Genomic DNA, 43151 nt, shown 5'->3' with positions numbered 1-43151 from the left:
ACAGCGGCGTCGATGCCGCGTTCGTCCCGCAGCGGGTGCGTCTACGGGTGTTCACGGCCTCCGCCACATATGTCCCGGACCCCAATATGTCCTTCGCACTACTGGAGTGCTGGGGAGGCGGAGGCGGAGGCGGGGGCGCCGCGCAAACCGCTTCCGGCACGATCAATGGCGGGGGCGGGGGCGGCTCTGGCGGAAAGTCGACAAGGGTCGCCTCACGGGCCGATATCGGCGCATCGCAACCGGTCATAATCGGCGCGGCGGGCAGTGGCGGAACGGCCGGCGCGAACCAGGGTGGTGCCGGCGGGTCTACATCGGTCGGCTCGCTGTGTGTCGCCAATGGCGGCGCTGGCGGGCTGGGTGCTGCGGCTCAAGGATCGGGAGGAGGGGGCGCCGGGGGCGCTGGTGGAACCGGGGACCTCATCGTTCCCGGCTGCGCGGGCATCATTGGCAACCGCTTTGCGGCGACAACGGCCATCACCTACGGGCGGTTTGGCGGTGATGGTATCCAGGGCGTCGGCTTCGGTGGCGCGCTGGTGGCGGGAAACGCAGGAACGGCCGGTTCCGGCTACAGTGCCGGGGGTGGGGGCGGATCGGATTACAGCGGCCTCGGAAGCAAGGCCGGCGGCAATGGCGCGCCTGGTCTCGTCATCATCACCGAATACTGCGGGGTGTCATCGTGATTTACATCAGGATTATCGACGGTGTCGTTGTCGATCGCGCCCTGTTTGAGGGCGCCATGCCGGACGACTGGCCGGACAGGGCGGCCTGGATCGAACATGAGACTGCGCAAATCGGATGGCGTCTGGAGGCAGGCACCCTTCTTCCGCCTTCGGAAGATGCCACCGCTCCAGCGCCGGCCGTGGACGACTATCGCCTCGCCATTCAGGCGGTTCTCGATCAGGCAGCACAGGCGCGCCGTTACGATAGCGGCAACAGCCTGGCTTCCTATGCCGCGTCAACCAATCCGCAATGGTCCAGTGAAGCGCAGGCCTTCATCCGCTGGCGCGACCAGGTGTGGGCCTATGCCTATGCGGAGCTGGGGAAGGTCGAGGCGGGCGAGCGAGAGCAGCCCGGCATTCTAGAGTTTCTGCAGGAGCTGCCGGCCGTCGCGTGGCCGGCCGCCTGATTTCCACCTGCGCGTTCGCGCATTTCCCATCATCGCCATAGGAGGCATTCTTGGCCGTAACCAGCATCTCCCCCGCTGGGAGGGCTTTCGTGCGCCTGCACGAAGGCAATCCCCTTACCTGCTATCTCGACGCTCGCAAGATCCCGACGATCGGGACCGGCTTCACGCTGCGCAGCGACAGCTGCCGGCGCGAACTGGCGCGGATCGGCATCACGAAGCTGGTGCCTGGAAAGACGAAGATCACGGCCGAACAGTCGGATGCCATTCTCGATAGGGTGATGGCCGCTGAATATGTGCCGGCCGTCGTGGCCGACAGCCCGGCCGACCGCAGCCAGCATCAGCTCGATGCGGCGGCAAGCGTCTGCTTCAATCTGGGGACCGGCGCCATGAAATGGGAATGGGCCAAGCTCTGGCGGGCGGGCAAGCTGAAGGCGGCCGCCGACTACCTCGCCAGCCATTACAACACGGCGGGCGGCAAGCGGCTTTCCGGCCTGGCCCGCAGGCGCCGGGAGGAGGCCTTGCTGTTCTCCACCGGCATCTACACGGGTATCGACACGGCCCCTCCGGAAGGCGCACCGCGTGCGGCGCGCGCGGCCCCCTCCCTGGCCGATCCGGTTGTTCGCGAGGCGCAGGAGCTGCTGACCTCGGCCGGCCTCAACCCCGGCGCCATTGATGGCTGGATGGGCGAGAAGACGAAGGCGGCAGTTCTGGCCTACCAGCGGGCGCACCCGCATCTTGTGGCCGATGGCATTATAGGGCCTGCCACGCTTTCGCAGCTGCGGCGCGATGCCGGCGCGGCGCGCGAGGCCGCAACCCGTGCCGCAAGCGGCGGGGCGGGATCTGCCATTGCCGCCTGGTCGGCCGGCCTACCCTGGGGCTGGATTGCGGCGGGCGCCGTGGTGATCGCCCTCGGCTATGTCGCCTATCGCAACCGTGACCTGATTGCCCGCCGCTGGAACAGCTGGCGCGGAAAAGCGGTCGAGGTGTGACATGCCGGCGACCGTCAAAATCGCGGCCGTCTTGGCGGCTCTCTCAATCCTTGGCGCCTTCGGCATCTGGTTCTGGAAACAGGCCGGCAATGACGTGCGCATCTCCATCGAAAGGCAGGACAATGCAGCAGGTGACAATGCCGATGATGCTCGCACTCGTTTCGACACTTGTGCTGACGGCCTGTGGGACTACGGCGCCGGCAAGTGTCGCAGGACTTCGCCGCGTGGTCGGGACTGATCTCATCGGCGCCCGTGGGGCAACGCCTGCCGATCAACGCAAGATCGACCGCACCGTCGTCGGCCTCTGTGCCGCTGACGTTTGGTCGAAGCCCGAATGTGCCGCACACGGGGAGGGGAAGTCATGAGCCACGGCTATCTCGGCCCCGGCATCTGGATCCGCCTCCGCCATCGCTTTGGTCCGCGCATGATGGAATGGATGATGGCCGGCCACATGATCATGTTCGGCTGGGTTCTGCTGTTGCCGGCCGAGACGTTCAATCAGCCGCAGTTCTGGTCGTTTCGGGATCTGGTCCCCTCGGAAGATTGCCTCGGCTGGTCGATGCTGCTGATCGGCTGCCTGCGCATCATTGGCCTCGTCATCAACGGTGCGCGCGAGCGGGTGACGCCGCAGATCCGCCAGCTCTCGGCCGCCATCGGCTGCGTCATCTGGTCGGGCATTTCCTATGGCTTTGCCTCCTCCGATGTCGCCAGCACCTGGCTTGCCGTCTACCCGCTGTTTGCCCTTGGCGAGCTGATCAACATTCATCGTGCGGCGCGCGATCAAGGGGAAATTCGCAATGGAACAACTGGCTAATCTGCCGCCACTTGCTCTCATGACATTCGGCGCAACGATCGCAGTCATCTTTGCCGTTCGTCACCTCGGCCTCATGCAGGGCGCGCGCACGTCGCCGGTAGCCTCCCCAGCCACTGCACAGGTGGCGGCCGTGATTGTCGACCCGACCGCACTGAACAGAGCAACTGCCGTGCTTGAGGATCACACTGCCGAAATGCACCGGATGGCTGAGATCGGCGAGCGCCTGGCGCGCGCGCATGAGATCGTCGGGATCGAGCTGGGACGGGTTCGCGAAGAGATGCGGCTGGAGCGGGAGCTTCGTCGGGCGCAACGGCGCGACGAAAGTTAGGCGGCCGAATCAGGTCTCCCAAACAACGATGTATGGCCGGAAGGGTTTTCCCTTCCGGCCGAGGTCTGCCGCCCGGGCACGGGTGGTCGCAGCCGTCATGGCTGCAACAGCGGGTTCTGATTGGCGTCGTACCCCGCCCGACAATCTCAAGCGATCATTGCCGCACCCGCTGCCTGCGCAGGCCGGGGCGGTTTGTCAGAAAATATGGTCGTACACAATGCAAGATAGCTTTCACTTTTCCGAGGTTCGCCCCGTCTCTCCTCCCGCTGCCTATCTCGGTGGCAAGAAGCAGCTCGCGGCACGCATCGCCTCAATGCTCGAACAAATCCCCCACGATCTCTATGCAGAGCCCTTCACCGGCATGGGTGGCGTGTTCTTTCGACGCCGGCTTGTGCCCCGCGCCGAAGTCATCAACGATGTCTCCGGTGACGTCACCACGCTGTTTCGGATCCTGCAGCGACACTATCCCCAGCTCATGGATGTGCTGAAATTCCAGATCACGTCCAGGCGCGAGTTCGAGCGCCTGGCGTCGCTTGATCCGAGCACGCTGACCGATCTGGAGCGGGCCTCCCGTTTTCTCTATCTCCAGAAGCTTGCCTTCGGCGGAAAGATCACCGGCCGAAACTTTGGCGTCGATACCACGGGCGGCGCACGCTTCAATCTCACCCGCCTGGCGCCGATCCTGGAGGAAGTTCACGAACGGCTTTCCGGCGTTGTCATCGAATGCCTGGACTGGCGCAAGTTCATCGACCGCTATGATCGCCCCGGCACCATGTTCTATCTCGATCCGCCCTATTACGGCTGCGAGAACGACTACGGGAAGAACGTCTTCAGCCGGGACGATTTTGCCGAGATGGCGGAACGTCTGGCCTCGATCAAGGGCCGCTTCATGATCTCGCTGAATGATACGCCGGAGGTTCGGGAGATATTCAGCCGGTATCCGATGGCGCAGGCGTCGCTCACCTACACGATCCGCGGTGGCGCCGGCAAAGAGGTGGGGGAGGTGATCATCATGGATGGCAGACACCCGTCGATCGCAAACCTGCCGCTGATTTGATGTGCGCCCATTGACTGGCTGCCAACATTAGAACAAAAGAAGAACATGAAACACCGGCGCGGGATCAATCTTCGGCCTGACGATTATAGCCGTAATGTCTTTGACAGGCCGGCGACCTTTGAGACCGTGCCGGACTGGTATGTGCTGGGCGCAGTGTGCAGCAGATGCGGCAGGAGCGGTGGTGTCGACCGCCAAGCGCTGGAGCGACGCTTCGGGTCCAGAAAGCCGCTGGAGGAGATCCGGTTGAAGCTCAGGTGTCGCAACTGCGGGAATGTCGGGACAAACGAGTGGGTGATGACCAAGGCGGCGCGTTAGCGGCTGTTTTGGGATGCGCCGCCTATAGCCGGCAACTGAATGGCGGGTTGGTTCCGTCATTTCGTACATTCAGGCTGCTGGGTCGGAGACCCGTAAGCAGCCGGTCTTCCTTTGAGACCGTATCGTGCCTCCATCACATTCATTCAATCTGTCACTGCTACGGCTGGAAACGGACGTTATGCTCACATCTCTAAACGCTCCTTTATCCGCCGAACCATACGGGGAAGCGAGATTGCAGGGACGCCACCGCGACAAAATTCCTCGACATCGCGTATAGCTTCTTCAGGCTTCAGGCGACGCACGACGAAACGGTTTTCGGGCTTCACACCAAGGTGTTCGCATTCCTCGGCGAAATACCCTGATGGGTGGGTGTTGAACTTTATGCTTGTAACCTCGATTGCCCATCGCTCTGGCGGCGCGTGATCCTTCCATTCCAGCACGAGGTCAATCTCCCTTGTTTCCTCATGGCGGTAAGCGAAGGCGTCACAACGGGAGCCGACTAGATCGACAATCGTTGTGACGACAAAAGCCTCCCATCGCTTTGGTTCATAAGTTTTTATTCGCTCAAAGCGTGTATCTTCAGGGATGTCGCTATCCAAGAGTTGATCCCTGATGCCATTGAGGGCGACAGTCCTCTCTATCAATCGCCGATGAATACCGCTGTCGCGGAAATAGAGAAGCTCATGAGTGTCATTCTGTCTCTCGCGATTTTCGAAGGGTAAAACTTTGACCAGAAAGCGCCCTGGTGCACTGTTTATGAAATTTCTGGCTTCCGTAAGTTTCAGTCCAAGAATAGGTTCGCTTGTTTTTCGCCGCAAATTAGCCTTGGTGGCGAATTTCCCCCATCTCTGTAGGTCTAACGATCTGCCTAACAATGGAAATGTCTGAAAATCATCGAAGAACGCATCTATACGCGTGTTGATTTCATTTCTCGGTCCACGAACTACGTCAGTAATTAAACCGGAGTGAAACACCTCCTCCACCGATAGCGTCAAATCTTCTTCTGACGGTATGCCTGCCATTGGCAGTAAGACAGACGTCTCGTCCCGCAGAAGGCGATGCGCCTCGAATCTAGCCGGTTCGTGCCAATCGTCTGTCATTTGGGTGGCCGGGAAACATCGAGAACCTTCACGGCGATGTCAGGCAGACCGGCTTTGCTAACTTGCTGCCGCAGGGCGTTTTCGAGTTCTTGCGCAGAGGTGGGCGCTTTGATTCCGCTCCCGCGCGGCGGGCCAGTCACGGTTTGAACATGCATTCCAAACCAGTAAACCACGTAGATACCATGGCCTTGAGCACGCCAATCGACTGCTTGTTGTTTTGCTAACTGCCAGTCAACAGCTGTCCATAGGTCCGGATGCCAATGGCGTTTGCATTCAATCGCTATAGATATACTGTTGCTTGTGCACCATATATCGCCTTCGCGATCATCCCCTAAGTGTTCCTCAAGGCCAAATTCAATATTGTGGTCTGATTTTTCGAGCAATGTAAAGAGCGCATTGCTGCACTTTTCTTCTTCATACGGTAAGAGTTCGGTGGCGTTGGCATAGAAGAATCGCCATACATCTGCAGGGCTAGACTTTATCTTTCGCTCTACATCAGCCAAATCTGCGAGAACCATGCGCTGCAGATCGGCATGATCGACAGCCGGACCTTCAGTGATAAGCTTGGCGAGCGCGTCCACCTTATATGGCTGCCATTCAGCGTCAGCACGTGCGCGTCGCTGATATGCGATAGCTCTTCCGATCTTCGAGGCGTATCCATCCCCAATGTCCGTCAAGGTCATTAGCGCCGTTGTTGCTTCTTGACTCGGGTCAGCGGCGAGAATGTTAACACAGTTTTCGAGGAAATCGGTGGCGTCCCACGAATTCCTGTCGCCGTGCGTTACTGCTCTTGGGCGTGGCGTCCAGGGCCAAAGCGGTGCGAAAGTTCTTACAATCGCTGCCAGGACCATAGCCGGGCATCGAATAGAAGAATTGCCATGGCGACCGCCCATACGGTCGCGCAAAATCCAAATGGGGTTTCGATCTTGCGCCATTGAATCCAGAAGAGCGGGCTTCGCCGTCCCCAGTATCAATTCGACTGCCTGCCAGTTTTGCTGTCTGCGTGTCTCTAAGTCTTGATCGCTTCTTTTCGCTGCAACTTCAATCAAAGCCGCACGGCTTGAAGTGCTACCATCCCTCAAAAGGTGATCAATCAGCGTTTCCTCAGGATCCGCAGCAAGATCTGGAAATTTCAACAACCATTCCGCAGCAAGCTTGGTGCCTTCAGAAGAATTCAGGACACGCCATAGCCAAAGTACATTGCCGCTTTGCTCACGTAACTGTGGCTCTATAAACAACCGAGCGGTGTCGGCCCATGCCCCTCGACATTCGATTTCGCTGACGATTGCATCGCAAAGCGCCATCCAATTGTTATCATCTAGGAAAGCTGCCCTTTCTGCAAGCAATCCTGCCTGAAGACGCTCCGTAGACAGATCTCCAAAACCGCGCCCTGTGCGCTGTCGCTCGGCGAGAGCCGCGGACCATATCAAAGCATGATGCCATATGCGGCTTTTAGCATAGCTATCCGCAATCTGTTGGGCATTGGGCGCATGTGGCGGATCTGCTGTCAGAAACGCTTCAAAGCCCTGAAGGGCGTCCGCTTGTAGGTCTTCACCAACCCACGCGGCGATCCGCTCTTCGGGTGGCAGGTCTCGATCTCCTTCATAAACGCGGCCCATGTAAACTTGTGCGGGTCCCCGAAGTGCGCCCCCATCTCCGGCAAGCATACGATCTCTGACATCCAGGTAAGACTTACGATGTTCGTCTCGGCGCTTCTTCTTCGCACTAGCCTGTTTTCGCTGCCATTTTAGATGCCCTTCATCGACCCGTGGGGGCTGCGGATTTGCATGGCTCTGTAGAAGTTTTTGATCATCCTCTGCCCGCACATGCCGTGCTGCTGCCTGCCGGACGTTCAAGCCTTCTTCTCCGGTTGGAGCCAACCAAATCAGATCAGTCCAGCGTTGATCTCCTTCGGGAAGCCAGTCCAGCAGATAAATTACCTCTTCGGTGGTGGGATGCAGGCCCAGACCTAACTTGTGAAAACGCCAGTGCATCTGCCGGGAGTCTTCCACAGACTCATCGAGCACTTCACACTGGATTGCCCTGCGGACGTCCGGGTGCTCCTTTAACCATGTTTGCAACCACACCAGACGATCGCTCCTGCCACCACTCCTCGCGCACAGCGGCTGCTTTATCCAGTTCCAAAGCTGGCTCGGATCAACATTTCCAAGAATGACACGGCGCTTGAAGAGATCGAGGAACAGATGCTCCACATCCCAGGCCTCCATATGCCACTCGTCCGTCACGTACTGGCGAGCGCATTTCGCGAGTGTATCCAACACCCCGTCAAGGCGCAGATCTGGAATCACTTGGTCACGTCGAAGGTGATAAAGACTGATCGTGCCAATATCGGTTTCGCCATCGAAACGCGGCGTGAGACCGGAATAGGCAAAGACTGTTTCCACAAATTCTGAGTCGCTGAGGATAAGGCCGATATTTGGATGAAGCATTAGATTAAGAGCAAGACGCAATGAATCTCGGTCGTCCGATCGGGAAAGCTTCTGAACAAGAGGTCGCCAGTCGTCGATGCTGCCATGACTTGCGAGCGCATCGGCAGCGGCATCACGTAAGGCGTAAGGCCGCTCCGTGTCGAACACTATTGTTTGGAGTGTCGCTTCATGCCGAGCAACAACCTCCGCATCCCGCATCTGTTGCAAGACGACAAACTGGGTTTGAAAGCGCGTTTCTTTAGGTGCGGCAAGAATACGCTCGACATCCGTGCTTAAAGCAGGAAGCAAAATCGATCTAGCGTTGTACCTACGCCATCCTATCTGGGCGTGGTCCTCCTCCGCTCTTTCGAGAGCCGCCAGCAAAGTCTTGGCGTGTTGCGCCGGTAAAGTGTCAGCATTTCCATATTCGATGACAGCGATTGGATCTGCTCGAATGACATCATCGGCAAAGGTTGGTTCATCGGCCAGCCACCCCCACAGCCCACGCAAGTTAGACGGAACCTGTTCACCGAGCTGTAAGGCACCCAGCAGACGATTCCGCAGCTTTTGGGATTTGGCTTGTCGTGCGAGCCAAGAAGCGCCCAGATACTCGCCGACTCGACGATGCTGGTAGGCGAAACGATCTTCTCCAACACCGGTAATCAGACGGCTGTCGAGGAAATCGCGCAGCTCATTAGTAGCAAGCCCGGGAAGAACTTTGCAGTCCCCAAGCCGCAAATCGGATTCACTATGCTTAGAGCCGGGAGCCAAACTTAAGGCGTCATAACCGCCGATAATCAGTGCCGCAAACAGTGCACCAAGCACATCGAGCGCATTCTCACGGCTCACATTGGCTAAGGCCGTGTTCTGCTTGCGAGGCTCACGCCAGGCTACATCAACATATTGCTCGAACAACGCCTTTACGGTATCGGGCCGTTTGCCGTTTTCCAGCAGCCTTGCGAGCATCAGAAGAGTCTGTGGATTCCCAAGCCATTCGGTTAGTCCGCGTTCCTCATAGTCTGAGATAAACTCTTCCGCTTTTTGCTGGGCAACCCCGCTATGCTGCATAAGGAAGCTGGCTACGCCTTTTCGGCTCAAGGGATCGATGGTGATTTCTATGGGATCAGAGCCGGTCCATCTTTTGATGGTACCCTTGCCGGATGCGCTACGCCAATCGGCTACCCGGCATGCAATGACAAAATTGCTGTTCCGTTCTGCTTCAAGCTTGCCAAGCAGTTGATCAAGGGCATCTCCATCGCGAAGCCCAGCCGCTTCATCCAACCCATCGATGAATACCCGACCCTTCGTCAGGCGCCTTCCATTGATAAGCTGGCGTGCTGTCGCGGCGCTGTCGTTGCTCCATAACTTCAGTAGCTCACTCTTCCCGCTTCCAGCGCCGCCGAGCACAACTAATGGGCGTTCCTGAAGCCGGGAGTCATGGATGGCGGATTCCGCGTCAAGTTGTATGGCCTGACGGTCGTATTCGAACGATAGGGTTCGTGCAACGAATTCGATCGTCACTATTCAACAACCATTATTTGTTATGCAGCATCATTGTCGCCGCGAGGGTCAGTGGTTAGACATATATCTTTTCCATGATTGGTTCGGGAAGCGGAATTTGGCTTCATCGCCCCTTTTCTCCTTCTCCAGCTCGCTTCTCGCTCCAACAGCGCTTGCATGGAAAGCGGAGTTTTTACGTAAGCGTCCGGTGAAGCCGTCTTTGAGATTTCCCGCGAACAACTGAAGTTACGTCACTAATTCCGTCATTAAAGACGTCATCAGGGATGAACTGATTGTCCCGGTAAGGATGGGTACGCCCAGGATAGCGGCCGGCTGGCATCAGTCCCTCTCATACACTAGGGATCCAGCCGCGGGTCATGCCACGGCTCATGGCGCCTTCCGTCAGGGCCAGTTGAAGCCGCAGATGGCGAAGATCGCTTAGCAAGGTCATGATCGTCGCGGCAGCATCTCCGTCTTGATAGGCGAGGGCGGCTTCCACCTCATCGACTTTTGGCGGCTCGCTGGCTTGAGCAGTGGACATGGTTTCTCCTTCGCGCTCAGAGCGTGTTGCAGCATCTTGAGTAGACAAGTGGCCCTGCAGCGACCTATTTGTTCTTATTATGTTCTCACTCGTGCAAGAGTCAACTCAGAGCCTTACTGCGCTTTCGGCTTCCACTGCCAATCAACATATTTGTCGCCCACCTGCCGAAGGTGAGTGTAGCGCTTAAGGCTAGACCAGGAGCGATGCCCAGAGACGGCGGCGACGTGCGGGATGGAAAGCCCGATCTCGAAAAGACGCGTAACACCCTCATGACGTAGATCATGGAAGCGCAGATCCTCGATGCCGAGCACTTTGCACGCCCTGGTGAAATTGGCGGTTGTCGCACTCGTGGAGTAGGGGAATATCCGCTCATCATCGCGGGGCATTCTCTCAATCACAGCCATGGCCTCTAGAGGCATATCGCACCAAACATCATTGCCTACCTTCTGTCCGGGATGCTTCATATCCCTCACAAGGATGCGAGCATTCTTGGGCTCGTAGTCCTCCCAGCGCAGGAGGGTAATTTCCTCCTGCCGACGAGTAGAAAAAAGTGCGAACAAAATGACCTGGTCCATCGGCATCGCTTGTGGTGCTCGCTTCCGGCGTTCGGTGAAGAAGGTCAGAAGCTTGTCCAACTCCTGAAGTTCCGGCCGTCTGTTGCGACTTGCGCTTTTTGAGATGATGCCCATCCGCCCCGTCACTACCTGAGCATCACGGAAAACCTGTTGCTCCAGCGGATAGCCCCACATCGGACGCGCAACTGCGAAGACGGCGCCGAGGTGAGACATATAGTTGCCAACCGTCTGCGGTTGGCGAGGCTTAATCCCTCCCTCGGGGGTCCAGCCCCCTTGAAGCTCTCGTGCGAAGGCGGACACATCGGCGCTGGTGATCGTGTCGCAGGACCTTGCCGCCAGTGGATGGCGTAAGATGGTTTCCAACACCTGCGCCTTGGTTCGGCCAATCTTGCGCATGGATGTGTCGAGGTACTTATTGATCGCATCCGCCAGCGTGACCTGCGGGGCATTGAGGGCTTCAAGCGCGCCTGGTGCTGCAAGTTGTGTCTCGCGCTTCTTGAGCCAGGCGCTGGCTGCAGGGCGCCTATCGAATGTCTGCGCCTCGGTGTGCACCTTCACGCCATCTCGCATGATCCTTATTTGTGCTGTATAAGCGCGCGAACCATCCTTGCGCCGTCGTTCGACGATAGTGCCCATGTTTTGCTACAAAGCCTTTGCCGTTTGCTACGCCGTAGCAATAGCATCAACAAAACGGGCGTCAAAGGACGCGAACGGCTGCAAACGATACAAATCTGAAAGAGCTTAAGTCCATATGGTAAAAGGAAAATCGCCGCACCCTAAGGCCCCCGTCTTCGCCGTTGCGCCGATGATCGACTGGACGGATCGGCATTGCCGGTTCTTTCACCGGCAGCTTTCGGCGCGCGCGCTGCTGTTTACCGAAATGGTGGTGGCGGATGCGATCATTCATGGGCCGCGGGAGCGGTTGCTGGGGCATCATCCGGCGGAGCATCCGGTGGTGCTGCAGCTCGGCGGTTCGGATCCGGAAAAGCTGGCCGAGGCGGTGCAGATTGCGGCGGATTTTGCCTATGACGAGATCAACCTGAATGTCGGCTGCCCCTCGGACCGGGTGCAGAGCGGCACGTTTGGCGCCTGCCTGATGAAGACGCCGGATCTGGTGGCGGCGTGCGTGGCGGCCATGAAGCGGGTCGCGACGGTGCCGGTCACGGTCAAGTGCCGCATCGGGGTGGACGATCAGGCGCCGGAAACGGTGCTGCCGGATTTCCTCGCCCGGGTGATCGCCGCCGGCGCCGATGCGGTGTGGATCCATGCGCGAAAGGCCTGGCTGCAGGGGCTGTCGCCCAAGGAAAACCGGGAAATCCCGCCGCTCGATTACAATCTCGTGCAGGCGATGAAACGGGAAAACCCGCATGTTTTCATCGGCATCAACGGCGGCATTCAGGATCTGAAGCAGGCCCTTCATCATCTGAATCATGTCGACGGCGTGATGCTGGGCCGCGCCGCCTACCAGAATGCCGGCCTGCTGACCGGGGTGGATGCGGCGCTTGCCGGGACCGCCGGACCGGAGGCGCTCGCCCGCGCCGCCGATGCTTCCGCCGCCTTCGACTGGCTGGCGCTGCGCGACACCATGATGGCCTATGCGGAGACGGTGATTGCCGGCGGCGGGCGGCTGAACCATGTCACGCGCCATATGGTCGGCCTGTTCCAGGGCTTTGCCGGCGCCCGGCGCTATCGCCAGCTGCTCTCCTCGGAGGCGACGAAGCCCGGCGTCGGGCCGGAACTGATCGCCGAGGCCTTCGCGGCGGTCGACATGGCCGGTGGCCCGCGTCTGGGATCGGGCGGCCCGGCTGCCGGCGAGGGGCAGCGCGCGGCCTCCTGACGCCGGGCCGGCAGCGCCCGCTGCCAGCGCCCATACGGTTTCCAGAGTTTTTTCGGCAGGCAGAGGCGCACCGCCTCCAGCACGGCCTCGCGCAGGTCCGGATCGGCCTGCCGCACCACCGGGCCATCGAGGACCTGCATGCGGAAATCGCCGAGAATGGCGATGCCGAGCACCAGCATCTCGGCGGTACCGTCATCGATCTCCGGGATGATGTCGCCGCGATGGCAGGGCGGCAGCTCTTCCGGCCGTGTCGCATTGCCGTTCCATCCCGGGCAGTTGCCCGCCCGGCGGCAGGCCCGCAGCGGGCAGTCGAACAGCGCCTTGCCGGCCGCCGCCATCAGGCCGCGCCGCACCCGGGCCTCATCGATCTCGATCATCGCGTCATTCGCCTGCATCTTCGCCTCCGCGCCCCTGTTGCCCGTTCCGGCCGCGCCGCGCGCAGCCGCGATCCCTCACGCGGCCGGTTTCGACCCGTGGTGTGACGCCATGTCCGGCCGGGGCGCTGAAAGCTGCCTCGTGGGGTAGTCTATAGGTAGCACCTCTCAGCGCCCCGTTCGGTTGTTTGTGCCCGCCGGTCGGTCCCTCTGTCTGAAAGGCCGGTGGTGCCGTTTGCCATCGCCGTTCCCGCATCTTCCCTTGCGGGACGGATGCGGGCGGACAACGGGCGATGCGGCCCCTGCCTGCCTTCCCCGTGTGTGCCACATAAGGCACGCCCGACGCGCAGCTGGGAGCTTTGAAGGACAGGGCGCAGACGTCCGACGCGCCTTCTCCTCCACCCGGTCGCCGGAGGGGGACCCTGTTGACGGACCCGGACCAGGCGGTTTTGCGTCTCACCCGCCTGCCCCGAACCGGCCCCGCATCGCCGGCACGCCTGCCGGTGTATCCGCTGCGGGACGAGGGGATTGTAGGCATGGATTTTGGGGGTGGGGATGAGGGGGATGAGGAAATTTTGCGGGAGGCGTGGGGCCTGGTGGGGATAAGTGTCGGAAAGCGTTGCGGATCAAAGGTTTATCGAGCTGTCGTTGGCCGTCTGCAGGCGGGTAAGTGGTACGGCAGAGCGGTTGTCGTGACGGCCCTTTCTCCCAAATGGCGAGGATTTTGGTTCGCCGACATTGGTGTTCCAGTTCATATGCGGCGACTGCGCTTGGAGTATTTGGCTGGCCGCGTAATGAGTGGGATGTTGAGCGGTGCGCCTTGCTGATCCCCTATCCATGGTGGCTAACAGTCTATTGATACCCAGTGCCCGCCCTGATATCGCGGTGAGGGTTGCAAGGCTGCCTTTATTGATGGTTTTTGTGTCAGGCTGCACGTTGGCATCGGATGGTAGGCTCCCCTAGTTTATTGCTGCTCTCAGTTGCAGAAAATTCACTTTTCCGATTTACTGGACTTGGATGAGCAGAGCGTGTTTTTCGATTATGACGCTTATCTTCGCTGAGACGCAGGGAATGAGATGCCAGCACTGATTATAAAAGATTTTTCTTGTATCAAAGAAGCTTATCTGGAGCTGGCTCCAGTAAATGTAATAATTGGCCCACAGGGCAGCGGCAAGAGTGTCACTACGAAGCTCCTTTATTTTTTTGTTGATGTACTTTCTGGTTTTGCTCAGTTCGCTGAGCGCGGCGAGAGCTTGGAGACATTTAAAAAGGCGTTGTCAAAACAGTTTTCTGTCTGGTTTCCTCCATCCGCGTGGGGGGCAGGGCGTTTCAACATCAGCTATTCTGCTGGCGCATTCGATATGAGAGTGCTCCGGCGCCGCAGCGGCGGCTCTCCATCTGATGATGTGTCGGTTAAGTTCTCAGATTGGTTTTCTGATTTCTACGAACAAACTAGTAAAAGTTTTGTCGAGCAGTTGAAAAGGCTTGACGATGAGCTAGAAGCGGAGCCTTTTGGCTCTGCTCCATTTGAGCGTTCGATGCGGGCGCGAGAGTTGGCGGTCAATAAGTTGGGAGCTGCTCTTAAGGCTGATTATGTCTCGCAGCAAACTTTCATTCCTGCTGGTCGAGCTTTTTTTACGACCATTGGGCGTCTGGTCGCTGGCTTTGAGCAGGCCGGAAGCTTGGACCCTGTTACGATTAAATTTGCAAGGTTATTCGCGAATATAAAAGACCGAAATTCGCGGATTTTAGTACATCGCAACAGTAGGCTCGGACCGGAATATCACTCTCGCCGCGAAAGCTTTATGAATCAATTGTTTGGCGGCGAACTTCGTTATGAGTCAGATTCAGAGTTTGTTCAGGCGACAGACGGAAGAAAAATACCCTTTTCATCCTTATCAAGTGGGCAGCAGGAGTTGCTGCCCATGTGGTCATTAATCGACTATTTCAGCGAGCGTGATGCTTTGAGGGCCGTTGCGAATTCCTCGCTACGTGGGTGGCGCAGAGAATTATTGTACATTGAAGAACCCGAAGCGCACTTGTTTCCCTCCGCGCAGAGTCTGCTAATGGAATTTCTGATCGGGTCCCTAACCACAGCTCGTGGAACTTCGCGTCAAAGAAGTCTTATTCTTACTACGCATAGCCCTTACATAATGGGAAAATTGAACGTGTTTTTGAAAGCTGGGCAACTTGCTCGTCGTAAAAAACGCAATCAAGACATTAATGATGTAGTTCCTAGAGAGTGCTGGCTTACCGAAAGTCAACTGGCTGCATATGCAATTCAAGATGGAGTGCTTACAAATCTTCTTAATGAAGAGGGTTTCATAGATGGTACTTACCTTGATGCTATCTCTGAAGAGATATCCCAACAATTTTCGAGCCTATTGGAAATTGAATCGGAGATATCAGGTCTATGAATGATAAATGTACGATCTCTGTTAATCATTCAAATGTGAAAGTTGAAGAGAATAAAAGAAAGGCAGTGTTCAAGAATTCTTCCTGTTCTTTATATCGGGTTTCGAAAATTGACGATTGTATAATAACCGACGGAGTTCGAGCCGATTATTTGGTTTCGAAAGACGGCGTTGCTTCTGTGGTTGTGGAACTAAAAGGAAAAAATGTCCAGCACGCCTGCGATCAAATTTTCGCCTCCGCATTGCATGAAGACGTCAAGCCTTTGCTGGAGAAAAGGCTAGGCTTTTTGATCGTGTGCTCCAAGTTTCCCCGTTTTGATACATATGTGCTTAAAGCAAAGGTTCGTGCTGCAAAAGAATTCAAGGCTGGATTTCATGTAGTGTGTGATCAGGGGGTTTTTGACATTGAAAATGTGTGTTCGATATCGGGTAAGTAAATATCTATAGAAGTCGACTATGGGCTTTTCGCGCACAAGGGAGACCGGAACGTCGTGAGGGGCGCCCCCTCATCCGCCCTTCGGGCACCTTCTCCCCGAGGGGAGAAGGGATTACGTCACCGCCCCGGCCGTCCCGTCTTGCCCTTCGTGCGGCCCTTGCGCTTGACCTCCGCCGGGTCCTCGTAGGAGCCGACGCCGACCTTGCCGCGCACGAGCGGGCGGGGATCGGCCGGGGGGGCTGCCCCCTCATCCGCCCTTCGGGCACCGTCTCCCCGTGGGGGAGAAGGGAGAACCGGTTTCTCCGACAGCTTGCCCGGCAGGGGTTTTTCGGTGCGGCCGACGGTCATTTCGTCCAGCGTGTTCTTGCGGAACAGCGGGCCCCGGGCCTGCTGTCCAGAGTTGGGAGCCAGTTCGCCCCCCTCTGGCCTGCCGGCCTGTTGGGCAGAGCCACGCGTCTCTGCCCGTCCTTCGGACCCCGCCTCAAGGGGGGAGATCGACCCGGAGCGGCGTCCTGCCCCATCGCGGCCGTTGTCGCCCTGCTTTGCCGGTGACGGCGCCAGCGACGGGGCCAGCGACTGGCGGGTGGCTTCGGCGCTGCGGCGCACGCCTTCCTGCGCCCGGGTTTCCTCGCGGGCGATCGGATCGTCCATCGACGCCAGTTCGACGGCCTTCAGGCGCTTGATCTCGTCGCGCAGGCGGGCGGCCTTTTCGAAATCGAGATCGGCGGCAGCGTCGCGCATCTGCTTTTCCAGCGCGTTGAGGTGGCTCTGCAGGTTGTTGCCCACCAGATGCCCGCCATCGGCAAAGCCCTTGGCGCCGCCCTGCACATTGGCCCCGGAAATATCGGCGCGGACATGGTCGCGTTCGTAGACGCTGTCGAGAATGTCGGAAATGCGGGCCTTGACCGATTCCGGCGTGATGCCGTGTTCGGTGTTGTAGGCCATCTGCTTTTCGCGGCGGCGCGCGGTTTCCTCCATCGCGCGCTTCATGGAGCCGGTGATGGTGTCGGCATAGAGGATGACCTTGCCATCCACGTTGCGCGCCGCGCGGCCGATGGTCTGGATAAGGGACGTCTCCGAGCGCAAAAACCCTTCCTTGTCGGCATCGAGGATGGCGACGAAACCGCATTCGGGAATGTCGAGGCCCTCGCGCAACAGGTTGATGCCGACCAGCACGTCGAAGGCACCGAGGCGAAGATCGCGGATGATCTCGATGCGCTCCAGCGTGTCGATGTCCGAATGCATGTAGCGCACGCGAACGCCCTGTTCGTGCAGGTATTCGGTCAGATCCTCCGCCATGCGCTTGGTGAGCACGGTGACCAGCGTGCGGTAACCCTTGAGCGAGGTCTCCCTGATCTCGCCCAGCACGTCGTCCACCTGGCTGCGGGCCGAGCGCACTTCCACCGGCGGATCGATGAGGCCGGTGGGGCGGATGACCTGCTCGGCAAACACGCCGCCGGACTGGTCCATCTCCCAGCCGCCGGGCGTGGCGGAGACGGCGACCGTCTGCGGCCGCATCGCATCCCATTCCTCGAAGCGCAAGGGGCGGTTGTCCATGCAGGAGGGCAGGCGGAAACCGTATTCGGCAAGTGTGGCCTTGCGGCGGAAGTCGCCGCGATACATGCCGCCGATCTGCGGAATGGTGACGTGGGATTCGTCGATGAAGATCAGCGCATTGTCCGGAATGTACTCGAACAGCGTCGGCGGCGGCTCGCCGGGGCGGCGGCCGGTGAGATAACGCGAATAGTTCTCGATGCCGTTGCAGGAGCCGGTCGCTTCCATCATCTCGATGTCGTAGCGCGTGCGCTGCTCCAGGCGCTGCGCCTCCAGGAGGCGGCCGGCCTTTTCCAGCTCGGCAAGCCGCATCTTCAGCTCGTCCTTGATCGCCTTGATCGCGCCGTTCAGCGTCGGGCGCGGCGTGACATAGTGCGAGTTGGCGTAGATCTTGACCGATTTCAGGTCGCCGGTCTTCTGGCCGGTGAGCGGATCGAATTCGGTGATCGCGTCGATCTCGTCGCCGAACAGCGAGATGCGCCAGGCGGCATCCTCCAGGTGGGCGGGGAAGAGTTCGATGGTATCGCCGCGGACCCGGAACGAGCCGCGGACGAAGTTGATGTCCTGCCGCTTGTACTGCTGGGCGACGAGATCGGCGAGCAGTTGCCGCTGGTCGATGCGGTCGCCGACCGACATCTGGAAGGTCATGGCGGTATAGGTTTCCACCGAGCCGATACCGTAGATGCAGGAGACCGAGGCGATGATGATGCAGTCGTCGCGCTCGAGGATGGCGCGCGTCGCCGCGTGGCGCATGCGGTCGATCTGCTCGTTGATCGAGCTTTCCTTCTCGATATAGGTGTCCGAGCGGGGCACATAGGCCTCCGGCTGGTAATAATCGTAGTAGGAGACGAAATATTCCACCGCATTGTCGGGGAAAAAATTCTTGAACTCCGAATAGAGCTGGGCGGCGAGAGTCTTGTTCGGCGCGAGGATGACGGCGGGGCGCTGGGTGGCCTCGATCACCTTGGCCATGGTGAAGGTCTTGCCCGAGCCGGTGACGCCGAGCAGCACCTGGGAACGTTCGCCGGAGTTCAGGCCCTCGACGAGATCGGCGATCGCGGTCGGCTGGTCGCCGGCCGGCTGGTAGTCGGAGACCATGCGGATCGGGATGCCGCCTTCCGACTTTTCCGGCCGGGCGGGGCGGTGCGGCGTCCACAGCTTGCCGTCCTTGAACAGCGGATTGCCGCTTTCGATGAGTTTCGCCAGCGCATCGACGGTGGCGGTGACGGCGCCGGGCGCGAGCGACTGCGCCTCTTCCAGCGACACATCCATGCCGGCGACCGGATTGAGGCCGGCGGCGGCGCGCGTCTTCGGATCGGAGGAGGCGCCGATCGACACGCCGCGGGAGGTTTTTTGCGAGGTGGTGTTCTTCGCGGTCTCTTTTGCGCTCACGCTGCCGTCGCTGCGCGACTTCGCTCCGCGGGGGCCTCGCAACGGCTCGGACGCCCGGTCGGGCTTGCGGCCTGCGGCCGAACCAGAGTTAGCTTCTTTCGCGCGCGCGGCTTCCTCCTCCTTCGCCTCGCGGATCGCCTGTTCGCGCGCGGCGATCTCGATCTTCTTGCGATGCTTGCCGGCCTTCGAGGCGATCTCGCGCTGGGTTTCCATCGCGCCCGCCTCGGCATCGGCTTCCAGCTGGCGCACCCAGTCGGCGACGGAGCCCTGCAGGGGGGCGCCTTCGAAGGACTCCTGCGGCGCTTCCTCGAAACCGGTGACGGAGGTCTGGGACGGGGATTTTTTCGGCGATCTGGACATGCCGCAAATATGGAGGGAGTCCGCCGGAAAGGGAAGGGTGCCAGCGAAACAAATTGAGAACGCGGCAGTGCTCCCCCGCATCGTCATCCTGGCGCAAGATGCGTGTGCGCATATCCGAATATTCGGAATCATCGGGGCGCCGCCATGCGCCGGAAAGGACATCATGCAAACGGTCGAGCAGCGCCAGCGTCTGAAGGAAAGCATGCCGCAGACCGCGCTCGGGCTGCATCATACGGAACACTGCCGGCTGCTGCCCAATCGAAGCGAGCTTCTGCTGCGGCTGCCGCGCGGCGGCGTCTGCGCCGAGATCGGCGCCGCCTATGGCGATTTCACCGCCGATATCCTGTCGCTGAACAATCCCGCCCAGCTGCACCTGATCGACGCCTGGGACACCGACCGCTACCGCATCGGCCTGGAGCAGATCCGCCAGAAATTCGCGCCGCGCATCGAGGAAGGGAGGCTGCAGATCCATCAGGGCCTCTCCACCGTGAAGCTGCAGGAGTTTCCCGACCACTTCTTCGACTGGGTCTATATCGACACCAACCACACCTTCCACACCACCTGGGAGGAACTGGTGCTGAGCCATCGCAAGGTGAAGAGGGACGGGCTGATCTGCGGCCACGACTTCTGCACCGGCAACATCATCACGCCGGTGGTCTATGGCGTCGTGGAGGCGGTCACCAAGTTCTGCCAGGATGCCGGCTGGCGGTTCGAATATCTGACCGTGGAATCGCACGGCCACTTCTCCTTCTGCCTGCGCCGCCTCTGACGGGTACGGCGCCATCGGAAGACGGGCATGGGGGCGGGGATCACTCCTTCGTGCGGCAAAGGCATTGGCCTTTCGCCACCGCTTGTTCTAGAGACGGAGATCATGGCGGTCCGCGGCACTTCTGCCGGCGGGCCCGATCGCCGGTCTGGAGGCCTGATCCGAAAATGCTGTCCCTCGAAAAGCGGCAGGCGCTGAAGAACAGCACGCCGCGCACCATGCTCTCGCTGCACCACACGGAAAACTGCCGCCTGCTGCCGAACCGCACCGAGCTTCTGCACCGCCTGCCGCATGGCGGCGTGGCGGCCGAAATCGGTGTGGCCTTCGGCGATTACACGCGCGAGATCGTGGCGCACAATCGCCCCGCCCGGCTGCATCTGATCGATGCCTGGGACCTGACCCGCTATAACGAGGGCTACGAGACCGTGCGCTCCGCCTTCGCCGGGGAGATCGAGCAGGGCAAGGTGCAGCTGCATGTGGGCGGCTCCACCGACATGCTGCCGTCCTTTGCCGATGCCACCTTCGACTGGGTCTATATCGACACCGACCATTCCTATGCCAATACCTGGAACGAACTGGTGCTGTGCGATGCCAAGGTGAAGCGCGACGGCCGCATCTGCGGCCATGATTTCTGCACCGGCAACGTCATCAAGCCGGTGGTCTATGGCGTGGTGCAGGCGGTCAACAAATTCTGCGTCGACTATGGCTGGCAGTTCGAATATCTGACGGTGGAGCCGGACGCCCACTTCTCCTACTGCCTGAAGCGGCTCTGAGTGGCTGCCTCAAACAGAGGTGGTGATTTCAAGAGGTTATGATTCCTTCGGATTTGCGAAGATCCGATGGAGTTCACGAGGGCCTGGATAGAAAACACCCGTCGGCGCCATGCCCGGCGGACGGCACGCTATGCAGGCGACATGACAGATGGAGAATGGGCACTGGTTGACCTTTTCTTCCACTACGCCGCCGCCTGGGTCGCCCTCGCACCACCGATTTGCGCAAGGTCGTCAAGGCTCTGCTTTCCATCGTCACGACCGGTTGCCAATGGTGGTTGGCGCGCTTGACCGTCTCGCTGCCACTACGACGGAAGGTTGCGGTGGAACCTCGGAGGGCAACAGGCGTTGCCGGTCCGAAAAAGGCCGCAATCTCACAGTGCTTCCGTCACAATCGCACGCCATGTTTCGGCAGGTTGCAAAGGGTGATCATATGGCTCTTCCCAGTTCGATCCTTGCCGCGCGGCGTTTCGGCTACGGGCTGAAGCCCGGCGAGACGCCGCCGGGCGACGTGGATGGACTGATGCTGCAGGTGCAGCGGGGGGCGGCGGCAAAGCCACGTTTTCCCCGCGAGGGGCTGGCCGGCCGACGCGAGACGATCGGCCGGATGCTGACGGTGCGCGCCGTGGAGGCGAAGGCCGCGGCGGAGGGGCGACCGAACCCGGCGCTGCGGCAGGACATGCAGGCGGAGGTGCGCCGAATCTTCCGTCGCGACGCGCTGGCCCGCATGGCCCAGGCGGTGTCATCCGAGAACGGTTTCTTCGAGCGGCTGGCAAGCTTCTGGCTCGACCATTTTTCCGTCAGCGCCCGCAAGGCCTACGAGATGCGCATGGTGGTGCCGCTGTTCGAGGCGGAGGCGCTGCGACCCAACCTGGCCGGCCCGTTCCGCACGCTGTTGCGCGCCGCCGTGCTGCATCCGGCCATGCTCATCTATCTGGATGCCGAGGCGCCGACCGCCGACGCCGCCGCACAGCCGGCGCAGAACACCCGCCTTGCCCGCGAACTGCTCGAACTGCACACGCTGGGGGAGGGTGCCGCCTATACGGCCGATGACCTGCAGGCGGCCGCGCATATTCTCGGCGGGCTTGCGGTGGATGCGCGCAGCCTCGAAGTGTCGTTCCGCCCGGCGGCGGCCGGCGCCACGCGCCTTGCCCTGCTGGGGCAGAGCTATGCCGATCGCGCCCAGACGGCGCATCTTGCCATGCTGGACGATCTGGCGGCCCGGCCGGACACGGTGCGTCACATCTGCGGCAAGCTTGCCGTGCATTTCATTGCCGACGCGCCGCCGGAGGATCTGGTGGCGGATATGGTGGCCGCCTGGCAGGAGACGGATGGCCGGCTGGATGCCGTCTATCGCGCCATGCTGTCGCATCCGAGTGCCTGGGACGAGACGCCGGGCAAGATCATTCCGCCCTTCGATTTCGTCATCTCCGGCTTTCGCAGCCTGGAGCGACAGGGCGGCGAGTTTTCCGCCGTGGCGCGGGCCGCCGAGGACGGCAATGCCGACTGGCGGCAGGCTGCGCCGGTGGCAAGGCGCGGCGTCGCCGTCGAGCAGCCGGACGTGGCCTATGCGCTGACGCTGGAAGCGCTCGGCCGCATGGGGCAGCCGATCTGGCAGCCGCCGAGTGCCGCCGGCTTTCCGGATGGCGCAGCCGCCTGGCTTTATGCCGGGCAGTTGCGCGAGCGTCTCGCCTGGGCGCGGCTGGTGGCACGCACGCTGGGGCAGGGGCTGCAGCCGGCCGATTATCTCGAGGCTGCGCTTGGCGGGACGGCCCGTGCCGCGACCCGGCAGGCGGTGGCCGAGGCGCCGAGTCGCGTGCAGGGGCTGACGCTGGTGCTGGCCTCGCCGGAGTTCAACAGGAGATGACCATGGCCGAACCTCTTCTGCCACCTGTCTCGCGGCGCGGCTTCCTGAAGGCGGCGGCGGGTGTCGCAAGCCTGCCGCTTTCGACCACCGCGACGCTTGCCGCCACCGGTGGCGACAGCCGTCTGGTGGTTGTGCTGCTGCGCGGCGGGATGGATGGCGTCGATCTGGTGCAGCCCTATGCGGATCCGGGCCTCGAGAGCCTGCGCCCGGCGCTGGCACTGTCGCCGCGCAGCGGCCTGCTCGATCTCGACGGCTTCTTCGGCCTGTCTCCCGCCGCCGCCGGGCTGATGCCGCTCTGGCAGGCGGGTCAACTCGGTTTCGTTCACGCGGTTGCCACGCCCTATCGCGGCATGCAGCACTTCGAGGCGCAGGACATGCTGGAAACCGCCGAGGTGGAAGGCCGGGCCGGCCGCACCGGCTGGCTCAACCGGGCGCTGTCGCTGATGCCGCGCGCCGGCCAGCGAAGGGCGGTGGACATTACCGCCGCCGTGGAGCCGATTCTCGCCGGGCCCAATCCGGTCGATGTGTGGGCCGCGCGGCCGGACCTGCCGCTGTGCAGCGACGAGATGCACGGTTTTGCCGATCTCTATGCCGCCGATCCGGGCTTTGCCGCGACCTTCGCGGATGTCGCCGGGGCCGGCGCGGGCGGCCTGTTCGACGCGGCGGCACGCCGGACCGCAATTGCCGACATGGCCCGCCAGGTGGGCGTCATGCTGAACGGCGATTACCGGGTGGCGAGCTTTTCGCTGGAAGGCTGGGACACGCATGTGGACCAGCGCGGGCAGTTTCCGCAGGCGGCCGGCGATCTGGCCGCGGCGATTGTCGCGCTGCGCGAGGGCATGACGCCCGCCGCCTGGGATGCGACGATCGTGCTGGCGCTGACGGAATTCGGGCGCAGCCTGCGGATCAACGCGCGCGGCGGCACCGATCACGGCGCGGCAAGCGTTGCGGTTCTGGCAGGCGGCGGCCTGTCCGGCAGCGGATTGTCCCGCCGCGCCGTGATGGGGCGCTGGCCGGGGCTGCAGGACGAGGCCCTGTTCGACGGTCATGCGCTGATGCCGACGACCGACACGCGCGACGTTGCCGCCGCGGTGCTGCACCGCCAGTTCGACATCACCCCGGCAAGCCTGACCGGCAAGATCTTCCCCGGCCTTGCCTTCGATGCCGCCGCAGCGCTGCTGCAGGCGGGCTGAAGGCAAGCCATCCTCACGGCGCCGCGCGAAGCGGCGCCGTACCGTCAGTCGGCGGGGACGGGGCTCGGCTGGCCGGTCTCATCGAGTGCGACCATGATGAACGTGCCTTCGGTGACCTTCTCCAGCATGCCGATGCGCGCGCGGTTGACCCAGGCTTCCACCTGCAGGGTGATCGAGGTACGGCCGATGCGGGTGACGTCGGTATAGATGCTGAGCGTGTCGCCAATCTTGACCGGGCGCTGGAAGGCCATTTCCTTGACGGCGGCCGTGACGACGCGGGTTCTGGCCCGCTCGCCGGCGCGGATGCCGGCTGCAAGGTCCATCTGCGCCATGACCCAGCCGCCGAAGATATCGCCCGCGGGATTGGCATCCCCCGGCATGGCCAGGGTGCGCAGGGTCAGTTCTCCCTCGGGAAGCGTCTGGTCGTGCATGCGGATGACTCCTCGTTTCTCTCTTGTGCGATGCAGCATACGCCGGACTTTAGGTCCGCCGCGTGGGCCTGGCAACGGCTTTGCCGCAAGGGAGAACCCGTAGAATTGCAAGTCTCGCGTTTACGGCATGGAAAGCACGCTGCCCTAGCCTCTTGCGAAAGTCGTATCCTGAGGAGGTGCATGATGACGAAATTCCGCCTGTCGACCAGGCTCTACATGCTGGTAGCGCTTGCGGTCGTCATTCTGGTCGCCGCCATGGCGCTCAGTCTCTCCCAAAGCTTCGATGCGCTGGAAAAGGAGCGCAAGGCCTCCCTGGCCGCGATGAATGCCAATGCGCTGAGCCTGATCAAGACCTATCACGATCGCGAACTGGCCGGCACCATGACGCGCGAGGAGGCGCAGGCGCAGGCCAGGCAACTGATCGGCGCCATGCGCTATGACAATGGCAGCGGCTATTTCTGGATCAATGACATGCATCCGCGCATGGTGATGCATCCGATCAAGCCGGAGATGAACGGCAATGACCTTACGCAGACAAAGGATCCCAACGGCAAGTTCCTCTTCGTCGAGTTCGTCAATGCCGTGAAGGCCTCCGGACAGGGCTTCGTCGATTACGACTGGCCGAAGCCGGGCGCCGACAAGCCGGTGGAAAAATATTCGCATGTGGCGGCCTTTGCCCCCTGGGGCTGGATCGTCGGCACCGGTGTCTATGTGGACGACCTGAAGGCGCTCTACTGGCGCAAGGCGCTGCGCTTCTCGCTGATCTCGGGCTTCGGCATGCTGCTTCTGGCCGGCGGGGCGCTTCTGATCGTCAAGAGCGTCACCAGTCCGGTCGGCCGCATCCGCACCGCGCTGCAGCGCATGGCCGCCGGCGAGCCCGCCATTGCCATCGAGGGCACCGAGGCGCGCGACGAACTGGGCGACATCGCCCGCTCGCTGCTGGTGCTGCGCGATGCGGTGGAGGAACGGACCTTGCTGCAGAGGCGCGATGCGGAGCAGCAGCGTGCGCTGGCGCAGGACCGCGAACAGGTGGCCGAAACGGTGCGCGCGGCGGCCGAGCGGCAGGCCCGCGCCATGCAGCTGCTCGGCGATGCGCTGGAGGCCCTGTCGCGTGGCGACCTTTCGGTATCGCTCGGCGATCTCGGCGCCGATTTCGCCAAGGTGCGCGACGACTTCAACCTGGCGGTCGGTTCGCTGCGCGGCACGATCGAGGACATTGCCCGCACCGGGCAGGTGGTCGGCGAAAGCGCGCTCGATATCAGCCGCGCCACCGGCACGCTGCAGCAGCGCACCGAGCAGCAGGCGGCAGCCCTGGAAGAGGCGGCGGCGGCCCTGGAGCAGATCACCGCCACGGTGAAGACGGCATCGGAGCGGGCCGCCGAGGCGCGCGCCATGGTGGCCGATACCCGCAGCAGCGCCGGCCGTTCCGGCGCGATCGTGCGCGATGCGGTGGACGCGATGGGCCGCATCGAGGAATCCTCCAGCCGCATCGGCCAGATCATCTCGGTGATCGATGAAATCGCCTTCCAGACCAATCTGCTGGCGCTCAATGCCGGCGTCGAGGCGGCACGCGCCGGCGAGGCCGGCCGCGGCTTTGCCGTGGTGGCACAGGAGGTGCGCGAACTGGCGCAGCGCTCCGCCAATGCGGCCCGCGAGATCAAGACCCTGATCAACAGTTCCGCGCAGGAAGTGGAGGCGGGCGTTTCGCTGGTGCGCACCACCGGCGAGGCACTGGTGGAGATCGTCCAGCTTGTCGACCGGGTGAATGCCCAGGTGGAAGGCATCGCCACCGCCGCCCGCGAGCAGGCCGCCGGCCTGCAGGAGATCAATGCCTCGGTCAACCACATGGACCAGATGACCCAGCAGAACGCCGCCATGGTGCATGATTCGGCGACGGCAGGTCAGACGCTGGCCGCGCAGAGCCAGCACCTGCGCGACCTGCTGGAAGGCTTTCGCCTCCAGGGTTCCGCGGCCCCTTTGCCCCGGCGCGCCGCCTGACGCCCCTGCGGCGTCTCAGGGGTGAACACGAGGCCCGCTTCCTCCGGGGGGCGGGCTTTTTCGCGTCGATTGATCCGACGCAATGTGCAGCCGGCCGGCGGCGGGCATGCTTCGTGCGGTCTCCAACGAAGGGATGGCAGCGATGGTGCAGATCGTGATCATTGACGGACATCCGGATCCCGCCGGAGGCCATCTGTGCGATGCGCTGGCAGAGGCCTATGCAAGAGGGGCAAAGCAGGCCGGGCACACCGTCAGCCATCTGCGGCTGGCGGCGATGGAGATCGAGGTGCTGCGCTCGCAAAACGATCAGGAGCACGGTCAGCCCGGCTCCGACATTCTGCGCGCCCAGCAGGAAATCCGGGCGGCGAGCCATCTCGTGCTGATCTTTCCGCTGTGGCTGGGCGACATGCCGGCGCTGACAAAGGCCTTTCTCGAGCAGGTGGCCCGGCCGGGCTTTGCCTATGCGCCGGGCAAGGGGCCGTTTGCCGCCAAACTGCTGGCGGGACGCAGCGCCCGCGTGGTGATCACCATGGGCATGCCGGCCTTCTGGTATCGCTTCGTCTATCGCGCGGCCAGCCTGACGGCGCTGAAGATCGGCATCCTGCGTTTCGTCGGGTTCGCGCCGGTTCGGGCGACGCTGATCGGCTCCGTCGCGGCGCCGGACTTCGATGGCGACCGCTGGCTTGCCCGTCTGGAGAGGCTGGGCCGCGCCGCCCGCTGACCAGCGCGCCCGGCCCCGCCTGTTGACCGTCGACGGATGCCCCGCCTTCCCGGCCGCGTCGGTGGCGGCTTTCCCTTTGCCTGATTTTTTCTGTCTCGGCCCTGCCGGTCATGCGTTGATCCGTGCGCGGAGGCGCACGGACTGCAGCTTGTCGGGATGTTTCGAAACAATTCACTTTCTGCGTGTGCCCCGATTTTCGACGGGTGCAAAATGACTCTTTTTGGGAAAGTTTTCGTTTACCTTATCTGGTTACCGTTTCGTCGCTGGGACTCTTCCCGAAACGAAACAGGTGAGCAGTCGGAATGGCACAGGCGACTTCCTGCCGGCGGGCACTGGCCTTCCTGACGACGACGGTTCTGATCGCCGGCTGTTCCTTCACCGACATGGTGCCGCCGGCACCGATCGATCGCGGCACGCGCGTCTCCGCCATTCCGCCGTCCGACATCACCTCTCCGGCCGAAAGCGTTCGCGACGGCTATCCGATGCCGCCGCAGCCGCTGGCCCGGCTGCAGGATGGCCAGGTGGGGGCGCAGGCCGGTTCAGGCTGGCTTGCCATTCCGGAAGGCGGCGTGAACATGGATGCGGAACTGGGGGTTGCGCCGCCCGAACCTCAGGCGGCCGATGGTGGCCGTGTGATGGGGCTGGCACAAGAACAGCAGTTCGACATTGCCGAGGGCAATAGCGTGCATCCGGTGGTGGACGGGATCGGCACCGACACGCCCGTGCAGCGGCAGCCGCTGGCACGGTCAGATGTTCCGCAGGCGGCAGCCGAGGATTATGTGATCGTGCCGCCGAAGCGCCAGGCACAGCCGCCGCGCGGCGAGATGGCGGCAGCAGGCGCACGCTGGAGCGACAATCAGCCGGTGCTGCCGCCAAGCCGGGCGCGCAGCGATGCCCCCGGCAATGTTCCCATGGGGGCGCCCATGCAGGCACCGATGGAAGCGCCGCGCCAGGTGGCCATGGTGATGCCGCAGAATCCGGCCTATCCGCCGCGCCAGAGCGACTGGGGCATGAGCCCGCTGCCGGCACCGCTGCCGGCCTCGGAGATTGCCTGCCGTCGCGAGCTTCAGCGGCTTGGCGTGCAGTTCCGCGACAAGCCGCGCATCTATGACGGCCCGAGCTGCGGCATCGAGCATCCGGTCGAGCTGACGGGCCTTTCCGGCAATATCGGCGTGAAGCCGGGCGTGACGCTGAACTGCCAGACGACACTGGCCTTTGCCCAGTGGGTGCGCAATGAACTGGCCCCCGCCGCACGCCTGCGCTACCTGACCGGTGTGCGCACCATCGAGCCGCTCGGCGGCTATTCCTGCCGGCGGATGAACAACAGCCGCCAGGCCTATAACCCGATGTCGGAACACGCCCGCGGCAATGCCATCGATGTCGGCCGCTTCGTGTTGAAGAACGGTCACGAGATCGATGTGCGCAAGAAGGGTCTGTTCTCCTTCCGCGAAGGTGCGCTGCTGAAGGCGGTGCGCTCCGACAGCTGCCGATATTTCAACACGGTGCTGGGGCCGGGCAGCAATCCCGAACACTGGAACCATTTCCACTTCGACCTCAGGAACCGCGCATCCGGCAACCGCATCTGCGACTGAGCCGCGTCGTGGCGCCGGATGGTGCCTCTCTCAGGCTGTTCCCGCGCTGTCCCGGCATGCGCCTTGCGGGCGACGCCGCGTGACGGGCTTGCGCGGCGGCCGATGGGCGGATGACGGGTGGATCGGCACGGTTTTGGCCGGACCGGCCGGGCGGTCCAACTTTCGACACAGAAGGGTTGATGCATGGCGGCCATGTTCCACCAAAGGTCGCCTTGATCCGCCGGCGCCTCTTTTCGCGAAAAAGGAAAACCTGCATGAGCCTTCTCACCGTCGGCGTCCTCTATGGTGGCCAGTCGGCCGAGCACGATGTCTCCTTGATGTCGGCCGCCAATGTGATGAAGGCGATGGACCGCGCCCGCTACCGGGTTGTGCCGATCGCCATCGGCCGTGACGGGGTCTGGTGGCTGAATGCGGATGCCGGCGAGGGCGCCGTGCCGCAGCCGGGCAGTGGCGTCTGCATCGCGCTGGTGCCGGGCGGACGGGGCCGGCTGGTGGCGGTGGACGACGCGACGGCGGAGCCGCTGCCGAGGCTCGACCTGCTGTTTCCCGTGCTGCATGGCCGCTTCGGCGAAGACGGCACCGTGCAGGGCTATGCCGAAATGGCGGGTCTGCCCTATGCCGGCTGCGGCATTCTCGGATCGGCGGCGGCCATGGACAAGGATGCCGCCAAGCGCCTGCTGCGCGAGGCCGGCGTGCCCGTTGCCCGCTCGGTGACGCTGGCGGCCGGCGAGGCAGCCGATGCGGACCACCTGGCAGACCGCTTCGGCTATCCCTTCTTCGTCAAGCCGGCCCGGCAGGGCTCCTCCTTCGGCGTGTCGCGCGTCGATGGCGCCCAGGCGGTGAAGCCGGCGCTGATGAAGGCCTTCGACTTCGACGACAAGATCCTGGTCGAGGAATTCCTGCACGGCCGCGAGATCGAATGCGCGGTGCTGGAGCATGCGGATGGCCGGCTGACCATTTCGCCGCCCGGCGAGATCGTCACCTCCGCCAAGCATGATTTCTACAATTACGAGGCCAAGTATTTCGATCCGGACGGGGCAAAGATCGTCATTCCGGCCGAGGTGCCGCAGGCGGTGGTGGAGGAGGCGATGGCGCTTTCCGCCCGCGCCTTCCGGGCACTCTCCTGCCAGGGGATTGCACGCGTCGATTTCTTCCTGCTGGAGGACGGGCGCCTGTGCCTCAACGAGGTCAATACCATGCCGGGCTGCACCAATCGCAGCATGTATCCGCTGGCGCTTGCCGAATGCGGGGTGAGCTATTCCGGCTGGATCGACGTGGCGATCGCGTTCGGCTTGCAGCGGCGCTGAGGGAGAGGCGACGGGGCGGCATTCTGCGGCCAGATTTCCCGCCGCCCTCGCCAATCCCGCTTCGTGCCTATATAAGACGCAGCGTCCTGCCCAAAAATCACGCGTGCGTCCCCATATCATGGCTTCCATCGTCTCCGTCCAATCCCTTAAGAAGACCTATGCCAACGGGTTCGAGGCGCTGAAGGGCGTCGATCTCGAGATCCGGCAGGGCGAGATCCTCGCGCTGCTCGGGCCGAACGGCGCGGGCAAGACCACGCTGATCTCGATCATCTGCGGCCTCTCCATGCCCTCGTCCGGGCGGGTGATGGTGGGCGGTCATGACGTGGTCAGCGAATTTCGCAAGACACGCCGGCTGATCGGGCTTGTGCCGCAGGAACTCACCACCGACCAGTTCGAGACCGTGTGGAACACGGTCAGCTTTTCGCGTGGCCTGCACGGGGAAAAGAGCAATCCGGCGCTGATCGAACAGATCCTGAAGGACCTTTCGCTGTGGGAAAAGCGCGACAACAAGCTGCGCGAACTCTCCGGCGGCATGAAGCGGCGCGTGCTGATTGCCAAGGCGCTGGCGCACGAGCCGCGCGTTCTCTTCCTCGATGAACCGACGGCGGGCGTCGACGTGGAATTGCGCCGCGGCATGTGGGCAGCGATCGACCGGCTGCGCGAGACCGGCGTCACCGTAATCCTGACGACGCATTACATCGAGGAGGCGGAGGAAATGGCCGACCGCATCGGGGTGATCCGCGCCGGCGAACTTCTGCTGGTGGAGGAGAAGCGGGCGCTGATGGAAAAGCTCGGCCGCAAGCAGCTTCGGCTTGAGCTGAAGGCGCCGCTTTCCGCGCTTCCCGCTTCGCTTGCAGCCTTCGGCGTGTCGCTTTCGCCGGACGGGCGACAGCTGGTGCACGACTATGGCAACGGCGCAGGCGAGGGGCGCATCGGCCAGGTTCTGGCCACCGTCGAGGCGGAAGGCATCGCCTTTACCGACCTCTCGACCCGGCAGAGTTCGCTGGAAGACATTTTCGTTTCGCTGGTGGGAGCACGCGCATGAACCGGGAGGCGATCAAGGCCATCTATCTGTTCGAGATGATGCGCATGAAGCGGACGCTGCTGCAGAGCGTCATTTCGCCGGTCATCACTACCTCGCTTTATTTCATCGTGTTCGGCACGGCGATCGGCTCGCGCATCAACGAGGTGGGGGGCGTCTCCTACGGCGCCTTCATCACGCCGGGCCTCATCATGCTGACGCTTCTGTCGCAATGCATCAGCAACGGCGCGATCGGCATCTATTTCCCGAAATTCACCGGCACCATCTACGAGATCCTCTCGGCGCCCGTCTCGATGGTGGAGATCGTCATCGGCTATGTAGGCGCGGCCGCCAGCAAGGGGCTGATCATCGGCCTGATCATTCTGGCCACCGCCGCCTTCTTCGTGGATCTGAGGATCGAACATCCGTTCTTGATGCTGCTCTTCATGGTGCTGACGGCGGTCACCTTTTCGATGTTCGGCTTCATCATCGGCATCTGGGCCGACAATTTCGAGCAACTGAACCTGGTGCCGATGCTGGTCGTGCCGCCGCTGACCTTTCTGGGCGGCAGCTTCTATTCCATCGACATGCTGCCGCCGTTCTGGGCGGCCGTCAGCCATCTGAACCCCGTGCTCTATCTCGTCTCCGGCTTCCGCTGGAGCTTCTACGAGGTGTCCGACGTCAATCCGCTGATCAGCCTCGGGATGATCGCGGTGTTCCTCGCCGTCGGGCTTGGCGTGCTGCAGTGGATTTTCCGCACCGGATACCGGCTGCGCAAGTAGCGGGCCTGCGCAGTCAGTCGCGCAGGCGCAACTGGTCGGTCTGCATCTGCAGCGAGCCGAGGGTGGAGAGGAAGCTCATGCCGAGCAGACTTTCGCGAAGCCGGCCCTCTTCCGTCACCAGCGCGCGGATGCGCGTCCGGTCGATCGGGCCGATGGCGACGCTGTCTAGCGTCACCGGGGCGGCGCGCGCGGCTCCGTTGGCAGTCATCACCTGCACGGAATAGCGCAGGCCGGCCGGATCGAGCCCCAGCCGCTCGGCATCCTCGTAGGACAGCACCACGGTGCTGGCGCCGGTATCGACCAGCATCTGGATGGTCTGGTCGTCGATCGAGACCTGCGCCTTGAAATGGCCGTCGCGGGCCCGGTAGAGCACCACCTCCGCGCCGCCCTCGCTTGTGGTCATCACCAGCGGGCTGCCGGGAATGAGGCCGGCGCTGATGCGGGCGGCGAACTGGTGAAGATCCATGCGGTAGAGATAGCCGGCGACCAGCGCCAGCACGATGACGAGCCACAGCGCGATGTTGCGCAGCACCTCGCGTAGCGGTCCGCGGCGGCCGGCCAGAACGCCTGCCGAAAGCAGCGCGGCAATCGCCGACAACTGCACCAGCCGGGCGAAATCGTCATTGGCAAAACCGAAGGTGACGCCGGAATCGTGGTTGAAGACGAGGAAGGCAAGGCCGGCGGCGAGGATCGCCAGGAGTACGCTCAGCATGGGTCATCCCCCGTCCGGCTGCGGACCAATCGCCCTCGGCGGGTTTCGCGGCGCGGCCGCCGCTCGATCCCTTCGAGACGCGCCGGCAGTTCCGCCATGATCTGCAGCCGTTCGGCATCGGAATAGGAGGTCCACAGGCCGATCTCGTCGCGCGTGCGGCCGCAGCCGAAACACAGGCCGGTCTTGTCATCCAGCGAACAGACGAGAATGCAGGGCGTCAGCATGCAGATTATATCATTCCTTCAGACTGCAACCGCAAGGGTGCAGAGCAGTATCGTTTCCGTGATCTGCTGCGTGGCGCCGATCGTGTCGCCGGTATGGCCGCCGATGCGCTGCCGCACGAAGCGGGTGAAGAGCGTGGCTCCGAGGGTGGAAAGCGCGAGCGCCAGGAACAGGGTGAGCAGCGGCAGGCCGGCGGGCACCAGCAGCAGGCTGAGGCCGAAACCGATGGCAAGCGCCAGATTGCGCGCCTCCGGCAGCGGCTGGCCGACGGCAACCGCGGTTCCGTTGGAACGGGCGGGCGGCAGGGCACGCCAGTGCCACACCATCAGCGCCCGCGAGACGGCGGCGGCGGCCAGCAGCGCGCCGGCGCCAAGCCCCGGCGAGGCAAGCAGCGACAGCGCGACGAGGGCGGAGGCGCGCAAGCCGAAGGAGAGAATGAGGGCTATCACCCCAAAACTGCCGATGCGGCTGTCCTTCATGATCAGAAGCGCCTGATCGCGGTCTCGGCCGCCGAGCAGCCCGTCGCAGGCATCTGCCAGTCCGTCCTCGTGCAGCCCGCCGGTCAGAAGCGTCATCAGGCCGAGCGCCAGAAGGGCGGCCAGCGGATCGACAGCCGGATTGGTGGCAAACGTTGCCAGCAAGAGCGCCGGCGCCAGCGCCACCAGCCAGCCGGCCAGCGGGAAGGCCCGGCAGGCGCGCGCGCTCGACCCGTCATGGCCCTCGAAGAAGCGTTGCGGCACCGGCAGGCGCGACAGGAAGGCGATGGAGCGGGCGAGGTCGGTGAAAAATTCCGCGGCGTTTGGCAGTTGTTCCTCCGTCGATGCCTGATAAACAGGGGACCAGCAAATCAGATTCCGCTGCCGAAACCTAGGGCGGCGGAGCAAGAGCAAAGGAAGATTGATCCGATGAGCATGAGCGGCCTGCCTTTCGACGACTTCAGGGCTTTGCTGCGCGAGCTTCCCGGCCCGGATACCCGCGCGCTGGTGGCAGCCCGCGAGCGCGACCAGCAACTGACCAAGCCCGCCGGATCGCTGGGGCGGCTGGAGGAAATCGCGTTCTGGCTGGCCGCCTGGAGCGGTCGTCAGCCGGCGGTCAACCGGCCGCTGGTGGCGATCTTCGCCGGCAATCACGGCGTGGCGCGCCATGGCATCACGCCCTATCCGCCGAGTGTCACGCAGCAGATGGTGGAGAATTTTGCGGCCGGTGGTGCTGCGATCAACCAGATCTGCGCTGCCTACGATCTGGGTCTGAAGATCTTCGACCTGGCGCTGGATTACCCGACCGGCGACATTACCAGCGAAGCAGCACTTTCGGAGCGGGATTGTGCGGCAACCATGGCCTTTGGCATGGAGGCGATTGCCGGCGGCACCGATCTTCTGTGCATCGGCGAAATGGGCATTGGCAACACCACGGTGGCGGCTGCCATCAACCTTGCGCTCTATGGCGGCGAGGCGGAGGACTGGGTTGGCCCCGGCACCGGCTCGCATGGCGAGATGCTGGAGCGCAAGATCGCGGCGGTGAAGCAGGCGGTCGAGTTCCACAAGGACCATCTGTCCGACCCGCTGGAAGTGCTGAGGCGCCTCGGCGGCCGAGAAGTGGCGGCCATGGCCGGCGCGATCCTCGCCTGCCGTGTCGAGAAGATTCCGGTGTTGATCGACGGTTATGTGGCCACGGCTGCCGCCTCGATCCTGAAGGCCGCCAATCCGGCTGCACTCGACCACTGCCTCATCGGCCACGTCTCGGCCGAGCCCGGCCATCTGCGCGCCATCGAGAAACTCGGCAAGACGCCGCTTCTGGCGCTCGGCATGCGGCTGGGCGAAGGCACGGGGGCAGCGCTTGCCGCCGGCATCGTCAAGGCCGCCGCCGCCTGCCATTCCGGCATGGCGACCTTTGCGCAGGCGGGTGTCACGACCGCCGGACAGCCGGTGCCGCACCAGCATTGAGACGACCGGCCGGACGGGACTCTGACGGCATTGTTGCCGCAGATGCCCCGCCGGTGGGGCGCCTGCCAAAGAGTGGCCTGCGTCGCGGACGCAGCCCCCTCATCTGCCTGCCGGCATCTTTTCCCCGAGGGGAGAAGAGATCGGCGGCGACGCTCTGCCGGACCTCATGACAGCGACAGTATTTCAAGCGGTGATGGGGGATGGAGCGCCAGCCCATCCGGATCAGGATAAGCCTGCCGGAAAGCCGAGGTCGCGGGGGGAGTGTCAGGCCGGGCGATGCCGTCCGGGCGTCTCATCGTCCGTGCCGTCCAGCGGCAGGGCGGCGGAAAAGGGCAGGGCGCTTTCCGTCGTGATAGCGCAATCCTGATCGTCCTCGCAGGCCAGCATCAGCACCAGCCGCGCAATCTCGTCCTGCCGCTCCGGCGGCAGAAGGCGTGCAATGCCGATGGCCTGTTCGAAAAGTCGCGTCATGGCGACAGTATGTGTTAGGAAACCTGAAAGTGACAGCGCGGATTACGCGAAACTTCTGCGGCGGGGTTCGACCGCTGGGGTGTCCTCCACCGCCGGCAGGCTCTGCAGCACGCGGGTGGCGGGCAGGATGGCGATGGCTTCGGTCCCTTCGCGCAGCTTCGATTTCAGGATGAACTGACCGTCGTGCTTGGCAAGGATCGCCTGTACGATGGGAAGGCCGAGGCCGGTGCCCTGCTCGGCGCTCTTGATGGCGATGGCGCCCTGACCGAAGGCCGAGAGCACGACCGGGATTTCCTCCTCGGCAATGCCGGGGCCATTGTCCTTGATCGCCACATATTGGCCGCCGCCGGCCGTCCAGCCGACCTTGACCACAACCTCGCCGCCCTGGCTGGTGAATTTCACCGCGTTGGAGAGAAGGTTCAGCAGCACCTGGCGGATCGACTTCTCGTCGGCCCAGACCTGCGGCAGGTTCGGTTCGAACTGCTGGTGGATGCTGATGTTCTTGGCACGGGCGCGCAACTGCACCATGCCGATGCAATCCTCCGCCACATCGAGCAGCGAGAGCGCCTCTTCCGACAGCTCGTAGCGACCGGCCTCGATGCGCGACAGGTCGAGGATCTCGTTGATGAGGTTCAGCAGGTGCTGACCCGAGCGGTGAATATCGCCGGCATAATCCTTGTAGGTGGCGTTCGGCATCGGCCCGAGCACCTCATGCGCCATGACCTCGGAAAAGCCGAGAATGGCATTCAGCGGAGTGCGCAGTTCGTGCGACATGGAGGCGAGGAAGCGCGACTTGGCAAGGTTTGCCTCTTCCGCGCGACGGCGCGCCTCGTCCGATACGGATTTCGCCACCTCCAGCTCGGCAATCAGGTCGTCCTTTTCCGACTGGTAGGACATCAGCGTCAGGCTGGAGCGGTGCAGGCGGTCGGAAATGTAGTGGAAAAGCGCCAGCGCCGTGGCGCACATGCCGGTCAGCCCGAGATCCAGCATGTTGCCGGACAGGAAGGCCTGCAGCGCAAGCACGGCAATGGCCGGCAGGAAGGCGATCAGCGATGCCTGCCGCAGCATCACATTGCCCATGGCGGTGATCGAGATGGCGATCAGCAGCACCGCGCCCTTGTAGAAATAGAAGCCCTCGCCGCCGCAACTGGCACAGTCGCCGGAAGCGAAGACGGCCCAGCAGCCGCCGAGGAGCAACTGGCCGACCAAGAGGCGGCGGCGCCACACCTTCGTCTTCTCGGCCGTCCATTCGACGCGGGCGGCACGGCGGGCCAGCAGCAGGTTGATCGAATGGGCCGCAAGTGTCAGCAGCGCCCAGGGAAGCAGGCGCGCATCGCCGCTGATGTAAAGGCCTGCGCCAGCCACGACGGCCACGAAAAGTGGAAGGATCAGAGCGCCTTGCAGCATCGTGTTGATGTGCAGGCTCAGCATGTCGCGGTCGAACACCTGGGCGCCCTTGCCGCTGGTCTGCAGCCGTTCACGGGTCGCGCGCACGGCCTTAGACACCGCCTTGTTGCGATGGCTGCGCGATTTGTCCACGATGATCTTGTCTGTGGAGCTGCTGACGCCGCTACTCATGGCCTGGGTACTCTTCCGGATATTGGCAATCCTAGGGCGAAATTCTTAATAAGATCCTGCCGTGCAACACATCGTTTGCCATCTTCGCCAAGCTTCCGTTTGCAATTGGAACCCCGCCATGCCGAAACGCCGCCCCGCCATGCCGAGAAAGGACCTCGCCCGCGATCTGGCGATGACGGCGGCCTTCCTCGGGCTGCTGGCGCTTGCGGCGGCGCGCTGGGGTGACGAGGCGGCGGATGCGGCCTTCCACGGTCCATTTCTGGCGGTCGACGGCGATACGCTGGCGGATGCCGGTCAGCGGCTGCGCCTTGCCGGCATCGACGCGCCGGAGATCGGGCAGAGTTGCGAGCGGCCGGATGGCGGCGCATGGCCCTGCGGTCGGGCAGCCCGCGCGCGCCTTTCCGCGCTGCTGGCCGAGGCTGCGCCGGAATGTCGCGGTCTGGCGGTTGATCGGTACGGCCGTCCGCTCGTAACCTGCGTCATCAGGGGTGACAGCCTGAATGCGCGCCTGGTGCGCGAGGGTTTGGCGCTGGCCACCGGTTCGCCATCCTATCATGCGCAGCAGGCGGCGGCGAAGGCGGAACGGCGCGGCCTGTGGGGCGGTCGTTTCGAGATGCCGCACGAGGTCCGCCGGCGGGCGGGGCAGACGGAGGACGAGGCGGCAGGGCGCCTGTGGCAGTGGCTGACGGAGAGGATTGCATGGATCTGGCGATGAACGAAGACCGGCGGGAGGCGAGGCTTGGCCAGTTGCGGCAGGCGATCGCCGGCTGTCGCCTCTGTCGTGACGTGCCGGCCCGCGGCATCGAGGACCGGCTGCCGCACGAGCCGAGGCCGGTGGTGGTGCTCTCGGCGCGGGCGCGCATCCTGATTGCCGGCCAGGCGCCGGGGCTTCGCGTGCATGAGAGCGGCCTGCCGTTCAACGATGCCTCCGGCGACCGGCTGCGCGACTGGCTTGCCGTGACGCGCGACGAATTCTACGACCCCGACCGCTTCGCCATCCTGCCCATGGGCTTCTGCTTTCCGGGCTACGACGCCAAGGGCAGCGACCTGCCGCCGCGCCGCGAATGCGCGCCGCTGTGGCGGGAGGCTGCGGTGCGGGCCATGCCGCAGGCCGAGCTTGTGCTGGCGATCGGCGCACATGCACAAGGCTGGCACATGCCTGGCCGGCGCCTGAAGAGCATGACGGAGACGGTGCGGACCTGGCGCGACAGCTATTTCGTCAATGACGGGCCACGCGTGCTGCCGCTGCCGCATCCGAGCTGGCGCAACAGCGGCTGGCTGAAGCGCAATGGCTGGTTCGAGGCCGAGGTGCTGCCGGTTCTCCGCCAGCATGTGGACAGCCTGATCCGCTGAAAGAGTTTTCGGTTACAGGCGCGGTTTTTCACTGTATGAAGAAAAATAATCCAAGAGGGAGTGAAAATGGACCGCCTCGACCGCAAGATTCTGCGCATTCTGCAGGAAGATTCGACGCTCGCCGTCGCCGATCTCGCCAAGAAGGTGGGACTGTCCACCACGCCCTGCTGGCGGCGCATCCAGAAGATGGAAGAGGATGGCGTGATCAAGCGGCGCGTGGCGCTGCTCGATCCGGTCAAGGTCAATACCAAGGTTACCGTCTTCGTGTCTATCCGTACCGCCAGCCACTCCATCGAATGGCTGAAGCGGTTTTCCGAAGTGGTGGTGGATTTTCCCGAAGTGGTGGAATTCTACCGCATGAGCGGCGATGTGGATTATCTGCTGCGCGTCGTCGTGCCGGATATCGCCGCCTATGACGCGTTCTACAAGCGGCTGATCGCCCGCATCGAGATCCGCGACGTGTCGTCCGCCTTTGCCATGGAGCAGATCAAGTACACGACGGAACTGCCGCTCGACTACATGGTGCTGGACAACCAGAAGAGCGGCGAGGACTGAGGCCGCCAAAGGCGGGGCGCTGGCAGCCGGCTGAGCCCCGCGAGAGCGGCCACGCCCTGTCCTTGCGAAGGAACGGGCGGCAAGGGCCTTTCATTGGCAAGGGCGCAGGTCGTCTGCTGTCTTCTCTCCGAGTTTTGCTGTCCGCCTGGCCCCGGCGCTGCCGCTGCGCGCCGAGGTGCCGTTCTCCGGCCGGCGTCCTGCTTCTACTTCTCCAGCCGGGCGAGCAGGGACGACGTGTCCCAGCGATTGCCGCCGAGCTTCTGGACTTCGCCATAGAACTGGTCGACGAGAGCGGTGACGGGCAGCGTCGCGCCGTTGCGCTTTGCCTCGGTCAGCACGATGTCGAGATCCTTGCGCATCCAGTCGACGGCGAAGCCGAAGTCGTAGCGGCCCTCGTTCATCGTCTTGTGGCGATTCTCCATCTGCCAGGAGCCGGCGGCACCCTTGGAGATGACTTCGACAACCTTTTCAATGTCCAGGCCTGCCTTCTTGCCAAAGTGAATCGCTTCCGAAAGCCCCTGCACGAGGCCGGCGATGCAGATCTGGTTGACCATCTTCGTCAGCTGGCCGGAGCCGACAGGGCCCATCAGGCCGACCATGCGGGCATAGGCATCGATGACCGGTCTTGCGCGGGCAAACACCTCTTCCTCACCGCCGCACATCACGGTCAGCACGCCGTTTTCGGCGCCAGCCTGGCCGCCGGAGACCGGCGCATCGATGAAGGCGCAGGATTTTTCGCGCGCGGCGGCATCGAGTTCGCGGGCAACCTCGGCAGAGGCGGTGGTGTTGTCGATCAGGATCGCGCCCGGCTTCATGCCGGCAAGTACGCCCTCGGCGCCGATGGTGACGGAGCGCAGGTCGTCGTCATTGCCGACGCAGGTGAAGACGAAATCCGCATCGCGGGCGGCCTCTGCCGGCGTGTTGCCATGGGCGCCGCCGAACTTTGCCACCCAGCTTTCGGCCTTCGCCACGGTGCGGTTGTAGACCGTGACCTCGTGACCACCCTTCGTCTTCAGATGTCCGGCCATCGGGAAGCCCATGACGCCGAGACCGATAAACGCAACCTTCGCCATTTCCACGAATCCTCCAGCAATATCAGACAGACGGTCTATTGCCTTTTATCCGGCTTGGGAACCGTCCGTTTTGGGGTTCGGCCGCGCCGTCGTCAGAATGGCTTGACGATGGCCAGCAGCACCACGACGATGACCGAGATGAGCACGACCGGCATGCCCTTCGATACGAAGGCCGGCGGATCGAGCAGCGGATTGGCCTCCATGCGCCGCATCCAGGCGCTCTGCATGCCGTGCAGCGCCGACAGCATGATGACGATCAGAAGCTTCAGGTGCAGCCAGCCGCCGGAAAAGCCGATATAGCCGAAGGCGAGGATAAGGCCGAACAGCCAGGCCCCGCCGAGCGCCGTCGTCGTCACCAGCCGGTCGTAGCGGCGCAGCACCATGATCACGCCGCCACGGATCGGCGGCGGCACCATGGCGATCACGAAGGCATTGATGAGCATGCCGCCCACCCAGATGATGTCGGAGGCGACGTGCAGCCCCTTGATGATGAAATACAGCATTGATCAGCCCCAGATCTGTGTTTCGGAAAAGCCAAGCTCGGCAAAATCGGCGCGCCGCAGCGCCTCTTCGCCGGCAGAGAAGAATTCATCGAGTTGCGGCGGTTCGACACGCGTGCCCGACAGCATGGCATGCACCTGGCCGCGATGGTGGATCTGGTGCTGGAAGAGGTGCAGCAGCAGGCGGTCCGTGCTTTCCCGCTGCTCGCCATTGGCGCGCGGGATGACGACGATGCGCGACAGCTCGTCCGCGTTGATCTGGCGACAGTGATCGATCAGGCGGCGATCAATGGCGCGCTGCTCGCGCTCCAGATCGGAAAAATCCTGAAAGGGAATTTCCGCCTCGAAGGCCGCATATCCCATGGGCCTGCCTTCGAGGGCGCTGACATAGAACCAGTCCACCGTCAGAATGTGGTTCAGCGTGTGGATGATGGAGGGGAAGAAGCTGGTACGCTTCACCCTGAGCTCGGCTGCGCCAAGACCGCGGCAGGCGGTCAGCAGGCGGTGATTGGCCCAGGCATTGTTATAGGCCTGGGCAAGGAAATAGCGTTGCGGCAACATCATGACTCCCGTCCAGCTCCCGTCCGATGCCGCGAAATCTAGTGTACGGCTCGGCGTCTGACCAGCCATGTGTCGGCAAGCGGCGCCGATTGACCGGCCTTCTCGGTCTGCAGCACTTTTTCGGCTGGCGAGCGCAGGCTGCCTGTCGTAGCATGGCGGTCCTAGACGCGCGAAAGGATCGCGACGGCCATGTTCCTCGACCTGCAAGGCTACTACCGGCGTCAGCCGGACCCGCCGCCGGAAAATCCGCCGCGGCCAGAGCTCTCCGTCGGCCAGCAGAAGCTGCTGGTCTGGCTGATCTGCTTCAACCTTTTGCTTCTGCTCGTCGCGCCGATCGGGGGCGCGACGGTGGTGGATGCGCTGCTGGCGCTTCTGACCGGCTGAGGGCCGGACCGGCGGTCATCGGTGACAGCCGCCGGCCGTCAGGGCGCTGTCGCTCAGCCGCGCAGGCGGGCGACGACCAGATGGCCGGGCGTCGGTTCGCCATCCTGCATGCGCACGTTGATCTCGGTGATATCCACCAGATCGAAGCCGGTGGCATCGAGCCGCTCCCGTACATAGGCTTCCGCATGGGCAAAGCGCTGGTGCGGGCCGACCATATAGGGGCGGCCGGCCATCACCTCGTCCGGCAGGGTTTCGGACGAGAAGACGAGAATGCCGCCCGGCACCATGTTTTCCGCCGCGCCGAAGAACAGCGGCTCCAGCGCGCCGAGATAGGGCAGCACGTCGGTGGCGGTGATGAGATCGAAGGGCTCGTCGTCATTGTCCTCGAGAAAGTCCTCGATCTCGGCGACGTAGAGCGTGTCGTAGAGATCCTTCTCATGAGCGATCTCGACCATGTTCTCCGAAATGTCGATGCCGGTGATGTCTTCCACCAGATCGCGCATGGCGCCGCCGGTCAGGCCGGTGCCGCAGCCGAGATCCAGCATACGCTTGAACGGGCCGAGATCGAGTTCCTGCAGGCGCTGCAGCACCATCAGCGGCACGGCATAGCCGAGCTGCTCGACGAGGATCTCCTCGAAATCTTCCGCATGCTGGTCGAACAGGGTTTCCACATAGGCATCCGGTGCGCGCGGCGGGGCATCCCCGCGGCCAAGCGCGGCAATGCGGACGCTGGCGCCGCCGTGATCCTCGGGATCGATGGCCAGCACCTCGTGATAGGCGGCGACGGCGGCATCGATCTCGCCGGCCTTCTCATGGGCAAGCGCCCGGTTGTAGGCCTCTGCCAGGGCCTCTTCGTCGATCTTCGTCATGGCCGCCTCGTCTCATCCGTGCCGGTTGCTCTCCCCGCGGCTTTAAGGCCACGGGGAGGGCTTGGCAAGGAGAAGCGCGGCCGGCCGCAGGCCGAGCGGGTCAATGCAGGATGAATTCGCCCTTCAGAGCCCGCCATTCGCTGGCGGCGATCATCTTGCGGTGCACGTAGCGCACCGAATGCAGCGGCCCGTCGAGCTTTTCCTGCCAGAACTTCAGGAAGCCGCGCATTTCCGGGAAATCGGGTGCCAGATCGTAATGCTGCCAGATATAGGTCTGCAGCAGTGCCGGATGATCGGGCATCCGATAGAGGATCTGCGCGGTGGTCAGGCCATAGCCTTTCAGCATCATGTCCATGTCAGGTGTCATCATCATCGTTTCCCTCGGAGTAGACCCCGCCGGCGTCGTTGCGCCGGGACTGCCAATTGCAGCACTGCGAGCTTAACCGAGACTTAACGGCCACGGGTTGTGAAAACAATTTTATCGCTTGTTTTCAGAGGTTTAGCACTCTGCCTGAACCTTTGCTGCCAAAGGGATTCAGCCTGCGTTCAGGTGCATGAGCTTCAGGTGGCGTGGAACCAGAACGGCGACAGGCCCGTTATCGCGCGCCGTTTCCGGCGCCCGCCAGGGTGACGCCGGATCTGGGCAAAGCAGAACGCCAGGGAGAAAACATGGCCAAGCGAACCGGATATCTTGCCAGCGTGGCAATGCCGTTGATGTCGATGAGCCTCCTGGTGCCGCAGGCGCAGGCCATGCCGTTCGGCATGGCGCCCACGGCACCGGCCGGCATCGCCGAGAACGTGATCCGCGTGCAGGACAGCGCACCCGCGCCGCAGGAGGGCGAGACGCCGCTCATCAAGCCGCCGCGCAAGCCGCAGCAGGGCGGCGCACAGGAGGGAGGTGAACGCCCCGCCGCGCCCGAAGCCGCCCCGCCGCGCGAAACGCCGCCGCCACGCGAAGCCGAGCCGCCGCGCGAACCCGCACCGGCAAGAGAACCTGCTCCGGCAAGAGAGCGGGCCCCGGTCCGCGAACAGGCGCCGCAGCGGGAGGCAGCGCCCGAGCCGGCGCCCCGGCAGCTGGCGCCGAAGCCTGCCGAGCCCGCCCCGGCCGGTGAGCGTCCGGCGCCTGCACCGCAGGACAAGGCACCTGCCGAAGCCCCGAAACCTGCCCGTGAGCCGGCGCGCGAACCGGGTCGCGAACCGCGCAATGAACAACCGGCCCCTGCCGGCGAAGCCCCGCGGCCGCGTGGCCCGCCGCCAGCGCCTGCCGAGCGTCCCGAAGCGCCAGCCGCTCCGGCCGAACGTCCGGCCGGTCCCGCCGCCGCCGCGCCGGAAGGCGAAACG

42 protein-coding genes and 2 pseudogenes are annotated in these 43151 nt (G+C 63.1%); 28 read left to right on the top strand and 16 right to left on the bottom strand.

Translation table 11 applies throughout. From position 1 onward, the window contains the following. The 8 genes from KLP42_RS24765 to KLP42_RS24735 form a co-directional block, all read left to right on the top strand. Nucleotides 1–680, top strand: a 680-nt coding sequence (locus KLP42_RS24765) for a glycine-rich domain-containing protein (RefSeq protein WP_502941349.1), incomplete at its 5' end; no start/stop codon positions are given. Further along, the gene (locus KLP42_RS24760) at nucleotides 677–1126 is read left to right on the top strand and encodes a hypothetical protein (RefSeq protein ID WP_215570610.1); all 450 of its coding nucleotides are present in this window, start codon (nucleotides 677–679) and stop codon (nucleotides 1124–1126) included. The genes KLP42_RS24765 and KLP42_RS24760, both read left to right, overlap by 4 nt. A gap of 89 nt (nucleotides 1127–1215) precedes the next feature. Further along, the gene (locus KLP42_RS24755) at nucleotides 1216–2115 is read left to right on the top strand and encodes a glycoside hydrolase family protein (protein WP_353844928.1); all 900 of its coding nucleotides are present in this window, start codon (nucleotides 1216–1218) and stop codon (nucleotides 2113–2115) included. 1 nt (nucleotide 2116) lies between these two features. Further along, the gene (locus KLP42_RS24750) at nucleotides 2117–2353 is read left to right on the top strand and encodes a hypothetical protein (protein ID WP_215570607.1); all 237 of its coding nucleotides are present in this window, start codon (nucleotides 2117–2119) and stop codon (nucleotides 2351–2353) included. Continuing rightward, the gene (locus tag KLP42_RS27020; protein WP_252193251.1) at nucleotides 2238–2480 is read left to right on the top strand and encodes a hypothetical protein; all 243 of its coding nucleotides are present in this window, start codon (nucleotides 2238–2240) and stop codon (nucleotides 2478–2480) included. Before KLP42_RS24750 ends, KLP42_RS27020 begins: the two co-directional genes overlap by 116 nt. Beyond that, entirely contained in the window at nucleotides 2477–2929 is a 453-nt protein-coding gene (locus KLP42_RS24745; RefSeq protein WP_215570605.1) for a hypothetical protein, read from the top strand. Before KLP42_RS27020 ends, KLP42_RS24745 begins: the two co-directional genes overlap by 4 nt. Next, nucleotides 2913–3257: a hypothetical protein gene (locus KLP42_RS24740; protein WP_215570604.1), complete on the top strand. Its 345-nt coding sequence runs from the start codon at nucleotides 2913–2915 to the stop codon at nucleotides 3255–3257. The genes KLP42_RS24745 and KLP42_RS24740 overlap by 17 nt, the downstream gene beginning before the upstream one ends. 217 nt (nucleotides 3258–3474) lie before the next feature. Then, nucleotides 3475–4314, top strand: a complete 840-nt coding sequence (locus KLP42_RS24735) for a DNA adenine methylase (protein ID WP_215570623.1) — start codon at nucleotides 3475–3477, stop codon at nucleotides 4312–4314. 497 nt (nucleotides 4315–4811) lie between these two features. On the opposite strand, the gene KLP42_RS24730 is transcribed toward KLP42_RS24735, so the two are convergent. The 4 genes from KLP42_RS24730 to KLP42_RS24715 form a co-directional block, all read right to left on the bottom strand. Continuing rightward, a complete protein-coding gene (locus KLP42_RS24730) occupies nucleotides 4812–5729 on the bottom strand; it encodes an ATP-binding protein (protein ID WP_215570602.1) in 918 nt (305 codons plus the stop codon). Continuing rightward, nucleotides 5726–9679 (bottom strand): NACHT domain-containing protein, encoded by a 3954-nt coding sequence (locus KLP42_RS24725; RefSeq protein WP_215570600.1) that lies wholly within the window; start codon nucleotides 9677–9679, stop codon nucleotides 5726–5728. Before KLP42_RS24725 ends, KLP42_RS24730 begins: the two co-directional genes overlap by 4 nt. 328 nt (nucleotides 9680–10007) lie before the next feature. Beyond that, nucleotides 10008–10199, bottom strand: coding sequence for a hypothetical protein (locus tag KLP42_RS24720; RefSeq protein WP_215570598.1), 192 nt, complete (start codon nucleotides 10197–10199; stop codon nucleotides 10008–10010). 113 nt (nucleotides 10200–10312) lie between these two features. Then, nucleotides 10313–11410: a site-specific integrase gene (locus tag KLP42_RS24715; RefSeq protein ID WP_215570597.1), complete on the bottom strand. Its 1098-nt coding sequence runs from the start codon at nucleotides 11408–11410 to the stop codon at nucleotides 10313–10315. Nucleotides 11411–11525: 115 nt separating this feature from the next. On the opposite strand from KLP42_RS24715, the gene dusA reads away from it, so the two are divergent. From dusA to KLP42_RS24700, 3 genes are all read left to right on the top strand, one after another. After that, nucleotides 11526–12611, top strand: a complete 1086-nt coding sequence (gene dusA / locus KLP42_RS24710) for a tRNA dihydrouridine(20/20a) synthase DusA (protein WP_215570595.1) — start codon at nucleotides 11526–11528, stop codon at nucleotides 12609–12611. A gap of 1450 nt (nucleotides 12612–14061) precedes the next feature. Further along, nucleotides 14062–15402: an AAA family ATPase gene (locus KLP42_RS24705; RefSeq protein ID WP_215570593.1), complete on the top strand. Its 1341-nt coding sequence runs from the start codon at nucleotides 14062–14064 to the stop codon at nucleotides 15400–15402. Next, complete coding sequence (locus tag KLP42_RS24700) at nucleotides 15399–15836, top strand: hypothetical protein (protein ID WP_215570591.1); 438 nt, start codon at nucleotides 15399–15401, stop codon at nucleotides 15834–15836. Before KLP42_RS24705 ends, KLP42_RS24700 begins: the two co-directional genes overlap by 4 nt. 116 nt (nucleotides 15837–15952) lie before the next feature. Here the strand turns inward: KLP42_RS24700 and uvrB are convergent, their stop codons facing one another. Continuing rightward, a complete protein-coding gene (gene uvrB, locus KLP42_RS24695) occupies nucleotides 15953–19141 on the bottom strand; it encodes an excinuclease ABC subunit UvrB (protein WP_215570582.1) in 3189 nt (1062 codons plus the stop codon). Between the two features lie 163 nt (nucleotides 19142–19304). Here uvrB and KLP42_RS24690 point away from each other — a divergent pair, with 163 nt between their 5' ends. From KLP42_RS24690 to KLP42_RS24670, 5 genes and pseudogenes are all read left to right on the top strand, one after another. After that, nucleotides 19305–19910 carry a class I SAM-dependent methyltransferase gene (locus KLP42_RS24690; protein WP_215570580.1) on the top strand — a complete coding sequence of 202 codons (606 nt, stop codon included), beginning with the start codon at nucleotides 19305–19307 and terminating at the stop codon, nucleotides 19908–19910. 164 nt (nucleotides 19911–20074) lie between these two features. Next, on the top strand, nucleotides 20075–20680 hold the full coding sequence (locus KLP42_RS24685; RefSeq protein ID WP_215570578.1) for a class I SAM-dependent methyltransferase: 606 nt from the start codon (nucleotides 20075–20077) through the stop codon (nucleotides 20678–20680). A 38-nt stretch (nucleotides 20681–20718) separates the two neighbouring features. Beyond that, nucleotides 20719–20952, top strand: a pseudogene (locus KLP42_RS24680) (transposase); the annotation flags it as partial. Nucleotides 20953–21110: 158 nt separating this feature from the next. Next, a complete protein-coding gene (locus KLP42_RS24675) occupies nucleotides 21111–22544 on the top strand; it encodes a DUF1800 domain-containing protein (RefSeq protein ID WP_215570576.1) in 1434 nt (477 codons plus the stop codon). A 2-nt stretch (nucleotides 22545–22546) separates the two neighbouring features. Beyond that, nucleotides 22547–23737, top strand: coding sequence for a DUF1501 domain-containing protein (locus KLP42_RS24670; protein WP_502941348.1), 1191 nt, complete (start codon nucleotides 22547–22549; stop codon nucleotides 23735–23737). A 44-nt stretch (nucleotides 23738–23781) separates the two neighbouring features. Here KLP42_RS24670 and KLP42_RS24665 read toward each other — a convergent pair whose 3' ends face one another. Beyond that, nucleotides 23782–24168, bottom strand: coding sequence for an acyl-CoA thioesterase (locus tag KLP42_RS24665; RefSeq protein WP_215570572.1), 387 nt, complete (start codon nucleotides 24166–24168; stop codon nucleotides 23782–23784). Between the two features lie 183 nt (nucleotides 24169–24351). Here KLP42_RS24665 and KLP42_RS24660 point away from each other — a divergent pair, with 183 nt between their 5' ends. From KLP42_RS24660 to KLP42_RS24635, 6 genes are all read left to right on the top strand, one after another. Continuing rightward, nucleotides 24352–26166: a methyl-accepting chemotaxis protein gene (locus tag KLP42_RS24660; RefSeq protein WP_215570621.1), complete on the top strand. Its 1815-nt coding sequence runs from the start codon at nucleotides 24352–24354 to the stop codon at nucleotides 26164–26166. Between the two features lie 142 nt (nucleotides 26167–26308). Further along, nucleotides 26309–26887, top strand: coding sequence for an NAD(P)H-dependent oxidoreductase (locus tag KLP42_RS24655; protein WP_215570570.1), 579 nt, complete (start codon nucleotides 26309–26311; stop codon nucleotides 26885–26887). A gap of 302 nt (nucleotides 26888–27189) precedes the next feature. Next, nucleotides 27190–28479, top strand: coding sequence for an extensin family protein (locus tag KLP42_RS24650; RefSeq protein ID WP_215570568.1), 1290 nt, complete (start codon nucleotides 27190–27192; stop codon nucleotides 28477–28479). A gap of 254 nt (nucleotides 28480–28733) precedes the next feature. After that, nucleotides 28734–29786 (top strand): D-alanine--D-alanine ligase family protein, encoded by a 1053-nt coding sequence (locus KLP42_RS24645; RefSeq protein ID WP_215570566.1) that lies wholly within the window; start codon nucleotides 28734–28736, stop codon nucleotides 29784–29786. Between the two features lie 118 nt (nucleotides 29787–29904). Next, the gene (locus KLP42_RS24640; RefSeq protein WP_215570564.1) at nucleotides 29905–30831 is read left to right on the top strand and encodes an ABC transporter ATP-binding protein; all 927 of its coding nucleotides are present in this window, start codon (nucleotides 29905–29907) and stop codon (nucleotides 30829–30831) included. Further along, nucleotides 30828–31589 (top strand): ABC transporter permease, encoded by a 762-nt coding sequence (locus KLP42_RS24635; protein ID WP_215570562.1) that lies wholly within the window; start codon nucleotides 30828–30830, stop codon nucleotides 31587–31589. The genes KLP42_RS24640 and KLP42_RS24635 overlap by 4 nt, the downstream gene beginning before the upstream one ends. Nucleotides 31590–31602: 13 nt before the next feature. Here KLP42_RS24635 and KLP42_RS24630 read toward each other — a convergent pair whose 3' ends face one another. Genes KLP42_RS24630 through cobS form a run of 3 tightly spaced genes read right to left on the bottom strand, consistent with a single transcriptional unit; the run spans nucleotide 31603 to nucleotide 33329 of the window. Continuing rightward, entirely contained in the window at nucleotides 31603–32301 is a 699-nt protein-coding gene (locus KLP42_RS24630; protein ID WP_215570560.1) for a retropepsin-like aspartic protease family protein, read from the bottom strand. Further along, nucleotides 32295–32525, bottom strand: a complete 231-nt coding sequence (locus tag KLP42_RS24625) for a DUF1289 domain-containing protein (RefSeq protein ID WP_215570558.1) — start codon at nucleotides 32523–32525, stop codon at nucleotides 32295–32297. Before KLP42_RS24625 ends, KLP42_RS24630 begins: the two co-directional genes overlap by 7 nt. A gap of 18 nt (nucleotides 32526–32543) precedes the next feature. Beyond that, nucleotides 32544–33329 (bottom strand): adenosylcobinamide-GDP ribazoletransferase, encoded by a 786-nt coding sequence (gene cobS, locus KLP42_RS24620; protein WP_215570619.1) that lies wholly within the window; start codon nucleotides 33327–33329, stop codon nucleotides 32544–32546. 99 nt (nucleotides 33330–33428) lie between these two features. Between cobS and cobT the strand changes: the two genes are divergently transcribed. Further along, a complete protein-coding gene (cobT, locus tag KLP42_RS24615) occupies nucleotides 33429–34466 on the top strand; it encodes a nicotinate-nucleotide--dimethylbenzimidazole phosphoribosyltransferase (protein ID WP_215570556.1) in 1038 nt (345 codons plus the stop codon). 264 nt (nucleotides 34467–34730) lie between these two features. Here cobT and KLP42_RS24610 read toward each other — a convergent pair whose 3' ends face one another. Both KLP42_RS24610 and KLP42_RS24605 read right to left on the bottom strand, forming a co-directional pair. Further along, nucleotides 34731–34937, bottom strand: a complete 207-nt coding sequence (locus tag KLP42_RS24610; protein WP_215570554.1) for a hypothetical protein — start codon at nucleotides 34935–34937, stop codon at nucleotides 34731–34733. A 42-nt stretch (nucleotides 34938–34979) separates the two neighbouring features. Further along, a complete protein-coding gene (locus tag KLP42_RS24605) occupies nucleotides 34980–36515 on the bottom strand; it encodes a sensor histidine kinase (RefSeq protein WP_215570552.1) in 1536 nt (511 codons plus the stop codon). Between the two features lie 118 nt (nucleotides 36516–36633). On the opposite strand from KLP42_RS24605, the gene KLP42_RS24600 reads away from it, so the two are divergent. The 3 genes from KLP42_RS24600 to KLP42_RS24590 all read left to right on the top strand — a co-directional run bounded on the left by KLP42_RS24600 (nucleotide 36634) and on the right by KLP42_RS24590 (nucleotide 38423). Then, entirely contained in the window at nucleotides 36634–37230 is a 597-nt protein-coding gene (locus KLP42_RS24600) for a thermonuclease family protein (protein ID WP_215570550.1), read from the top strand. Further along, a complete protein-coding gene (locus KLP42_RS24595) occupies nucleotides 37215–37868 on the top strand; it encodes a uracil-DNA glycosylase family protein (protein WP_252193250.1) in 654 nt (217 codons plus the stop codon). Before KLP42_RS24600 ends, KLP42_RS24595 begins: the two co-directional genes overlap by 16 nt. Before the next feature lie 66 nt (nucleotides 37869–37934). Beyond that, nucleotides 37935–38423: an Lrp/AsnC family transcriptional regulator gene (locus KLP42_RS24590; protein WP_143126410.1), complete on the top strand. Its 489-nt coding sequence runs from the start codon at nucleotides 37935–37937 to the stop codon at nucleotides 38421–38423. Between the two features lie 203 nt (nucleotides 38424–38626). Here KLP42_RS24590 and KLP42_RS24585 read toward each other — a convergent pair whose 3' ends face one another. The 3 genes from KLP42_RS24585 to KLP42_RS24575 all read right to left on the bottom strand — a co-directional run bounded on the left by KLP42_RS24585 (nucleotide 38627) and on the right by KLP42_RS24575 (nucleotide 40557). Beyond that, the gene (locus KLP42_RS24585) at nucleotides 38627–39496 is read right to left on the bottom strand and encodes an NAD(P)-dependent oxidoreductase (protein ID WP_215570547.1); all 870 of its coding nucleotides are present in this window, start codon (nucleotides 39494–39496) and stop codon (nucleotides 38627–38629) included. Between the two features lie 92 nt (nucleotides 39497–39588). After that, nucleotides 39589–39999, bottom strand: coding sequence for a CopD family protein (locus tag KLP42_RS24580; protein WP_215570545.1), 411 nt, complete (start codon nucleotides 39997–39999; stop codon nucleotides 39589–39591). Nucleotides 40000–40002: 3 nt separating this feature from the next. Continuing rightward, nucleotides 40003–40557 carry a DinB family protein gene (locus tag KLP42_RS24575; protein ID WP_215570615.1) on the bottom strand — a complete coding sequence of 185 codons (555 nt, stop codon included), beginning with the start codon at nucleotides 40555–40557 and terminating at the stop codon, nucleotides 40003–40005. 189 nt (nucleotides 40558–40746) lie between these two features. Between KLP42_RS24575 and KLP42_RS24570 the strand changes: the two genes are divergently transcribed. Then, a complete protein-coding gene (locus tag KLP42_RS24570; RefSeq protein ID WP_215570543.1) occupies nucleotides 40747–40941 on the top strand; it encodes a hypothetical protein in 195 nt (64 codons plus the stop codon). Between the two features lie 53 nt (nucleotides 40942–40994). Here KLP42_RS24570 and KLP42_RS24565 read toward each other — a convergent pair whose 3' ends face one another. Both KLP42_RS24565 and KLP42_RS24560 read right to left on the bottom strand, forming a co-directional pair. Then, entirely contained in the window at nucleotides 40995–41810 is an 816-nt protein-coding gene (locus KLP42_RS24565; RefSeq protein WP_215570541.1) for a class I SAM-dependent methyltransferase, read from the bottom strand. Between the two features lie 100 nt (nucleotides 41811–41910). Then, on the bottom strand, nucleotides 41911–42177 hold the full coding sequence (locus tag KLP42_RS24560; protein ID WP_215570613.1) for an usg protein: 267 nt from the start codon (nucleotides 42175–42177) through the stop codon (nucleotides 41911–41913). 302 nt (nucleotides 42178–42479) lie between these two features. On the opposite strand from KLP42_RS24560, the pseudogene KLP42_RS24555 reads away from it, so the two are divergent. After that, nucleotides 42480–43151 (top strand): annotated as a pseudogene (locus KLP42_RS24555) (hypothetical protein); the annotation flags it as partial.

This window comes from Rhizobium sp. CSW-27 (genome assembly GCF_018760785.1).
Lineage (GTDB): Bacteria > Pseudomonadota > Alphaproteobacteria > Rhizobiales > Rhizobiaceae > Neorhizobium.
The sequence above is the reverse complement of the archived record's forward strand: the minus strand, read 5'-3'. Positions and strand labels throughout refer to the sequence as shown.

Excerpts from the sequence above, each read along its gene's own strand:
- KLP42_RS24750 (WP_215570607.1), top strand. The coding sequence starts at position 2,117 with ATGCCGGCGACCGTCAAAATCGCGGCCGTCTTGGCGGCTCTCTCAATC.
- KLP42_RS27020 (WP_252193251.1), top strand. The coding sequence starts at position 2,238 with ATGCAGCAGGTGACAATGCCGATGATGCTCGCACTCGTTTCGACACTT.
- KLP42_RS24745 (WP_215570605.1), top strand. The coding sequence starts at position 2,477 with ATGAGCCACGGCTATCTCGGCCCCGGCATCTGGATCCGCCTCCGCCAT.
- KLP42_RS24740 (WP_215570604.1), top strand. The coding sequence starts at position 2,913 with ATGGAACAACTGGCTAATCTGCCGCCACTTGCTCTCATGACATTCGGC.
- KLP42_RS24735 (WP_215570623.1), top strand. The coding sequence starts at position 3,475 with ATGCAAGATAGCTTTCACTTTTCCGAGGTTCGCCCCGTCTCTCCTCCC.
- KLP42_RS24730 (WP_215570602.1), bottom strand. The coding sequence starts at position 5,729 with ATGACAGACGATTGGCACGAACCGGCTAGATTCGAGGCGCATCGCCTT.
- KLP42_RS24720 (WP_215570598.1), bottom strand. The coding sequence starts at position 10,199 with ATGTCCACTGCTCAAGCCAGCGAGCCGCCAAAAGTCGATGAGGTGGAA.
- KLP42_RS24715 (WP_215570597.1), bottom strand. The coding sequence starts at position 11,410 with ATGGGCACTATCGTCGAACGACGGCGCAAGGATGGTTCGCGCGCTTAT.
- dusA (WP_215570595.1), top strand. The coding sequence starts at position 11,526 with ATGGTAAAAGGAAAATCGCCGCACCCTAAGGCCCCCGTCTTCGCCGTT.
- KLP42_RS24705 (WP_215570593.1), top strand. The coding sequence starts at position 14,062 with ATGCCAGCACTGATTATAAAAGATTTTTCTTGTATCAAAGAAGCTTAT.
- KLP42_RS24700 (WP_215570591.1), top strand. The coding sequence starts at position 15,399 with ATGAATGATAAATGTACGATCTCTGTTAATCATTCAAATGTGAAAGTT.
- uvrB (WP_215570582.1), bottom strand. The coding sequence starts at position 19,141 with ATGTCCAGATCGCCGAAAAAATCCCCGTCCCAGACCTCCGTCACCGGT.
- KLP42_RS24690 (WP_215570580.1), top strand. The coding sequence starts at position 19,305 with ATGCAAACGGTCGAGCAGCGCCAGCGTCTGAAGGAAAGCATGCCGCAG.
- KLP42_RS24685 (WP_215570578.1), top strand. The coding sequence starts at position 20,075 with ATGCTGTCCCTCGAAAAGCGGCAGGCGCTGAAGAACAGCACGCCGCGC.
- KLP42_RS24675 (WP_215570576.1), top strand. The coding sequence starts at position 21,111 with ATGGCTCTTCCCAGTTCGATCCTTGCCGCGCGGCGTTTCGGCTACGGG.
- KLP42_RS24670 (WP_502941348.1), top strand. The coding sequence starts at position 22,547 with ATGGCCGAACCTCTTCTGCCACCTGTCTCGCGGCGCGGCTTCCTGAAG.
- KLP42_RS24665 (WP_215570572.1), bottom strand. The coding sequence starts at position 24,168 with ATGCACGACCAGACGCTTCCCGAGGGAGAACTGACCCTGCGCACCCTG.
- KLP42_RS24660 (WP_215570621.1), top strand. The coding sequence starts at position 24,352 with ATGACGAAATTCCGCCTGTCGACCAGGCTCTACATGCTGGTAGCGCTT.
- KLP42_RS24655 (WP_215570570.1), top strand. The coding sequence starts at position 26,309 with ATGGTGCAGATCGTGATCATTGACGGACATCCGGATCCCGCCGGAGGC.
- KLP42_RS24650 (WP_215570568.1), top strand. The coding sequence starts at position 27,190 with ATGGCACAGGCGACTTCCTGCCGGCGGGCACTGGCCTTCCTGACGACG.
- KLP42_RS24645 (WP_215570566.1), top strand. The coding sequence starts at position 28,734 with ATGAGCCTTCTCACCGTCGGCGTCCTCTATGGTGGCCAGTCGGCCGAG.
- KLP42_RS24640 (WP_215570564.1), top strand. The coding sequence starts at position 29,905 with ATGGCTTCCATCGTCTCCGTCCAATCCCTTAAGAAGACCTATGCCAAC.
- KLP42_RS24635 (WP_215570562.1), top strand. The coding sequence starts at position 30,828 with ATGAACCGGGAGGCGATCAAGGCCATCTATCTGTTCGAGATGATGCGC.
- KLP42_RS24630 (WP_215570560.1), bottom strand. The coding sequence starts at position 32,301 with ATGCTGAGCGTACTCCTGGCGATCCTCGCCGCCGGCCTTGCCTTCCTC.
- KLP42_RS24625 (WP_215570558.1), bottom strand. The coding sequence starts at position 32,525 with ATGCTGACGCCCTGCATTCTCGTCTGTTCGCTGGATGACAAGACCGGC.
- cobT (WP_215570556.1), top strand. The coding sequence starts at position 33,429 with ATGAGCATGAGCGGCCTGCCTTTCGACGACTTCAGGGCTTTGCTGCGC.
- KLP42_RS24610 (WP_215570554.1), bottom strand. The coding sequence starts at position 34,937 with ATGACGCGACTTTTCGAACAGGCCATCGGCATTGCACGCCTTCTGCCG.
- KLP42_RS24605 (WP_215570552.1), bottom strand. The coding sequence starts at position 36,515 with ATGAGTAGCGGCGTCAGCAGCTCCACAGACAAGATCATCGTGGACAAA.
- KLP42_RS24600 (WP_215570550.1), top strand. The coding sequence starts at position 36,634 with ATGCCGAAACGCCGCCCCGCCATGCCGAGAAAGGACCTCGCCCGCGAT.
- KLP42_RS24595 (WP_252193250.1), top strand. The coding sequence starts at position 37,215 with ATGGATCTGGCGATGAACGAAGACCGGCGGGAGGCGAGGCTTGGCCAG.
- KLP42_RS24590 (WP_143126410.1), top strand. The coding sequence starts at position 37,935 with ATGGACCGCCTCGACCGCAAGATTCTGCGCATTCTGCAGGAAGATTCG.
- KLP42_RS24585 (WP_215570547.1), bottom strand. The coding sequence starts at position 39,496 with ATGGCGAAGGTTGCGTTTATCGGTCTCGGCGTCATGGGCTTCCCGATG.
- KLP42_RS24580 (WP_215570545.1), bottom strand. The coding sequence starts at position 39,999 with ATGCTGTATTTCATCATCAAGGGGCTGCACGTCGCCTCCGACATCATC.
- KLP42_RS24575 (WP_215570615.1), bottom strand. The coding sequence starts at position 40,557 with ATGTTGCCGCAACGCTATTTCCTTGCCCAGGCCTATAACAATGCCTGG.
- KLP42_RS24570 (WP_215570543.1), top strand. The coding sequence starts at position 40,747 with ATGTTCCTCGACCTGCAAGGCTACTACCGGCGTCAGCCGGACCCGCCG.
- KLP42_RS24565 (WP_215570541.1), bottom strand. The coding sequence starts at position 41,810 with ATGACGAAGATCGACGAAGAGGCCCTGGCAGAGGCCTACAACCGGGCG.
- KLP42_RS24560 (WP_215570613.1), bottom strand. The coding sequence starts at position 42,177 with ATGACACCTGACATGGACATGATGCTGAAAGGCTATGGCCTGACCACC.